Annotated in this window: 57 protein-coding genes, 1 tRNA gene, 1 riboswitch and 1 other annotated feature (2 of these 60 running past the window's edge); of the genes, 12 read left to right on the top strand and 46 right to left on the bottom strand. The window is 35.4% G+C overall.

Annotation, left to right across the window (positions count from 1 at the left end; translation table 11 throughout):
- The 20 genes from ESZ47_RS00560 to ESZ47_RS00465 form a co-directional block, all read right to left on the bottom strand.
- A protein-coding gene (locus ESZ47_RS00560) for a lipopolysaccharide biosynthesis protein (RefSeq protein WP_148603804.1) crosses the window boundary here: on the bottom strand, positions 1-796 show its 5' portion. 635 nt of this gene lie to the left of the window's left edge; 796 of the gene's 1,431 nt are visible here — the first part of the coding sequence; it begins with the start codon at positions 794-796; its stop codon lies off the left edge, out of view.
- A gap of 2 nt (positions 797-798) precedes the next feature.
- Complete coding sequence (locus ESZ47_RS00555; protein ID WP_161595271.1) at positions 799-1,695, bottom strand: glycosyltransferase; 897 nt, start codon at positions 1,693-1,695, stop codon at positions 799-801.
- Positions 1,696-1,750: 55 nt separating this feature from the next.
- A complete protein-coding gene (locus tag ESZ47_RS00550) occupies positions 1,751-2,833 on the bottom strand; it encodes an EpsG family protein (RefSeq protein WP_148603800.1) in 1,083 nt (360 codons plus the stop codon).
- On the bottom strand, positions 2,830-3,780 hold the full coding sequence (locus ESZ47_RS00545; protein ID WP_148603798.1) for a glycosyltransferase family 92 protein: 951 nt from the start codon (positions 3,778-3,780) through the stop codon (positions 2,830-2,832). Before ESZ47_RS00545 ends, ESZ47_RS00550 begins: the two co-directional genes overlap by 4 nt.
- Entirely contained in the window at positions 3,764-4,675 is a 912-nt protein-coding gene (locus tag ESZ47_RS00540; RefSeq protein ID WP_148603796.1) for a glycosyltransferase, read from the bottom strand. Before ESZ47_RS00540 ends, ESZ47_RS00545 begins: the two co-directional genes overlap by 17 nt.
- On the bottom strand, positions 4,672-5,649 hold the full coding sequence (locus ESZ47_RS00535; protein ID WP_148603794.1) for a glycosyltransferase: 978 nt from the start codon (positions 5,647-5,649) through the stop codon (positions 4,672-4,674). Before ESZ47_RS00535 ends, ESZ47_RS00540 begins: the two co-directional genes overlap by 4 nt.
- Positions 5,649-6,563 (bottom strand): glycosyltransferase family 2 protein, encoded by a 915-nt coding sequence (locus ESZ47_RS00530; protein WP_161595270.1) that lies wholly within the window; start codon positions 6,561-6,563, stop codon positions 5,649-5,651. The genes ESZ47_RS00535 and ESZ47_RS00530 overlap by 1 nt, the downstream gene beginning before the upstream one ends.
- Positions 6,557-7,336, bottom strand: coding sequence for a glycosyltransferase (locus ESZ47_RS00525; protein ID WP_148603790.1), 780 nt, complete (start codon positions 7,334-7,336; stop codon positions 6,557-6,559). Before ESZ47_RS00525 ends, ESZ47_RS00530 begins: the two co-directional genes overlap by 7 nt.
- A gap of 52 nt (positions 7,337-7,388) precedes the next feature.
- Positions 7,389-8,030, bottom strand: a complete 642-nt coding sequence (locus ESZ47_RS00520) for a sugar transferase (RefSeq protein WP_148603788.1) — start codon at positions 8,028-8,030, stop codon at positions 7,389-7,391.
- Between the two features lie 31 nt (positions 8,031-8,061).
- Complete coding sequence (locus tag ESZ47_RS00515; protein WP_148603786.1) at positions 8,062-8,832, bottom strand: CpsD/CapB family tyrosine-protein kinase; 771 nt, start codon at positions 8,830-8,832, stop codon at positions 8,062-8,064.
- A gap of 16 nt (positions 8,833-8,848) precedes the next feature.
- A complete protein-coding gene (locus ESZ47_RS00510) occupies positions 8,849-9,745 on the bottom strand; it encodes a YveK family protein (RefSeq protein ID WP_148603784.1) in 897 nt (298 codons plus the stop codon).
- 22 nt (positions 9,746-9,767) lie between these two features.
- A complete protein-coding gene (locus ESZ47_RS00505) occupies positions 9,768-10,538 on the bottom strand; it encodes a tyrosine-protein phosphatase (RefSeq protein ID WP_148603782.1) in 771 nt (256 codons plus the stop codon).
- A 105-nt stretch (positions 10,539-10,643) separates the two neighbouring features.
- Positions 10,644-11,432, bottom strand: a complete 789-nt coding sequence (gene map, locus ESZ47_RS00500) for a type I methionyl aminopeptidase (protein ID WP_148603781.1) — start codon at positions 11,430-11,432, stop codon at positions 10,644-10,646.
- A gap of 95 nt (positions 11,433-11,527) precedes the next feature.
- Positions 11,528-12,490: an LCP family protein gene (locus tag ESZ47_RS00495; RefSeq protein ID WP_148603779.1), complete on the bottom strand. Its 963-nt coding sequence runs from the start codon at positions 12,488-12,490 to the stop codon at positions 11,528-11,530.
- A gap of 130 nt (positions 12,491-12,620) precedes the next feature.
- Positions 12,621-13,250 (bottom strand): uracil phosphoribosyltransferase, encoded by a 630-nt coding sequence (gene upp / locus ESZ47_RS00490; RefSeq protein ID WP_148603777.1) that lies wholly within the window; start codon positions 13,248-13,250, stop codon positions 12,621-12,623.
- Between the two features lie 136 nt (positions 13,251-13,386).
- A complete protein-coding gene (gene brnQ, locus ESZ47_RS00485) occupies positions 13,387-14,739 on the bottom strand; it encodes a branched-chain amino acid transport system II carrier protein (protein WP_148603776.1) in 1,353 nt (450 codons plus the stop codon).
- Between the two features lie 370 nt (positions 14,740-15,109).
- Positions 15,110-15,529, bottom strand: a complete 420-nt coding sequence (rplT, locus tag ESZ47_RS00480; RefSeq protein ID WP_148603774.1) for a 50S ribosomal protein L20 — start codon at positions 15,527-15,529, stop codon at positions 15,110-15,112.
- Between the two features lie 44 nt (positions 15,530-15,573).
- The gene (gene rpmI / locus ESZ47_RS00475; protein WP_002815120.1) at positions 15,574-15,771 is read right to left on the bottom strand and encodes a 50S ribosomal protein L35; all 198 of its coding nucleotides are present in this window, start codon (positions 15,769-15,771) and stop codon (positions 15,574-15,576) included.
- Between the two features lie 65 nt (positions 15,772-15,836).
- Positions 15,837-16,376 (bottom strand): translation initiation factor IF-3, encoded by a 540-nt coding sequence (gene infC, locus ESZ47_RS00470; RefSeq protein WP_341872645.1) that lies wholly within the window; start codon positions 16,374-16,376, stop codon positions 15,837-15,839.
- A 13-nt stretch (positions 16,377-16,389) separates the two neighbouring features.
- Positions 16,390-16,514, bottom strand: a sequence feature (ribosomal protein L20 leader region).
- An 11-nt stretch (positions 16,515-16,525) separates the two neighbouring features.
- Entirely contained in the window at positions 16,526-17,176 is a 651-nt protein-coding gene (locus tag ESZ47_RS00465; protein ID WP_148603770.1) for a DUF1361 domain-containing protein, read from the bottom strand.
- A 289-nt stretch (positions 17,177-17,465) separates the two neighbouring features.
- Here ESZ47_RS00465 and pnuC point away from each other — a divergent pair, with 289 nt between their 5' ends.
- The 4 genes from pnuC to ESZ47_RS00445 all read left to right on the top strand — a co-directional run bounded on the left by pnuC (position 17,466) and on the right by ESZ47_RS00445 (position 19,912).
- Complete coding sequence (gene pnuC / locus ESZ47_RS00460) at positions 17,466-18,260, top strand: nicotinamide riboside transporter PnuC (protein ID WP_148603768.1); 795 nt, start codon at positions 17,466-17,468, stop codon at positions 18,258-18,260.
- Positions 18,261-18,356: 96 nt separating this feature from the next.
- Positions 18,357-18,530: a 50S ribosomal protein L32 gene (rpmF, locus tag ESZ47_RS00455; RefSeq protein ID WP_148603767.1), complete on the top strand. Its 174-nt coding sequence runs from the start codon at positions 18,357-18,359 to the stop codon at positions 18,528-18,530.
- A gap of 73 nt (positions 18,531-18,603) precedes the next feature.
- Positions 18,604-19,236 carry a copper homeostasis protein CutC gene (locus ESZ47_RS00450; RefSeq protein ID WP_148603765.1) on the top strand — a complete coding sequence of 211 codons (633 nt, stop codon included), beginning with the start codon at positions 18,604-18,606 and terminating at the stop codon, positions 19,234-19,236.
- A 40-nt stretch (positions 19,237-19,276) separates the two neighbouring features.
- Complete coding sequence (locus ESZ47_RS00445) at positions 19,277-19,912, top strand: NAD-dependent epimerase/dehydratase family protein (RefSeq protein WP_148603763.1); 636 nt, start codon at positions 19,277-19,279, stop codon at positions 19,910-19,912.
- Between the two features lie 56 nt (positions 19,913-19,968).
- Here the strand turns inward: ESZ47_RS00445 and ESZ47_RS00440 are convergent, their stop codons facing one another.
- Positions 19,969-20,283: a SemiSWEET family transporter gene (locus ESZ47_RS00440; RefSeq protein ID WP_148603761.1), complete on the bottom strand. Its 315-nt coding sequence runs from the start codon at positions 20,281-20,283 to the stop codon at positions 19,969-19,971.
- Between the two features lie 198 nt (positions 20,284-20,481).
- Here ESZ47_RS00440 and ESZ47_RS00435 point away from each other — a divergent pair, with 198 nt between their 5' ends.
- The 3 genes from ESZ47_RS00435 (at position 20,482) to ESZ47_RS00425 (ending at position 24,653) form a co-directional block, all read left to right on the top strand.
- The gene (locus tag ESZ47_RS00435) at positions 20,482-21,051 is read left to right on the top strand and encodes a redoxin domain-containing protein (RefSeq protein WP_148603759.1); all 570 of its coding nucleotides are present in this window, start codon (positions 20,482-20,484) and stop codon (positions 21,049-21,051) included.
- A gap of 10 nt (positions 21,052-21,061) precedes the next feature.
- A complete protein-coding gene (locus ESZ47_RS00430) occupies positions 21,062-22,756 on the top strand; it encodes an FAD-dependent oxidoreductase (RefSeq protein WP_148603757.1) in 1,695 nt (564 codons plus the stop codon).
- Between the two features lie 199 nt (positions 22,757-22,955).
- A complete protein-coding gene (locus ESZ47_RS00425) occupies positions 22,956-24,653 on the top strand; it encodes an NFACT RNA binding domain-containing protein (RefSeq protein ID WP_148603755.1) in 1,698 nt (565 codons plus the stop codon).
- A gap of 31 nt (positions 24,654-24,684) precedes the next feature.
- Here the strand turns inward: ESZ47_RS00425 and ESZ47_RS00420 are convergent, their stop codons facing one another.
- From ESZ47_RS00420 to ESZ47_RS00410, 3 genes are read right to left on the bottom strand one after another with little or no spacing between them, the layout of a single operon-like run.
- Positions 24,685-25,440, bottom strand: a complete 756-nt coding sequence (locus tag ESZ47_RS00420; protein ID WP_148603753.1) for a class I SAM-dependent methyltransferase — start codon at positions 25,438-25,440, stop codon at positions 24,685-24,687.
- A gap of 8 nt (positions 25,441-25,448) precedes the next feature.
- A complete protein-coding gene (locus ESZ47_RS00415) occupies positions 25,449-26,423 on the bottom strand; it encodes a thymidylate synthase (protein WP_148603750.1) in 975 nt (324 codons plus the stop codon).
- Positions 26,423-26,872: a nucleoside 2-deoxyribosyltransferase gene (locus ESZ47_RS00410; protein WP_148603748.1), complete on the bottom strand. Its 450-nt coding sequence runs from the start codon at positions 26,870-26,872 to the stop codon at positions 26,423-26,425. The genes ESZ47_RS00415 and ESZ47_RS00410 overlap by 1 nt, the downstream gene beginning before the upstream one ends.
- A gap of 110 nt (positions 26,873-26,982) precedes the next feature.
- Positions 26,983-27,099, bottom strand: a riboswitch (TPP riboswitch).
- A gap of 361 nt (positions 27,100-27,460) precedes the next feature.
- Between ESZ47_RS00410 and ESZ47_RS00405 the strand changes: the two genes are divergently transcribed.
- On the top strand, positions 27,461-29,827 hold the full coding sequence (locus ESZ47_RS00405; protein WP_148603746.1) for a phosphoketolase family protein: 2,367 nt from the start codon (positions 27,461-27,463) through the stop codon (positions 29,825-29,827).
- Between the two features lie 83 nt (positions 29,828-29,910).
- Here ESZ47_RS00405 and argF read toward each other — a convergent pair whose 3' ends face one another.
- The 8 genes from argF to serC all read right to left on the bottom strand — a co-directional run bounded on the left by argF (position 29,911) and on the right by serC (position 38,931).
- Positions 29,911-30,921, bottom strand: a complete 1,011-nt coding sequence (gene argF, locus ESZ47_RS00400) for an ornithine carbamoyltransferase (protein ID WP_148603744.1) — start codon at positions 30,919-30,921, stop codon at positions 29,911-29,913.
- Positions 30,918-32,303: an argininosuccinate lyase gene (gene argH, locus ESZ47_RS00395; RefSeq protein ID WP_148603743.1), complete on the bottom strand. Its 1,386-nt coding sequence runs from the start codon at positions 32,301-32,303 to the stop codon at positions 30,918-30,920. Before argH ends, argF begins: the two co-directional genes overlap by 4 nt.
- Before the next feature lie 51 nt (positions 32,304-32,354).
- Positions 32,355-33,581, bottom strand: a complete 1,227-nt coding sequence (locus ESZ47_RS00390; protein WP_148603741.1) for an argininosuccinate synthase — start codon at positions 33,579-33,581, stop codon at positions 32,355-32,357.
- A gap of 188 nt (positions 33,582-33,769) precedes the next feature.
- The gene (locus ESZ47_RS00385) at positions 33,770-35,053 is read right to left on the bottom strand and encodes an adenylosuccinate synthase (protein WP_148603739.1); all 1,284 of its coding nucleotides are present in this window, start codon (positions 35,051-35,053) and stop codon (positions 33,770-33,772) included.
- Positions 35,054-35,359: 306 nt separating this feature from the next.
- A complete protein-coding gene (locus tag ESZ47_RS00380) occupies positions 35,360-36,082 on the bottom strand; it encodes a YebC/PmpR family DNA-binding transcriptional regulator (RefSeq protein ID WP_148603738.1) in 723 nt (240 codons plus the stop codon).
- An 85-nt stretch (positions 36,083-36,167) separates the two neighbouring features.
- The gene (locus ESZ47_RS00375) at positions 36,168-36,656 is read right to left on the bottom strand and encodes a phosphatidylglycerophosphatase A family protein (protein WP_148603736.1); all 489 of its coding nucleotides are present in this window, start codon (positions 36,654-36,656) and stop codon (positions 36,168-36,170) included.
- Between the two features lie 11 nt (positions 36,657-36,667).
- Positions 36,668-37,846 (bottom strand): 3-phosphoglycerate dehydrogenase family protein, encoded by a 1,179-nt coding sequence (locus ESZ47_RS00370; protein ID WP_148603734.1) that lies wholly within the window; start codon positions 37,844-37,846, stop codon positions 36,668-36,670.
- The gene (gene serC, locus ESZ47_RS00365) at positions 37,843-38,931 is read right to left on the bottom strand and encodes a 3-phosphoserine/phosphohydroxythreonine transaminase (RefSeq protein WP_148603732.1); all 1,089 of its coding nucleotides are present in this window, start codon (positions 38,929-38,931) and stop codon (positions 37,843-37,845) included. The genes ESZ47_RS00370 and serC overlap by 4 nt, the downstream gene beginning before the upstream one ends.
- A gap of 238 nt (positions 38,932-39,169) precedes the next feature.
- Between serC and ESZ47_RS00360 the strand changes: the two genes are divergently transcribed.
- Positions 39,170-39,253 (top strand) — tRNA-Leu (locus ESZ47_RS00360).
- A 59-nt stretch (positions 39,254-39,312) separates the two neighbouring features.
- Here ESZ47_RS00360 and pta read toward each other — a convergent pair.
- Positions 39,313-40,296, bottom strand: a complete 984-nt coding sequence (pta, locus tag ESZ47_RS00355) for a phosphate acetyltransferase (protein WP_148603730.1) — start codon at positions 40,294-40,296, stop codon at positions 39,313-39,315.
- Positions 40,297-40,400: 104 nt separating this feature from the next.
- The gene (locus ESZ47_RS00350; RefSeq protein ID WP_148605686.1) at positions 40,401-41,063 is read right to left on the bottom strand and encodes a uracil-DNA glycosylase; all 663 of its coding nucleotides are present in this window, start codon (positions 41,061-41,063) and stop codon (positions 40,401-40,403) included.
- A 47-nt stretch (positions 41,064-41,110) separates the two neighbouring features.
- Here ESZ47_RS00350 and ESZ47_RS00345 point away from each other — a divergent pair, with 47 nt between their 5' ends.
- Positions 41,111-41,650, top strand: coding sequence for an LURP-one-related/scramblase family protein (locus ESZ47_RS00345; RefSeq protein ID WP_148603728.1), 540 nt, complete (start codon positions 41,111-41,113; stop codon positions 41,648-41,650).
- Between the two features lie 46 nt (positions 41,651-41,696).
- Here ESZ47_RS00345 and ESZ47_RS00340 read toward each other — a convergent pair whose 3' ends face one another.
- Positions 41,697-42,839, bottom strand: a complete 1,143-nt coding sequence (locus ESZ47_RS00340) for a PTS sugar transporter subunit IIC (RefSeq protein ID WP_148603727.1) — start codon at positions 42,837-42,839, stop codon at positions 41,697-41,699.
- A gap of 375 nt (positions 42,840-43,214) precedes the next feature.
- Between ESZ47_RS00340 and ESZ47_RS00335 the strand changes: the two genes are divergently transcribed.
- Positions 43,215-43,532: a hypothetical protein gene (locus ESZ47_RS00335; protein WP_148603725.1), complete on the top strand. Its 318-nt coding sequence runs from the start codon at positions 43,215-43,217 to the stop codon at positions 43,530-43,532.
- A complete protein-coding gene (locus tag ESZ47_RS00330) occupies positions 43,522-44,220 on the top strand; it encodes an SAM-dependent methyltransferase (RefSeq protein ID WP_208797464.1) in 699 nt (232 codons plus the stop codon). The genes ESZ47_RS00335 and ESZ47_RS00330 overlap by 11 nt, the downstream gene beginning before the upstream one ends.
- Before the next feature lie 33 nt (positions 44,221-44,253).
- Here the strand turns inward: ESZ47_RS00330 and ESZ47_RS00325 are convergent, their stop codons facing one another.
- From ESZ47_RS00325 to ESZ47_RS00275, 11 genes are all read right to left on the bottom strand, one after another.
- On the bottom strand, positions 44,254-45,090 hold the full coding sequence (locus tag ESZ47_RS00325; RefSeq protein WP_148603721.1) for a DUF368 domain-containing protein: 837 nt from the start codon (positions 45,088-45,090) through the stop codon (positions 44,254-44,256).
- 54 nt (positions 45,091-45,144) lie between these two features.
- Positions 45,145-45,675 carry an adenine phosphoribosyltransferase gene (locus ESZ47_RS00320; RefSeq protein ID WP_148603719.1) on the bottom strand — a complete coding sequence of 177 codons (531 nt, stop codon included), beginning with the start codon at positions 45,673-45,675 and terminating at the stop codon, positions 45,145-45,147.
- A 34-nt stretch (positions 45,676-45,709) separates the two neighbouring features.
- Positions 45,710-47,677 (bottom strand): single-stranded-DNA-specific exonuclease RecJ, encoded by a 1,968-nt coding sequence (recJ, locus tag ESZ47_RS00315; protein ID WP_148603717.1) that lies wholly within the window; start codon positions 47,675-47,677, stop codon positions 45,710-45,712.
- The gene (gene rnz, locus ESZ47_RS00310) at positions 47,664-48,620 is read right to left on the bottom strand and encodes a ribonuclease Z (RefSeq protein WP_148603715.1); all 957 of its coding nucleotides are present in this window, start codon (positions 48,618-48,620) and stop codon (positions 47,664-47,666) included. The genes recJ and rnz overlap by 14 nt, the downstream gene beginning before the upstream one ends.
- 132 nt (positions 48,621-48,752) lie before the next feature.
- Complete coding sequence (gene msrA / locus ESZ47_RS00305; RefSeq protein ID WP_148603713.1) at positions 48,753-49,268, bottom strand: peptide-methionine (S)-S-oxide reductase MsrA; 516 nt, start codon at positions 49,266-49,268, stop codon at positions 48,753-48,755.
- A gap of 58 nt (positions 49,269-49,326) precedes the next feature.
- Entirely contained in the window at positions 49,327-50,280 is a 954-nt protein-coding gene (locus ESZ47_RS00300; RefSeq protein ID WP_148603711.1) for a 2-dehydropantoate 2-reductase, read from the bottom strand.
- A 104-nt stretch (positions 50,281-50,384) separates the two neighbouring features.
- Positions 50,385-51,116: a tRNA (guanosine(37)-N1)-methyltransferase TrmD gene (gene trmD, locus ESZ47_RS00295; protein ID WP_148603709.1), complete on the bottom strand. Its 732-nt coding sequence runs from the start codon at positions 51,114-51,116 to the stop codon at positions 50,385-50,387.
- On the bottom strand, positions 51,116-51,637 hold the full coding sequence (rimM, locus tag ESZ47_RS00290) for a ribosome maturation factor RimM (RefSeq protein WP_148603708.1): 522 nt from the start codon (positions 51,635-51,637) through the stop codon (positions 51,116-51,118). The genes trmD and rimM overlap by 1 nt, the downstream gene beginning before the upstream one ends.
- 82 nt (positions 51,638-51,719) lie before the next feature.
- Positions 51,720-52,196 carry a methylated-DNA--[protein]-cysteine S-methyltransferase gene (locus tag ESZ47_RS00285; protein WP_148603706.1) on the bottom strand — a complete coding sequence of 159 codons (477 nt, stop codon included), beginning with the start codon at positions 52,194-52,196 and terminating at the stop codon, positions 51,720-51,722.
- Between the two features lie 43 nt (positions 52,197-52,239).
- On the bottom strand, positions 52,240-55,932 hold the full coding sequence (addA, locus tag ESZ47_RS00280; protein WP_148603704.1) for a helicase-exonuclease AddAB subunit AddA: 3,693 nt from the start codon (positions 55,930-55,932) through the stop codon (positions 52,240-52,242).
- On the bottom strand, positions 55,932-57,671 hold the 3' end of the coding sequence (locus ESZ47_RS00275; protein WP_148603702.1) for a PD-(D/E)XK nuclease family protein. Its footprint extends 1,740 nt past the window's final position; only the last 1,740 of its 3,480 coding nucleotides appear in the window; its start codon lies beyond the right edge, outside the window; the stop codon is at positions 55,932-55,934. Before ESZ47_RS00275 ends, addA begins: the two co-directional genes overlap by 1 nt.

Here is a 57,671-nt window from a genome sequence, read left to right as displayed (position 1 = left end):
GCAATAATATTGGCGTAATCAATCCATTGAACATTGATGTTGGGTAAAGTATTAAGCGATAAGCTTTATTATAATTTCCAAGTTGACTTGCAGACATGAATTTAGCAATTAAAATTGAATCAAGATTATGAGCAACATAATTCACGATATTAAAACCAAGTTGATTTGTCGCAAATGAATAAATTTTCTTTATTGGTTGTGAAGTTATCTTTGTAGTTGGCCATATTTTAGAAACCCACACTGTTAAAAATAAATTTACAAAAGAATTAACCACTGTATTTACAAGTAAAGCATAAACACCACCACCTAATACTGCAACAACTATACCAGAAGCCCCCCCAGACATGCCTGATAATACTGCAATATAGTTTACTTCTTTAAATTTTTTTTGACGTAATAATGCAGCCTTAGGAACTGCCACTAAAGCATAAAAACCTACTGCTAAAGATAAAAACCATGTTAACTTCGAGTAAACTGTGTAATGATAGAACATTGACAATGGTAGCCCAATTAATCCAAATATAATTGCTAAAAAGATAGCTATTATAAAAGAAAATGTAAATAATATTCTCAAATCATTTGAAGTAATTTTCTCATGTTGTATTACAGCCGCGCCAATACCTGCATCCGAAAAAAGTTGAAATAATGCTAAAACTACTGTTAGCACTGCTACTATTCCATAATCTGCAGGAGACAATATTCGTGATAAAAAAATATCTACTAAAATTGAAATTAAGACATTGCTATATCGGCCAATTGCTGTGTATAGAAATCCTGATAAGAATACTTTTCTCATAGTTAACTGTCTTTCTGAATTTTTTTATTATCTAAATACTGCTGAAAAAAGTCATCTTTTTTTATTGAATAGTTAATCCCATCTCTAATACCGTGTAATGCGACTCTTATTTTTCCCATTGGATTTTGAAACAACAATAGAATACGTAATGTTGTTAACAGAATTATTATGTGCCAAATGGGTTTAGTAGAATATCTTTTTATGAAAATAATACTGTTTCTATAAATATAATACTGTCTAAATTTCGAATGATCAGCTGGACTAAAGTCTTTTTTTATTAAAAGCACAGTTTGTAATAAAGGTCTATTTACAGGTGAGCCTAAATTGTGGTTGAAAATGATATGCTTAGCCTGAAGCACTTTGTATCTATTCTCTATCAATCTTTGATTAAAGTCATGATCAACAACGTCAATAAATAGTTGCTCATCAAACCCACCAACAGTTTGCCATGCTTCAACATTAGTTAGTCCACCAGAAGTAATTAACAAAGGATTATCCACAACACCAACACCAACATTAGAAATGTTTTCCCTACGAGATATATCTTGGTAACTGGCTCCTAGAATACCAGTATCATTATTATGAAATTCATCCAACCGTGACAACTTTTCTACATATTGTTTAGGGAGAATTGAATCTTGATCCAAAGTCAATACCCAATGAAACTTCTTTTTCCGGAAATAATCCATCCCTGCATTGAGTGCACAAGCAATTCCCAAGTTCTCTTCAAAATGAATAATGTCAATTTTATAATTATTCAAAATATCAGCAAACTCCGAAAAATTATTTGATCCATTATCTACTACTAGGACACTCTCTACCTGCTGTATAATCGAGTGTAAGTTTTTTTTAAGAATTCCAATATTGGGGTTAAATGTAATAATTACAGCACCTATCATTTTTTCTCCTGATTTTAAAATATTATTACTTAACACTCTAACCACCATATACTTTTCATACAAGATGTACATAGTGTAAAATATTTTGAAACACAAAACTATTTTGAATACCGCCTATAAATACAAATATGAATATAAAATATAAGCTTACAAAACAAATATTTTTCTTATTATTTATACTTACTTTTTCATTGATTATGGACATTAAAATGATCATGCCCATCATGCCCTCTCGAAGAACTCTGTCATATTGATTTGATAACACAAGTAATGGAATTCCAATCATGGTAACAGAAATAAAACTTAAAACAATGGTTACTGTCTTATCTTCAAGAAGAAATTCATTATTTTTTAGCAAATAAACTAAATATATTAATGGAACTACAAACACCATTAATAATAAAATTGTAAACAAGGAAAATCCTGTTGCATAAAGTGTAGCAATATTATCAGCAGATTCACTGTTAGATGATATACTATTCAACAAATTAGATAGTATAACTGATACTCCAGTTGTAGATGAGAAAATTAAAGCAGTACCAACAGCTGAGTTTAATAATAGTGCACTAACAAAAGTTTTTATCTCCCACTTTTTCACTAAAAAACAAACTAAAGGAACTAGAAAAAATAAGTATCCACTACTATGCAGTCCTGTGCCTAAAAAAATAAAAAATGTTGATACCGCATAATTTAGCATTCCTCGTCTACGCAGAAAAGAAATTCCTAAAATAACGAAAGAAATCATTCCAAAAGAACGTAATTGTATTGTCTCAATAAAGAATAAACCTAAAGAAAATATTAACCAATAATACTTAGCATTTTTCGTCAACCTATAAACACCGACAAACATAACAAGAAAAAATATGGAAATCAAAAGTAACCGTACTTGTGAATAATCAAAATTATAATGAATAGTTGCATCTGTAATTCTCTGATATAACCATTCAAAGCGAGAAGTGTATCCTAAAAGTTTATTTTGATATTCTCCCTGATATGCTAGATAATCTGCCGTGGTCGTAGGATCAGGAAGACCACTTAAGTAAACTAGAGAGGCTACCAAAAACAAGGAAATAATTGTCCATTTTCCACGAACTTTATTAAAAAATATATTTATCCCAACTACAATTAGGTAAATCATTTCATACTCCGCTTCTCTTTGAGTTTTTGTATTATTGCATCTATTGAATTATCGCTAACAGCATTCTGATCATGATCCAAAAAATCATTTTTTGTTCTTTCTACGCCATCATGATCAGCAAAACCTCTATTTCTCTTACTTTCAAACTCTTCCCAACTTTTGGAATAATAGTGATTAATTCTAAACTTTGACTTTGGCATAGGTAATGCGCTAGTAATATTAGTTTGGGGATATCTTCTTAATTTTTCACCTTTTTCATTCACTGTTTGCCCAAAAACATCAACCCAGTGCGGGATAGGAACATTAAGAAAATGGTCTGGTCTGACTATAGGTTTACTATCAGCAATCCAATTGTCTTGAGCATGCATTCTAAAACGATCAAGAACCAGACCCTCTTCATACTTTAATCTTCCCGAAGAGCCAAATACCATCCAACCTAAAATAACTTGTGACACATTGCTATCAAGAGACTTCAAAAAATCAATAATGCTTTGTTCTGTAATAGAAACTAAAAATTCATCTGCATCTAATATTGCTATCCACTTAGTATCATATTGATAGCTATTTAGAGCATGTTCATAAATCACAAGTTGTTGGCTCTTTCCTTCCCATTTAGTGTAAGTCACAAAACCTTCTTTGATATACGGCTCTAGAATTTCTAACAAATTATCGGTGGACCCATTATCATATATATAAAAATGATCAACACCTATCATCAAATGATAATCCAACCATTCATTTACGTATAAAGATTCATTTTTGATTGTTACTACAATACTTAGAAAATATTTTTGATTTTTAATGCCAACATGTTCTTTAGTTAATATCTTTAAAATTTTGGGGATATATTTTGGAAAATGAACAATATTTCTAATTTTCCACTTCAAATCATAGGACGTTTCAATTAAGAATCTCTTAGTTTTAGACATTTCAATCTTTTTTCTCATTCACATCAATCCTTATAGATTTTTTACTTTTAAGATATTTTTGAAAATAAACATCTCTAGCAGTATTATATCTTAGCCCATCATATATGCCCTTATATGCTGACACAATTTTTTTTATTGGTGAACTAAACAAAAATATCTGTCTGGTATTGGCAATTACACGTAATATTGGAATAAAAGATGGTTTAAAATAACGTTTAGCCATAATTATCCCATTTCTCGAAATATAATATTGCCGGAATGATGAGTGATCAGTGGGAGACAAGCCTTTTTTAATTCCTAATAATCTCTGCAATAACGGTCTATTATTTATAGGATCACCTAAAGAGTGTTGAAAAGTAATTTGATTTGCTTGCATAATACGATAGCCAACACCACTTAATCTTTGATTAAAATCATTATCTATGTTGTCAATAAAAAGCTGTTCATCAAATCCTCGAACTTTTCTCCAAGCCAGTATTCTCACTAATCCTCCTGAAGTAATAGTATATAAATTTTCTACTACATGTTGTTCATGGTGTGTATCTGCTTGTTTTTTATCAATAAATCTAGCAGCTAATATAGCAGTTCTTGCTTGATTAAACTCTTCTAATTCCGTCAATTTTTTAACAGTATTTTGTTCTACAACAGAATCTTGATCTAAGGTAAGCACCCAATCATATTTTTTTAAATCAAAAAATTCAATACCTTTATTTAAAGCCGCTGCTATACCCAAGTTCACACCAAGGCGTATGATTTCACATTTAAATTTCTCTGACAATAATCCTATGTCTTTAATGTTTTCGGACCCATTATCAACTATCAGTAATTTATCTACTTGATCAGTAACGGCATTTATGTTTTTTAACAACAAGGCAATGTTTGGATTATACGTAACAATTACTGCTCCAATCATTGTTTCTCCTTTGCCATAGTGTTTTTCCCTACAAACATCAATTCTCTAAATATTGCTACTCTGATTTTAAATAGAGTGATATCTTTTTTTATACTCTTCCAAATTTTATACCGTGTTACTATATTTGTAGCGTTTTTCATAGCATAAATATTTTCAAAATATTTATATTTAATCAACAAAATATTATATTTTTCTTGATTACTGATTAACCACTGATACACTTTCATATTATCATTTAACATCGCTTCCGCTATTGTAAACAGATTTTTAACACGATATTTCAGACTTTTACTCTTATTCGATGCTCCTACCAAGTTATTCCCATGTTGCCGATAGTATAACAATGGTTCATCGATTTGAACCAGATCTCCAACTACAGATATTAATAGCGCAATGAATGAGTCATGCATATTAATTTGTGACTGCCACTCAAGTGGTATAGAATCAGATATCTTTTTAGCAGCAAAATTGATAGCAAATGCAGCTCCTGTAACTCTATAGTTCCAAGCAAAAAATTTGTAATCAGCTTTACTTTTCCAATCATACTTATCGGACATTTTCACTTCTGTTGACCTACCCATTGCATCTGAAATCCATAAGTCTGAGAACAGACCAATAGGGATTTTCTCATCAATATTTTTGTTTTCATAATGCTGAAGAAAACGTTGCACCTTATTTTTAGGCCAAATATCATCTTGATCGCTAAAAAAATAAAGGTCTGCTTTTTCAGCTTTAGACAAAATTTCAAAAAAAGAACGCTTTACTCCCAAATTACTATCATCGTTGTTTAATACTTCAACTGTTGGATACCTTGAAATCATTTCTAAAGTTCCATCTGTTGATTTATCATCTCTAATCAATAATTTTAAGCAAAAATCTATATTTACTCCATCTTGATTTAAAATTGATTCTATCTGTGTTTGAAGATATTTTTTTCCATTATAAGTCGACATCAAAACAATAATTTTTTTCACTATCTTATCTCCCTTACAAATTCTTTGGGACTTAAAATCAACCCCCAAAAAACACCCCAAATCAAGTGACTTGTTTTAGAAATACTACTCTTTTCTAATAACGAATATACAAGTTGAGAGGCCAAAGTCACAAACACCTCCTTAGTTATTCCGTTAATTTTGCCAAAATGTATTTTCCATAACCATATGTTATTTCTCCCAATATAATAACGCCTCTTAGGAGAATGATTTGATAAAAATATTTTTTTTCCAAAAAAGTTTCTCTCAATTTTATTTCCTACTGGATGAACCAAGTGTACATTGTTTATTCTGAAAACATCGTATCCCCTCTCGATAAGTCTAAAGCTAAAGTCTGTATCGACAGCATCAATAAAAAATTTTTCTCTCATCCCTCCGACCTCCATCAATGCATCCATAAAAATGTAACTTCCTGATGCAATTGGTTTTGCAGCTTTTCTAATTAGTCCCACTGTATTTTTATTTTTGGGAAATTCAACAGTTATTTTAGAATCTTGTCGATTATAAATTCTAGGTTCCAAATATTTATTAGTATTCACGTCTAATACATTTGGGACAATCATCCCCACTGATGAATTTAATTTAGCGTTCAACATGGCAGGAATAAAATTATTAGATATCTTAGAATCCTGATCAAACAAAAAAATCCCCTTCGCATTTTTTTTCTTGGCAAATACTATTCCAACATTCTGAGCCGTTGCTATACCTAAATTATCTTCTAGTTGAATTAAAAAAACATGTTCATTTATCAGATCAGAAATAAAAGCTTTCTTTGTTCCATTGTTGACTAAAATAATATTACTATTTTGCAACATTAAATGATGAACTAAACTTTTTAGTTTTTCTAAATCAGGATTAAATAGGATAATAATAGACCACACATTATTGTTCACCATAGCGCCCATCCCCACTTATGCATATATTTATACAAACTCTGTAACATTATCCAAATGTACTTTATATTTTTTCCATTTGCTCGTTCCCAACTATGTGTAACACTAGCGATTGGGACAAACATAGCAGAAGAAATTTCATTTACCTTTCTGGTCAAATCAGAATCTTCATAGTACATAAAATAGCGTTCATCAAATCCTTTAATTTTTTTGAAAACATCTGTTCTCATAAGCATAAATGACCCTGAAGCATTTTCGATAGGTAAAATTTGATTGTATCCTGATGCCAAATTAATAAATTTTTCTTGACGTTTGCGTAAGACATTTGCACCCGCAAAACGTATTGCGGCATCTAATACAGTCGGTCGATTTCTAAATAAATGTTGAATACTGCCGTCTTCATTTAATATCAATGGCGATAATAACCCTACACTTGGATTTTTATTCATATAATCAATCATAATTTTTAAAGATTGACTATCTTTAATCCGTATATCAGGATTAACAATAAAATGATATGTTGATTCAAGTTTACTTAGCACAACATTATGTCCAAATCCAAAACCTCTATTTTGAGAAGGAATTATTTCTATTTGTGCGTATCCCATACTTCGTACAATTTCAAGAGTTTTATCAGCAGATTCATTATCTACTATGAATATTTTGTATGAAAAAAGGTTATCTACTGCTGAAATAATTGAAAGTAGCGTACTCTTGATTCTATCTTGATTGTTATGAGTCACAACAGTAAATGACAAAGAAGGTTTATGTTCCAATTGCTATGTTCTCCCACTTCTCAAATAAATAATTACAAAACGTTAAAAACTTTCACAGCTTTTTTTCGTTTCTAACAACATCGTCTTCTAATTCACTATTATTATCAATAACTGTCTCTTTAAACACACCATCACGCTTCAACACAGACACAAAGGTTTCAATTGTCAGTAACATATCTACTCTCAAGCTAACTAATGCCGCATACTTAGCATCATAAGCAGCCTTATCTTCATCAGAAAGATTGTTACGTCCATTCACTTGTGCCAATCCTGAAATACCAGGTAAAACTGTATCAGCGCCATTGCTTTTACGCAATGCTAATACTTTTTCATCAGTTTTAGCCAGCGGGCGTGGGCCAATGAAGCTCATATTCCCTTTAACAATATTCCATAGCTGAGGCAATTCATCAATCGAAGTTTTTCTGATAAACATACCAAAAGGTGTTACGTAACTAGTAATATCTTCAAACTCAGAATTAGCTTTAACAGGTGCTTTATCCGTCATCGAGCGAAATTTATACAAATTAAAAGGCTTAGAGCCTTTTCCGTATCGTTCCTGAATAAAAAGTGCTGGTCCTTTAGAAGTTAGCTTAACAATAATGCCAATAATAATTAGTGGCAGAAGCAAGATAATTAGTGCGGGAACCGCTAACAATAAATCAAGTATTCTCTTAATAACTCTTCTATAGAACAAATTTCTCTCTCCCATCTCTCATAGGTAATCGTTACTTATCCTTGGTGTCCCCATAACCATATCCGTAACCATAGCCATAACCGTAACCAGCACTCCCCTTCTTTTTACGGTTCTGATCATTATAGATAAATCCTAGCAAAGGTGCTTCCGCAATCTTTAGAATTTCATTGGTTCGTTGCAGAGCACCCTTGTTCGTCTTACCACCGTTAACAACAATGGCGACCCCGTCCATTTTAGACATTAGCACTTGCGCATCAGTAACCATTAAGAATGGTGGTACATCAAAAATGATGATGTCATAATGTGACTTAATTTGCGTGATAAGATTCGTCATACGTCCTGAACCAAGTAATTCAGCTGGGTTAGGTGGAATAGGTCCTGATGGCATAACATTCAGATTATCCATTGAGGTACGGTGAATAATGGCGCCAACTTCTTTATCTGAATCCCCAAGATAATTTGTTAAACCACTAGCATTTTTATTTAAGCCAAAAGTAACGGCTACAGTAGGCCGTCGTAGATCAGCATCTACAAGCAAGACTTTTTTACCTTGTTGTGCATAGGCAACGGCTAGGTTAGCCGTAATTGTTGATTTTCCTTCTGAAGGCAATGCCGAAGAAACAAGTAATGTCTTAATTTCACCTTTAGCTACAGAGGCGAACTCAATATTTGTTCGCAGGGTGCGGAACTGTTCCGATACTGGGTTCTTTGGTTCAGCTGCTGTAATCAATCGTGCGCCTTTGGTCATAGTCTCAGCTGAAAGACCATCTTTACCAACTGTGTGTCTACTAAATAAACTCATTATGATCTCCTAATCTTTAATCGTGATCCAAACGGCTCAAACGTGACCGTGGCGTCCTATTATTGTTATCTGATGTTGATACTTCAACCTTTGGAGACATACTGAAATGCTTGATTGGCTTAACGTGACCAATGACACCAAGATTCGTCATACCAAATGCTTCTGACACTTCGTCTGGTGACTTGATAGTTGTATCAGATAATTCTTTGACCAACATATACAAGAATGTCAATCCACCAAGGATAACTAACCCTGCTAAAGTAAATAATTTAACGTTTGGTGCAACTGGTTGTTTGCTAGCTTTAGCAGAATCAATAATTGACACGTTATTAATTTTCATGAAGCCACCAATTTTGTCTTTAAAGACATCAGCTACTTCATTAGCAACGTCAGCAGCTAACTTTGAATCTTTCGACTTAACATTAATTGAGAATACTTGTGAGTTTTGTTGGCTACTAATAGTAACCATATCCTTCAATTCATCAACAGACAATTTATACTTTTTCTGTGTAGATGGCTTGGTGATTCGCTTCTGAGCAGGTGTGACCAAACGTTGTGTGCCATCAGCTAAGGTCTTATAGACTGCATCCTTAGCCTCTTGCACAACAATTGGTTCAGGATTTTGCAATTGCTTAGAAACGGTTCCCAAAACATTACTAGAAATAATTAGATTTTTATATGTATTAATCAACTGCACATCAGCTTGTTGGTCAGATAAGTTCGCTGTTGCATTACTTGTATCATCTGCCGCTCGGTTGACTAACATACTCGTTGAAGCACTATATGTAGGCGCAATGACGAACTTTGCAATACTGAATCCAACAGCTGCACCAATAACTGCCATCACAACAATTGATAAAAAGTGTTTTCGAATGATTTGCCATAATTGACGTAGTTCAAGAACATTATTCATGATTTATTAATCTCTCTATTCTCTAAAATTTATTAAAAAACTTGCGTTTGACAATTGGCTCTGGCACTAAGGCTGTAACATTGTTACCATCCAATATAGCCTCAGCATTGTGCTCAAACAACTCTTGGTAATCTCGCCCAAGTTGTTTTTCCAACTTTACCATGGCTTCTGCCATTTCATAATCTCGGTTAGGCAAATCATGAGCATCAGACACAAATACATGTGCCAAATGGCGGTTCACGATTTCTTCAGCAAATTTTTCAACTTTTTTACCGAAAGTACCAACATAGGAACTAGCTGTCACTTGAGCGATCGCCCCCGACTCAATTAAATCAAACAAAATACTTGGTGTTGACATGATTTTTGTATTACGCTCAGGATGAGCAATCTGTACCGTAATACCACGCTGCATAATCTGAAAGATCATGTCCTTACTATATGTAGGTACATCGTCATCAGGAAATTCTAGCAAAAGATATCGATTACTTTCATCCGCAAACAAAATATCATCATTATCGAGTGCTTGTAATAAGCCACCATTAATGCGTACCTCTTGCGATGGAAAGACCTGTAAGGCAACATCATTGCTATCTAAGTGCTTTTGAAATTCTGATGTCAATGCAATGACATCGTCTTTATGATTCATATATTGCCCGTTCATATGATGTGGTGTCATTAATGCAGCTTTAATCCCACTATCCACAGCTTCTTTAGCCATTCGAATTGAAGCGCGTAATGATTTTGAACCGTCATCTATGTTGGGCAACAAATGACTATGTAAGTCTATTAGCATATACTTTCTCCCCAAACAAAAAAGGATTGCGTTAACGCAAAAAGAGCGTTATCCCCAATCCCCGTATTTAACTGTAGCATAAGTTTGATTACAAAAATATGACAATTATAGAAAACGTTTATCATATTCTGGATCTTGGCTAGTTAAAATCTTCGGTCCATCTTTTGTTATAGCTAATGTATGTTCATATTGTGCAGACCATGAACCATCGGCGGTACGTACTGTCCAACCATCAGCTTCTGTATGGTCAGTTTCGACTTTCCATCCGCCTAAGTTAATCATTGGTTCGATGGTAATCACCATCCCCTCACGTAAACGAACACCATGGCCTGCTTTACCATAGTGCGGTACGTTAGGTTCTTCATGCATCGTTGGTCCAACGCCATGACCAATGTACTCACGTACATCACCGTAATGGTGTTCAACTTCCGTATATTGTTCAATAGCATGACCAATATCACCCACGCGATTGCCCACCAGTGCTTGTTCAATCCCTAGATACATAGACTTTTTAGTCACGTCCATTAACTTTTGCACTTCTGGAGTAACTTCGCCGACGGCATAAGACCATGCTGAATCAGATACGGCTCCATTTAAACCAACGACAGTATCGACTTTAACAAGATCCCCATTCTTAAGTTTTAATCCTTTACGAGGCAATCCATGAGCAACTTCATCATTAACACTGATTGTTGTTGCATACTTAAATCCTTCGAAGCCGATTTGTAGTGGTACACCACCATGGCTTTCGATATATTCTCGTGATTTTGTTTCAATTTCCCATGTATCAATACCTGGTTTGATCAAATCACGCAACATATGATGCATTCCTGCGATGATAGCGCCAGATTGTCGCATTGCTTCAATTTCTCGAGGTGATTTTAATTGTATCATTAGTTACTTCTTTCTCATTTTTCAATATCTATTTTATTATACATATAATGATGTAAAATAAAAAGTCCTTGATTTTCAAGGACTTTTACAAGATATTATTCTGACATTTGCTCTGTAATTGCTTTATGAACACGATCAATTTCTGTTTGACTCATCACTTCAGTTGAACCTAGTCCAGAAATACTTTGCGTTGTACCACGCATCTGATCTTGATTGACCGTATTAAAAGCATCTTGATAACTTAAAGCCAAATTTTTCATTGATTTGGTAGACACATCTGTTTGTACATTATTTGAGATAGTTGTCAACAAAGTATCATTGAATAACGTGCTAACTTGAGCTGAATTTTTCAATAGTGCTCTAATAACTAACTGCTGGCGTCGCTGGCGACCATAATCACCATCTGGATCTTCATGACGCATACGTGAAAATGCTAATGCTTCTTCCCCGTCCATATGGTATGTTTTACCAGATACGAAAGAATATTGATTCTTTGAATCAGCTTGTGTGTCATCGCCTTCTGTCGTGAACGTTAATGGTGAAGTCACATCAACACCACCAACAGCGTCAACCATTTTAACTAAGCCACCCATATTAATCAGTACATAACCACCATTAATATCAATATCCAATAAATCCTCTACAGCTTTCGTAGCAGAATCAGCGGAACCATAGGCATAGGCTGCATTTATTTTCATTTGTTGATTATCCACCGTTACCAAAGTATCACGTGGAATAGATGTCATTGTTGTTGTTTTTGTTTTGGGATTGATTGTCATGACAATCATGGTGTCTGTACGTCCTTTATATGAACGTCCAATTTCTCCTGTATCAGTACCTAAAAGAAGATATGAAACTGGCTTTTTGCTGTTTGTTAGTTTATCAGCCGCCTTAGTCGTTGTCGATGTTTTTTGCATTTTAGTGATAGTATGGTTAACCTTGGTGTAGGCATAGACGCCTAATCCGGCACCAGTAATGAACAACAATCCAATAATTATCAAAATGGTATTGCGCACACGATGGTGTTTCTTTGGACGAACCTGTGATCGACGTTTCATATTTTAAAGCTCCTTTTAGTCTCTATACATAATCGTGATATATTGTATCACACTGACTTCTGGTTTGCTTTCTTTTTCATTAGTGAAAAAAATGATCTATTACTTAAAATAGATCATTTTTTGATTCACTTTACATGGTACCAAACAGACGGTCCCCTGCGTCACCAAGACCTGGAACGATGTACCCTTGTTCATTCAAGCCCTCATCAAGTGAAGCCGTATATAAATCAACATCGGGATGAGCATCTTGCACGGCTTTTACACCTTCTGGTGCAGATACCAAGGTAATTAACTTGATGTGTTTTGCACCACGCTTTTTCAAAGCTGAAATAGCATCTTTCGCTGAACCACCAGTGGCCAACATTGGATCTACTAATAGCACATCACGTTGATCGATATCTTCTGGCAACTTGATAAAGTATTCAACTGGTTCAAGTGTATCTTCATCACGATACATACCAATATGACCAATTTTAGCTGCTGGAATAAGTTGCACAATACCATCAACCATACCTAATCCAGCTCTTAAAATGGGTACAACAGCTAGTTTTTTACCAGCCAATTGTTTCTTGACAGTCTTTGTAACAGGTGTCTCAACTTCAACATCTTCCAGTTGCAGATCACGACTAGCCTCATAAGTCATCAACATCGCAATTTCATCAACTAGCGCACGAAAATCTTTCGTCCCAACGTTTTTATTACGAATCATTGTGAGCTTATGTTGGATCAAAGGATGATCCATGACAACAAATTTTCCCATGATATTTATATGAACGAACATACTTCACTAATTTTTAGCAAAGATACATTCATTTTTCCTTCCAATTCATTTTACTATATAAAAGTATACCAAAAAAAATGAATGGACGGATAATTTTCTCATCTTGAAATGGCTATTAATCAAAAACTGTTACTGATTTACGACTTGTCAATAGATATGCACCTGCACCCAATACACTACCTATTGCGGCTGGCACAACCCAACCAAAGCCTAATGTGGCAAAAGGAATCAACTGGTGATATGTGTTAACTAAGCTTTGAACGCTACTTAATGTTGCTAAAGGCGAACTAGCTAATGCATCAAGAAATGCCGGAACAGTAACAGACGCAACAACGAAACGATAAACTACTGCAGATTTCTTAAAGTACTTATTAAAGAGTGACAACAAAATCAAAACTAAAGCAAATGGGTACAACAACATCAATACCGGCACTGACCAAGCAACAATATTTGTCAATCCAGCATTAGCCGTCACAAAAGATCCAAAAGCAATAACACGCAACCACCAGAGATAACTCACCTTTGGAAAGACACGGTGTAAATCTTGCGCAAACGAAACAAACAAGCCCATAGCTGTTGTAAATACAGCTAATGTCACAATCACACCTGTTAACGCCGTACCAAAATTACCCATGTAATGTGCAACAATCTGCGCAAACGCTGCGCCACCGTTATCAGAAGCTTTAAACATTCCCAAGCTCGTTGTACCAACTAATACCAAAGCAGCATACAACACAGCTTCAGCAACAATGCTAAGCAAACCTGCCTTTGCCAATACTCTAGAGACTTGTTCCTTTTGAAAACCTAATCCTCTAACTGCATATACAACTGAAACAGCTAATGCTAATAATGCAATGCCATCCATAGTATTATAACCATCTAAAATACCTTGGAAAGCGGCATTACTTTGATAAGCTGAACTAACTGTCTGGTGTGTCCCACCCATGGGTAAAATCAAAGACAAGACGAGTACCAACAATAATAATCCCAAGAACAGTGGATTCAAATATTTTCCTACCCACTTTAGTAGTCCAGATTCTTTAACTGTCAAGAAATACGCCAAACCAAAGAATACTGCTGAAAATAGAAACATCACTAAACCTTGATATTTAACTGGAACAAATGGTGCGATACCCATTGAAAATGCAGTTGCTGCTGTACGAGGTGTACCAAAGAATGGTCCAATAGTTAAATGAATAGCCACTAGAAAAATCGTTCCAAACCAAGGAGCAACAGGCTTGGCTATATCATAAACACTTTGACTATTTGTCAAACTAACAGCTAACATTGCCAAAAATGGCACAATCGTTCCGGTAATCAAGAAACCAACTGTAGCTGGAAACCAATTACCACCGGATAATTGTCCAAGCTGAACTGGAAATATTAAATTTCCTGCTCCAAAAAACATGCCAAATATTAATGAAGCAACTAGTACTAATTGCTTCCACGTTAATTTTTTCTCAACCATTATTTTCTCCTAAAATATATTTATACGCTAATTATTTTAAACAAACTAAGTTTTTATTGACAACATGCCAAAGCTCCCCTATCTATCAATCAAAATAAAAAGACTAGCTACTAAATTATTTAGTAGCTAGTCTTTCAACATAATCAATCAGCTACCTATCATTGTTATAAAATGATAGGCACCTAAAATTTCAGCACTTATCATTAATTAATAATAATGCTGATAATAATTTGTTCAGTTGTTGCTAATTGATATGTCATTTTAATTTCTCACTTATTTAATAATACTATTAAAACAGGTTCTAGTTATTTTGTCAAATAATTATTTAACTAAAATAAAAAACGCCAATGGCGTTTTAAAAAAAATAATATTAACGGTCAACTGAAACAGTTGTTTCAACTGTTGCGGCGTTACGTGCAGGTACCAAAACGTTTTCAGATGACAATGCTGCCTTAGCTTGGTCAGCCAACTTTGAAAATGTATCAAAGTCAGAAACAGCAATTTCAGCCAACATCTTACGGTTCAATTCAACACCTGCCAATGTCAAACCATGCATCAACTTTGAATATGACAAACCGTTCATACGTGCTGCTGCGTTGATACGAGCAATCCACAACTTACGGAAGTTACGCTTTGTGTTCTTACGATCACGGTAAGCGTACAAGTAAGACTTGTAAACTTGTTGCTTAGCAACCTTATAATTAATACGACGTTGTCCACGGTAACCCTTGGCCAACTTAACAAACTTTTTACGACGTGCGCGTGACACTGTACCACCCTTAACTCGCATGGGTATTTCCTCCTAGAAATTAAATAATTAGACGTACCTTGAAATTAGAGCGTGCTCAACATCTTAGCGTATGTCTTTACAGTCGTTGAATCCATCATGCGTGTACCACGCAATTGACGACGTTGCTTCTTTGTCTTACCGTGGAAACGGTGTGAAGTATAAGCTGAAGCTGACTTCAAGCCACCATTGGCTGTCTTCTTAAAGCGCTTTGCTGATGCGCGGTGTGTCTTCATCTTTGGCATGTGACCAATTCTCCTACTTTACGATTTTTGTTTATGCTTGCTATAACAAGCAGTTAAACACTAAATTACTTGGCATCGCGTGGTGCCAAGACCAAAAACATTTGGCGGCCGTCCATTTTGGCACGTTGTTCAACCTTGGCGATGTCATTAAGTTCTTCAGCCATGCGGTCTAAGACCTCACGTCCAATGTCTTGGTGAGTAATCATACGACCACGAAAACGCAAGTTAAGCTTAACCTTGTTGCCTTGTGACAGGAACTTGATAGCTGCTTTTTTACGTGTTTCGAAATCTCCAGAATCAATCACTGGCGACATACGAACTTCTTTAACTTGAATGATTTTTTGGTTTTTACGTTGTTCTTTTTGCTTTTTTTGCGCTTCGAACTTCGCTTTACCCCAATCCATGATTTTAGCAACTGGAACTTCTGCATTAGCTTGTACCAATACCAAATCCATGTCTGAATCATTCGCTAACTGTTGTGCGTCACGTGTTGACATTTCTTCTTGCTTACCATTGTGAATAAGCAAAACACGTGGGGCGCGGATATTTTCGTTGACTAAATCAACTTGTCGTGGTTGACGTGCTATTGTCAGGCACCTCCAAATTTATTTTGTGAATCAAGAAGAAAAAATGGGCAAAGAACTTAATCTTCACCCACTTCTACACTTGCAGTACTTTCGTACAACTGTATCTGCCAAGAAACGTTGTCACTTGGCGAGAAGCGGGTGCTTCTACTTGTTCAACACATATAATTCTACTCGTTTTTCTCATTCTTGTCAACAATATTGTAAATTAATGAAATACCAAAGTGACTAATCACTAAGATAGCAAATTGTACCCCAGCAAATAATAAAACAAAGGCTAACATATGCATACTTGTCGATGACACAACTAGTCTTGCTACCGTATGCGTTTGTGTGAAAACATCCCAAGAATTCAAGCGTAAAAATCTACCCAAATAAATACCTACACTAGCAAGTAACGATAGTGCAAATAATAGTGTCAGTTGCCATATTTCATGTTTTTGACGGAAATAATACTTTAGCATCAACTCAATACTTAACATCCCCAGTACAACACCAATGAAGACCCCGGCCGCTAAAACAGCATAATTAAAGTACTGCATTCTTACTGTCAATCCAATACCGATATACTGCAGATGGATAAAATCTGTAATCATGTACATGGTATTGGGATAAAACAATAACCACAACAAACTGAAAATCACTTGTACAACTCGATGCTTACTGATATTGACCAGAATTGCAAAATCTAACGGTAGTAAAGCTAAAAAGATGTTCCAATTTAAAAAAGTAAAATGAGTTGGTGTCATTAACACAAAAACAAAAAATAATAGAACAATCAGGTGTATTGCAAGTACGCTGATTACATTTTGTCTTTTCATAGGCATTACCTCAACAAACTTTTATAGCTTCATGTAAAAAATATTTACAAAGCAATAATATTATAACATGGACGATAATTGTCTTTTACACAGATTTCTTAACACGATTTAAATTTTGTGTTGTACACTCAAATTGCAACAAAAAATAAAAGGGGAAAAAATGATCAAAAATACTCTTATCATAATTCATTCAGAATGATAGATATTGTAGGCATATCTATCAAATCAAATTCATACGAAAGGTGCAGTGCTGCCAAATCGGTACCTATCACTGCAAGTGTCATATTCAATGTATTCACAAAAAGTTACTTTTAAAGATTTATTTTCTATTAGGTGGTATGTCCATCAAATGTCTGGATGGACAAAAACATCCTACACATTACTCCTAATCGGCTACTTAGTTATTACCTACAGTTCTTTCTTGGCCGGTTCACCCATTAACCATTTAACATGGTGGACATTCGTAGCCGCTATTTTAGGATTTACGACAACATTAGCCATTACTAATGCGCGTCCCTTAAATGGTGTTTTTGGTCTATTATCTGCTATTATTTATATCGCCATGGCATTGCAAGCTAACAACCCTGCCGATGCTGTGTTACAAGCGGTGTATATTGTTTTATTAGACATCCCTGTTTTAGTTATGCCTGGTTGGGCAGTTGATGTTGAAAAACGTATTCGCTTTATCCACGAAACAGATCAACGTGGTGAAAAACATGGTAAAACATTCTGGTACCCTGTCCTCATCGGTGCCGCAGTTATTGCTTTTATTGCAGCCTACTTATTTGAAACACAAGTGTTGCACACTCCTCGTCCAATCGCTGATTCGGCTGTTTTAGCTACTGGCCTCGTTGGCGCCCTACTGACTACTTTTCGTTTTTCAGAAGCATTCGTTATGTGGCTTGTTCAAGGAATTGCTCAAGTTTTTCTATGGGGATTGACTGCTGTACACGGCGATGCCAACTGGGTGCTATTTTTGACCTATATGCTCTATGTTGGTAATGACTTAATTGGTGTGTTTCAATCATCATGGTTTCATCACAAGGTTTATACTCAACAAATCATTCAATCTAATGTCAAGTAAATTTGCTTGACAGTTATCATCAATGGCTATTGACAAATGCTTTAAATTTCGTTAAACTTGACTAGTTGATAAATTGAAGCGAAAGGAGGTGCTCTTATGGCTACCCCATCAAACAAAAACTCAAAGTCTCACAAGCGTAATCGTCGCGGTCACATTGGTTTAAACGTTCCAAATATCGTTTTGGATCAAACAACTGGTGAATATCGCGTTTCTCACCGTGTTTCACCTTCTGGTGTTTACAACGGCAAGCAAGTTGTTGATAAAAAGTAACACATTAACATTGATACTCGTTCATCATGAACGAGTTTTTTTGTTTTAATAAGGAATAATTTAAGAATTACTTATGATTAAAATCAAAGAAGCTGCAGTTGATTCAGTTCAGGCTGCTCGCACAATGATCTCTCGCGGTGCTAATCGACTTGAATTAAGTGATCGATTAGATTTAGGTGGCATTACACCTGATACAAAAACAATTATTGATACATTAGAAGTTTCCAATAAAATCCCAGTGGTCATAATGGTTAGACCTCGTGGTGGAAACTTTGAGTATAATGAAACCGAAATCCATCAAATGTTAGATACTATTCAAATAATCGCTGATGTTGGTGGTGAAATTGTTACTTTTGGTGCCATAGTTCAAGATGATTTAGATTTTAGCACCATGATGACTTTAATTGAATTTGCTCAGACATTGAATATACAAGTAGTCATGCATATGGCTTTTGACGATATTGCAATCGAAAAGCAACAGTATGCAATGAATTGGTTATATAATCAAGGTATATCTCGTATTTTAACACACGGTGGTGCTATGGATTTGGCTGTTACAGAAACCTTAGTTCACCTGCAAACACTAATTCGCAATGCTCCTGCTGGAATGACAATTTTACCTGGCGGTGGTATCACGAAGTTAAACGCAAATACGATTGCCAATAAATTAGGTGTCCGTGAATTGCATGGCACACAAATCGTTTAGTGGCGATAACTTGATGCTATGTTGATTAAGGAGAACAATAATGGGTGATAAAAAAGTAGTTGTCGTTGTTGGTGGTACTGGCTTTGTTGGTCAAGGTATTCTAGCAGCCTTATCGGCAGAAAATTTTGAATTACATAGCTTTTCACGCCATCAATTTAACTCTCAAGATCCAGAAAATCACATCGTTTATCATGCTGTCAATTTAAATCATCCTGGTGAATGGCAAGATATCCTCAAAAAGGCGGACTGGGTTATTGATGCTGTTGGTATACTGTTCCCTAATCCATTTAAAAATGTAAATTACAAAAATAGCAGCGTTGAGCCTGCTCAAAAGTTATTGAATGTACTGACTACAGCTGATAAAACTAAGTTTCTTTTTGTGTCGGCTAATGCCACCCCATTCTTTTTAAATGCTTATCTAAAAGCAAAATTAACTGTTGAAAACACTGCCAAAACATTATTAGGTGAACGCGCATATAATGTTTTCCCGGGTATTGTATATGATAAATCTAGAATGTATTCATATATTCCGGCTATTATTTTAAAGTTCGTTCAGAGTATTCCTGGATTGAGATTTTTAAAACGTTATCGCCCAGTGAGTCGAGAATATTTCTCAAAAGAAGTTACTCACATTATTCTTGGACATCTCAGCGAATTAAGTCAACGAAAATATTAATTATTTTAAAAGCGCCCACCCTTAACGGTGAGCGCTTTTCTTATCTTTTTATTTAATTAATGAATATAAACAGTTATTACTGTTACTATTCCAAAAATGACCCCAGGAATATTGGCTAAAATTACTGGCCAATCTTTGTATGTCTTGAGCCAACCATATGTTACCCATAAAGTAGCGTTAACAGTAGCACAAAGTGGTTGTAGCACTGAAACAGGATGTCCGGATAAATTAGATGTAATTTGAGGAATATACGAAATATACATCAAACAACAAAAAACTACCGCTACCTTACTTAATAGTTTCAAAAACTTGATTCTTTCTTGACTAACTTCTTTTCTTGACGCTTTCGGGACATAATTGTCGTAATTCATTGGATTCCTTTCATTTTTAAATACAATGCAATAATTATAACATTATGTGATTTTTATGTAAAATACGCCACAAATAAAAAATTTAAGCCTATAAGAATCATTTAACCTATTTAATTTAAAATGATTCTTGATTTTTAAGATTAAATAGTTGTATAATGAAATTAGTTTAGAATTATTCTAATAAGAAAAGGAGAAATTATGACAACTAATTTTATCGATTCAGAGATTATTGACTTTAAGGTTAATGCGTATCAAAATGGTGAATTTTCAGAAATCTCAAAGCAAGATACATTGGGCAAATGGGGGATTTATTTCTTCTATCCAGCCGATTTTTCATTTGTGTGCCCGACTGAGTTGGGTGACCTAGCTGATCACTACACAGATTTCCAAAAAGTTAATGCTGAAATCTATTCAGTGTCTGAGGACAGCGAATTTGTACACAAAGCTTGGGCAGAAGCTACTGATACAATTGCAAAAGTGAGATATCCTATGTTAGCCGATCCCGCTGGTAAATTAGCTCGTTTCTTTAATGTACTGGATGAAGAATCTGGATTAGCTTTTCGAGCCGTGTTTATAGTTGATCCTGAAGGAAAAATCCAATCATACACGATTAATAACATGGGTATTGGTCGAAATGCTGAAGAAATTTTGAGAACGTTAGAAGCCGCTCAATTTGTTGCCGAACACGGTGATCGTGTTTGCCCTGCTAATTGGCATCCAGGCGAAGATACGATTACTCCTAGCTTAGATTTAGTCGGTAAACTTTAAGGGTTATACCATGACTGAACCTCATATTTACGACACAATTATTATCGGTGGTGGACCTGCTGGTTTATCAGCAGGTATATACGCTGGACGTGCAACACTGGATACGCTGATTATTGAAAGTAATCAAATTGGTGGACAAGTTACCACAACATCAACAGTATCAAACTACCCTGCTGTTGAGACAATTGATGGTACAGCTTTAGTCAATAAAATGCAAAAGCAAGCTGAACAATTTGGTGTACAATTTGTTTTTGATGCTATCAGAGATTATGATTTTACTGATGAACCAATCAAAACAGTTACCGGTAAAAAAAATATCTATTATGCACGTAGTATAATTATCGCTACAGGTGCTCAACCACATAAAGTCGGTTTTAAAGGTGAAGATACCTTTCGTGGTCGCGGTGTAGCGTACTGTTCTACTTGTGATGGTGAGCTTTTTAGCGGTTTAGAAGTATTTGTCATAGGCGGTGGTTATGCCGCGGCTGAAGAAGCAGACTATCTTACAAGATTTGCTCGTCATGTGACTATCGTTATGAGATCTGATGACTTTACTTGTCCACCCTTAACAGCCGATCTAGCACAACTAAATCCTAAAATTACTATTTGGCATAACACTGAAATTATTTCGGTTGAAGGACAAAATTATTTAACAGATGCTACTTTTTTGAATAATAAAACTAAAGAAAAAATAGCTTATCATGTTGAAAATAATAACCGCACTTTCGGTATTTTTGTTTATGTTGGTACTGACCCACAAACAGAGTTATTTAAAGACAAAATCAATTTGGATAGTGATGGCTACATTGTCGTTAATCAATCAGCCCAAACCAACATTATGGGTGTATTTGCTGCTGGAGATGTCACTTCAAAACCATTACGACAAATTGTTACAGCAGCTTCTGATGGCGCAAATGCCGCTACTAGTGCTGAAGTGTTTGTTGCTAAACAAAAACGCGCCTTAAACATTCCAATTAATCGTTCAACAAAAAAAATCACCAGCAAAAATTCTATTGGTGAAACCAGTCGGTTAGATACAGAAACATCTCCCCTTATTGCAACTCACGTTGGACAATGGTTTTCAAAAGAAATTATTCAAAGTTTAAAACCAATTTTTAATAAATTAAATCAAGATATTGTTCTCTATCAACTAACTGATGACTCCGCTAAAAGTCATGAACTTTCGTCTTTTTTAGAAGAATTTAGTCAGTTAAATAAGCATATTCATTTCAAGGTAGTACCTACTGACCAAGAGTTAGAAGAAAAATATCAAGTACAGCGTATGCCTCATTTCAGATTATTAACTGCTAACTATCAGGATACTGGCATTGTATTTAGTGGTATTCCTACCGGCCATGAGTTGAATTCTCTTGTACTAGCAATTTATAACACTGTTGGTCCTGGACAATCAATTGATGAACAATTAGTGAAACGCATCAAAAAACTACCAAAAGCTGATTTAACTATTGGTGTTTCATTAAACTGTCATTTTTGCCCAGATGTTGTAGCTGCCTGCCAACACATTGCTGCAATAAACAACCAAATTTCTGCAGAAATGATTGATTTACAATTATTCCCAGATATTCGTGAGGCTCACCATATTATGAGCGTGCCAGCAATGTTCATCAACAACAGTCCCAATGTTATTTTTGGTAGCCAATCACTAGAAGAGATTGTCAAAGCTATGGAAGCTACCGTAAAATAATTTACACAAATCAAATAAAAGCAAATCACTTTAAACACTAGCGATTTGCTTTTATTTTACCTCCGATACTGAAGAACTAGCATATCGTTACATGATACAATGAAAGGGTTAGAAATCAACCAGTTGGATGCTTAAAAAATTGATATAAAAAACTTCAATATAAAAATCCACCGAAATAAATTAAAAGGAAGTACCTAAAATGCCGCTAGATGGATTATTTACACATGCAATCGTTCATGAATTGAATAGTTTAATTGTTGGTGGACGTATTACAAAAGTCCATCAACCCTATTCAAATGAAATTGTTTTGGTCGTACGTAATAATGGCCAAAATTATCCGTTACTATTAAGTGCACATCCTAGTTATTCTCGTGCACAAATTACACATATTCCATACGAAAATCCTCAAACTGCACCTAATTTTGTTATGTTCTTACGCCGCTACTTAGAGGGAGCAAAGTTACAAAAAATTGAGCAAATTGAAAACGATCGTATTATTAATTTTTATGTCAATGCACGTGATGAATTAGGTGATATCCAACCTATTCGTTTAACATTGGAAATGATGGGCCGCCATTCGAACTTATTTTTAGTTCGAGAAAAAGATTCACGAATTCTCGAACTGATTAAACATGTCCCTGCAGACCAAAACCGAGTACGTTCACTAGTACCAGGTGCAACATATGTGTTACCACCTGCACAAAATTTGAAAAATCCATTTACTGCAGGAATAGACTCTCTGGCACAAATGATTTTGGATATGTCCTATAAGGACTGGGCCAAACATATTCAGACAACTTATCAAGGATTTGGTCGGGAGTCTGCTGAATCTTTGGCTCGCACTATTAATCAAGATGGTGATCATTTAGCACATGCCCGAGAATGGTTAACTCGTTTTGATAACCTCGCTCCTACACTATTTACTTCAGATAAAGGTGCTTTAACTTATTCTGCATTTAACTGGCTACAAGATAGCGTTACACAAGAATCCTTCCCCACCTTAGGCGAGATGCTTGATGCTTATTATATTGGAAAAGCTGAACGTGAACGAGTTAATCAGCAAGCTGGTACCCTTGTTCGTGTTGTTAAAAATGAGCTAAAAAAGAATATTACAAAGCGAAAAAAACTACTGAAAACATTGGATGAGGCAGAGAATGCCAATGATCTGAAAATAAAAGGTGATTTACTAATCACTTATCCTCACTTAGTTCATAAAGGAATGACAACTGTTAAGATTGAAAATTATTATGATAATAATAATTTATTAGACATTGCACTAGATCCTAAATTAGATGGACTCAAAAATGCTGAAAAATATTTTAATAAATATCGTAAGCTGCGAACAGCTGTAGATTATGTCAATAAGCAACTAAGTTTAACTGACAATGAGATTGACTATTTCAACAATATCATGGCCCAGTTAGATGTTGCTTCACCAAAAGATGTCGAAGACATTCGCATAGAATTAACGGCTGAAGGTTATCTTCGCGCTAACAAGAAAAATAAACAAAAGCCAAAAGTATCAAAACCAGATAAGTTTGAAAGTTCAGACGGTACATTGATTGAAGTTGGTAAAAATAACTTACAAAATGAACGGCTTTCTCTCAAGCAAGCTGATCGTCGTGATATTTGGTTACATGTACAAAAAATTCCCGGTTCCCATGTTATCATTCATAGTGCAACACCAAGCGATGATACTTTACTTGAAGCAGCTAAGTTAGCTGCATATTATAGCAAAGCCCGTGACTCGGCTAATGTGCCTGTTGATTATCTACCTGCTGGAAAGTTGCGCAAACCGAATGGTTCAAAACCAGGATTTGTTATTTTTGAAGGCCAGCAAACATTATATGTTACGCCAGACGCTACTTTAGTATCACAACTGAAAGTTAAAAAATAAAAGTACGCACCTTGATCGTAGGTGCGTACTTTTATTTTTTTGCCTGATAAAGAATAAACGGAGCTTTTATTTTTTCATTTGACCAATCATAATACTTATATTGTTTTTCTATTTGTTTTATTTCTTCGGACGTAAAGTCATTTAGTTTAGGATATAATACTTCAACTTGCTTAAATCCTGATTGAGTTAAATTTCGTTCGTACATTTTAGTGGGCCAATGAAAATCGTTTAAAATAAGATGCTCGTTACTACCAATATTTAGTTTTTCAACACGATGCTCGCCATAATGATATTTTTTCCCAGATATACCGTTTTGAAATGTAGAAAATGATACTCCTGTGTTATTGGGGTTGGTATCTAAAATAATAAAACGTCCATTTGGTTTCAGCTTACAATATATCTGGTTCATGATATTACATATACGTTTTTCAGAAGAATTATTTATAAAAACATAACAGGCTATGGCACTATCAAGACTATTATCTTGTATAAAATCTAAGTTATCATTTTCAACCTTAGTATAGTTAACACACTCATGAGGCCGTTCTTTTCTAGCGATATCAATCATTTTAGCTGATTCATCAATTGCAAACACGCTAGCTGATAATTTTTCAGCTAATTGTAAAGACACTTTTCCAGGTCCACAGCCATAATCTAAAATTGTTTTAGATTGATAAGACCTCAACATAGAAATGACCAGATTATAACCTAAAACTTGTTCTAGGACATCATTATACCTATTAAATTTATCAGCGATTATTTCATCTTTAAAAATATTTTCTATCATAAAATTTCCTAACTTAGTTGAGTTGGCCACTTATTAACAAGCAAATACTGATATATGGGCCATAGATGTTTGAACAACTGTATATCAATATTTTTATGATAGTGGATCATTTGATAAATACTAAATAGCGCTAATATTTGTCGCCAATAATCTGATAATCCAGTATTTTTGATAAACTGCCAATCTACCGTCAACTCGTTTAATCTTAGCATTTTTTCATATTTCATCAATTCCGTTAGCATTGGCCAATTATTACCATTGGGCATTATAGGCTGTTCAAAATTGGTTTGATCTTGCTGCCGCATAACATGCTGAGCCCATTGATTATCTGGTTCATAAATATGCATTGTACCGACTTGATGATAGTAGTTACCAACTTCAATGCCCAATTCACGTGCCATAAATTCTTGCATAAAGGTAAATGAGAACGTATCACTTACAATGCCACGAAAGGCATCATTAGCACGCATATAGGCAACCATATGTAATTGTTTTTCTCGAATCATAAATTGTAATGCTAATGTACATGAGACATCCAAATTATTCTTAATCATCAATTCATCTGCATTAAATATTTGTATTACAGCTCGTTTTGAATCTGGATCTTGTCTCAAAACCTCTTTAACATTTTGCCATTGATTAGTTTTTTGATTGTTAAAGTTAAATATTTTTGTGCCGTATGCTGTTCCTGTTAATGTTTTATTGTCCATTGAATAATCAGGCATCCGCTTATTATAATAACTGATAAAATCCAAATCATTTTTCCCAGTTAAATACCAAAGTGCTTCAGCAATATTAAAAACAATATTTGTCTTTCTCAACGAATTCAATACGATTCTTTGAGTTGGATTATTTAATTTGAAGTTCATACCTAATTTTTCTCGACTACTGAATCCACGTGGTTGATTAAAAAATTCTGCATGATAATAAACTTCTTCTAAAATCGATACATAGGCTTCATTAAAATTATTATAAACTTTCATCAGATAATACGCTCTCTGTCAATATAATCTATTTTTGATAGGCATTCTATCATATTTTCATAATATATGTATTCAACATTAGCAATAGTCTGTAAACCCCTTATCAAATAAGCATAGTCTACATTTTTTCTCAAACATAAAATAATTCTTTTATTAAAAGCCGAAGCCCATCCTATTTCAATATGTGTTCCCGGTGATGCAGGATTACCTGGAAAAGCAATGAAAATATTACAATCTTCAATAGCACTATAGTCAGCAGCAGTACATTGGTTAGGGGTCATCATTTTTAATCCCCATTTTTCCCTTTTATGTGCATTATCAACTATGTAATTCTTATTTTCTAAAAATTGAATTATTTTTTTAATTTCTCGTAAACTACTTGATTGCAATACATTGTCTACAGTTAATAGTTGTTTAAAAGGTGCCGCCAAAAAAATTCGTTCACACAAAAAATGCCTCCTCAATTTGTTAAAAAGAAAAACAGTGTTTACAACAACATTGATGTATATTGCAAACACTGTTTAGATATAGTATGACGATTAATGTGGTCCCCAAAAAAACCATATATCTCATACTTTCCTACGCTGTTTGCTACAGATCAGGTTCAAAGGGTTCAAAGATAACATCTTGTCTCTCAGCTTTTGATATTGCTATAAAAGCACCCCTAGTATGTTATGACTAACAAAATTGATTCTAGCATACTTAAAGAATAGTGTGCAAATTTTTTTCAAACAAAAATTCCTTTTTTCTATCAAAATGCTATCATATCAGTATTTTAATTATATATTAAGATCCCAATAAATAAATTGGTACGGCCCAATATAAATATTGGTGTTGACTTTTTTATTGTTAACATTTACGATAAACATGTAAAAAGATAGCTTGATAATACAACCAGCTTTTTATTTTGTATGATTAGTTTTGGTCGTTTAGTATACTTTGCAAAGTTATTTTGTATCTTGAAAATGCTTTTTACATTATTCCTGTAGTGCGCACTCACGTATCTTGTTATACACTAATTGGAGGAATTTATATCAATGAACACTGATTCAACAACGTATCTAAAAAATTTAGATGCTTACTGGCGAGCTACTAATTATTTGTCGGTCGGTCAATTATATTTATTAGAAAATCCTTTACTCAAAGAGAAACTAACACCTTCTCAGGTTAAAATTCATCCCATCGGTCATTGGGGAACAATTCCCAGTCAGAATTTTATTTATGCGCATTTAAACCGTGCTATTAATAAATTTGACCTAAATATGTTTTATATTGAAGGCCCAGGTCATGGCGGACAAGTAATGATTTCCAATGCTTATCTTGATGGAAGCTATACTGAAGCATTCCCAGAAATTACACAGGATGAATCCGGAATGCAAAAAATGTTTAAACGCTTTTCATTCCCTGGTGGCGTAGCTTCTCACGCCGATCCTAAAGTTCCTGGTTCTATACACGAAGGTGGAGCACTGGGTTACTCTATTTTACACGGAGCTGGCGCTGTTTTAGATAACCCGGATTTAATTGCTGCAGTTGTTGTAGGAGATGGAGAAGCTGAAACTGCCCCATTAGCTACCTCTTGGCATGTTAATAAGTTCTTAAATCCTAAAAATGATGGCACTGTCTTACCAATTCTTAATTTAAATGGTTTCAAGATTGCTAATCCAACTGTCTTATCGCGTGAATCAGATGAAACACTCACCGAATACTTTCATAGCCTTGGTTGGCATCCATATTTTGTCAGTTCATTTGAAAAGCCAATCATGCAAGTCCACGAAGAAATGGCTCAAACTATGGATACAGTTTTTGAAGAAATAAAAGCCATTCATGAAAATGCCTCACAACAATCAAAAGATGATGTTACCCGTCCATTATGGCCAATGATTATATTGCGTTCACCAAAAGGTTGGACTGGTCCAAAAACTTGGGACGGTGAACCCATTGAAAACTCGTTTCGTGCACATCAAATTCCAATTCCAGCCGATCAAAATCATCCGGAATATATTCCACAACTTGTCGAGTGGTTAGAATCTTATCAACCAGAAGAATTGTTTGATAAAAAAGGACGCCTTGCCAAAAATATTCAATCAGTATTACCAAAAAAATCATTACGTATGGCTACTAACCATGTTACAAATGCAGGTATTATTGAACCTTTATCATTACCCAACATTAATAACTATTTAATTAATCATGAGCAACCCGGAAAAGATTTAGCACAAGATGCTGTTGTGTTAGGTCACTACTTACGTGATATCATCAATCATAATCCGACTAATTTTCGTGGTTTTGGACCAGACGAAACTGCCTCTAATCGTTTCCAAGATATTTTTGAGACAACTAATCGACAATGGCTACTACCAATAAAAGAACCAAATGATTTATTTATGGCACCTGAGGGTCGCATTATTGATTCAATGCTATCTGAACATTATGATGAAGGTATGCTAGAAGCTTATACCTTAACTGGTAGACACGGATTTTTTGCTAGTTATGAAGTATTTATCCGTGAAGTGGACGATATGATTGTCCAACATTTTAAATGGTTAAACCATTCACATGATGTTTCATGGCGTAAAAACGTACCTGCGTTAAATATTATTGCTGATTCTACTGTTTTCCAACAGGATCACAATGGTTACTCTCACCAAGATCCAGGTGTTACAACAATGTTATATGAGAAACAACCTGATTTCATTCGTGAATTTTTCCCAGCAGATGCTAATAGTTTAGTTGCAACATTTGAAAAGGCAGCCAAATCAACACAACGTATTAACTATATTGTGGCTAGTAAACATCCCCGCTTACAGTGGTTCTCTCCTACTGAAGCCAAACAACTAGTTCATCAAGGATTGCGTATTATTGATTGGGCAAGTACCGATAATGGCAGTAAACCAGATATCGTTATTGCTTCTGCTGGATCAGAACCAACAACTGAAAGTCTAGCAGCTATTCATATATTGCATAAATATATACCATTTCTCAAAATACGTTACATTAATGTGTTAGACTTATTCAAATTAAGAGCAGATGTTAATTATGGTCTAAGTAATACAGAGTTTGATTCCTACTTTACAACCGATGTCCCAGTATTATTCGTATTCCACGGTTATGAACCCATGATTGAATCAATTTTCTTTAAGCGAAATAATCATCATCTTAATGTTCACGGATATCGTGAGGTCGGTGATATTACAACACCATTTGACATGCGTGTATTGAATAAAATTGATCGTTTTAATTTAGTCAAGTCGGCTATCAACATGTTGTCTGAAGAAATCCAAACAAACTATGCTTTTGTTATGCAGGAAATGACAGATAAATTAGCAGAACACAATGCTTTTACAAAATCTCAAGGAACTGATCTACCCGAAATTGAGAATTGGCGTTGGACAGCTCTAAAGTAACTATAATATTTTTTAATGAAAATAATAACACTAAACTCGAACAAAAAGGATTCTAATTGCACTAGAATCCTTTTTCATTTATTTTAATTTAGTATAAACATGTTACCCAAAGTAGCTGCCATAACAGCCTTAATCGTATGTAGCCTATTTTCAGCTTGTTCAAATTGATGCGCGTAAGGTGCGTGGAACACTTCATCAGTAATTTCCATTTCCTTAATACCGAACTTATCATAGATATCCTGTGCCATTTTAGTATTTAAATCATGAAAAGCTGGTAAATCATGCAACACAATAACCTGCTCATTATGTGTTTTTTCAACCAGTGATTTATTAATTTGATATGGTGTCAATAACTTGATTCTTTCAGCAAAAGTATTTTCTTCACCCATCGAAGCCCAAACGTCAGTATACAAAATATCAACACCATTGACACCTGCATCTATATTATCAGTAATTAACAATTTAGCACCTGATTCAGCTGCTTTTTGATTAGCCAACGTTATAATTTTTGCACTGGGCTGTAAACTTTTGGGTGAAACAATGTGCACATTAACCCCAAGTATTGCTCCTGTAACCAATAAAGAATTCGCGACATTATTACGTCCATCACCCATATAGGCTAGTGTAGCTCCGGTTATGTGACCTAATTGTTCTTTTATAGTCAAAAAGTCAGCTAACATTTGTGTTGGATGCCAATCATCAGTCAAGCCATTCCAAACTGGCACACCACTATATTCAGCCAAACCTTCTACCACCTCTTGTGAGAAGCCGCGATACTCAATCGCATCGTACATACTACCAAATACCTTGGCTGTATCTTCTAGAGATTCTTTTTTACCGAACTGAATATCATTTTTCCCTAAAAATTCTGGATGAGCCCCTAAATCATTGGCAGCAACTGTAAATGCTGAACGTGTTCGAGTAGATGTTTTTTCAAACAATAACGCAATATTCTTACCTTCTAAATATTTATGGGGAATATTATTTTTCTTCAAATATTTAAAATGAGCTGCCAAATCAATTAATGTTTCTAATTCTTTCTTATTAAAATCTATCTCTTTCAAAAAAGATTTACCTTGAAAATGTGATTTCATCCCCTTGCCTCCAATATTTTTTGATTACGTAGAATTTCTTTTTTAACGTTTTCAACAGCGGTACCGCCAATGGACGTACGACGGTTAACGGCGGTTTCAGAAGCTAACTTATCATAAATATCTTCCTCAATTTGTGGTGCCGCTGCTTGTAAATCAGATAAATTCATTTTTTGTAATGGTGTTTTTGATTGAATACCAATTAAAACAAGTTGTCCAACAATCGCATGTGCTTCACGAAATGGCACACCTTTTGTTGCTAAATAATCAGCCAATTCAGTCGCATTTGAAAAGTCATCTTGTGTGGTTGCTAACATTCGTTCTTTATGGACAGTCAAACCATTTAACATTCCTGTGAATACTTTAACAGATGCCAAAACAGTGTCCATAATATCAAAAACTTGTTCCTTATCTTCTTGCATATCTTTGTTATATGCCAGTGGCAATGATTTCATTGTTGTCAATAAGGACATCAATGAACCGTAAGTTCTGCCAGTTTTACCACGAACCAATTCTGCAAAATCAGCATTCTTTTTTTGGGGCATAATGGATGACCCCGTTGAAAAATCGTCAGATAATTCAATATAATTAAACTCATACGTTGACCACAAAATTAGCTCTTCTGCCATTCTTGATAAATGCATCATAAGTATTGAAGCATTTGATAAAAATTCTAATGCAAAATCACGATCTGAAACTGCATCTAATGAATTATGGTAGATAGCATCAAATCCTAACTCATCTGCGACAAATTCACGGTCAATTGGAAACGTTGTACCAGCTAATGCAGCAGCACCCAACGGTGAAATACTAGCATGCTTTTGGTTAAATTCAAAACGTTCATAATCACGTTGAAACATCTCAAAGTATGCCAAAAGATAATGACCATAAGTAATTGGTTGCGCATGTTGTAAGTGTGTGTATCCCGACATTACCGTATCAGCATGTTCATCAGCAAGGACCAAAAGTTCAGCTTGCAACTCTGTTAGCACCTCTAAAACATGCGGCAAGCGATGCTTAACCCATAAATGAAAATCTGTAGCAACTTGATCATTACGTGATCGTGCTGTATGTAATTTACCAGCTACAGGTCCAATTTTTTCAGTCAATAATGACTCCATATTCATGTGAATATCTTCATTCTTAACATCAAATACAATTTTCCCTGCTTCTAATTCTTCGTATAACGCAGTCAATCCATTAACAATTTCTTTTGACTCTTCATTACTAATAATCCCTTGCTTCCCTAGCATTTTAGCATGGGCAATTGAGCCTTCGAGATCTTCAGATGCCATCTTTTGATCAAAGTGAATTGATGCACCGAACTCATCCACCCATTCTGCAGCTTTAGCAGTAAAACGTCCACCCCATAATTTATCACTCATATGTTTCATTGCTCCCTTACACTTATGTACGCGAGCTAAACTCGCATGATCTTACTTTACGGTATTCTTTTTTGGTTGTGAATGAACATGATTAACTTGTTCATACACAGTATTACTTAACGTCCACAACTTAATGAAACCAACAGCTGAAGCTTGATCAAATGATGATGATGACGTATATGTTGCTAAATCCTCATCATACAATGAGTTGTGCTCAGATTGACGTGCAACAGCTGTAGCATTGCCCTTAAATAACTTCATTTTCACTACACCGTTAACATTCTTTTGTGTGTCATCAATAAATGCCATTAAGCTGTCAAATAATGGTGATACCCACTTTGCTTCATAAACTAAATTGGCTAATTGTTGCTCAACAATGGGTTTGAAATGAGCCACATCACGTTCTAGTGTTAAATCTTCCAAATCTTTATGTGCTGTCATTAATACGGCTGCAGCTGGCGCTTCATAAATTTCACGAGACTTGATGCCGACTAAACGATTTTCAATATGGTCAATACGCCCTATTCCATGAATACCGGCAATTTTGTTCACTTTGATAATCAGTTTTTCTAATGATAACTGTTCATTATTAAGTGCGACTGGCACACCTTCTTCAAAAGTGATATCAATAAATTCTGGTGTATCTGGCGCATCTTCAATTGCCGCTGTTAGAGCAAATGCATCTTCAGGTGCTTGATTCCATGGGTTTTCTAGGATACCGGCTTCATTAGCACGACCCCATAAATTTTCATCAATAGAATATGGCGAATCCAAGTTAATAGGTACAGGAACATCATGAGCTTGTGCATATTCAATTTCTTCTTCACGTGACCACTGAAAATCACGAATCGGTGCTTCAATTTTCATATCTGGATCAAGCGAATGAATAGCAGCTTCGAATCGTACTTGATCATTTCCATGTCCTGTTGAACCGTGAGCAATGGCCACTGCATCATTTTCATGTGCAATATCAACTAACTTTTTAATAATCAGTGGACGTGATAATGCAGATACCATTGGGTATTCGCCTTCATACATCATGTTTGCTTTAATCACTGGCGCAACATATTTATCTGCAAATTCCGCCTTTGCATCAATCACGATGGACTGTTTAGCACCGACTTTCAATGCTTTTGCTTGAATTTCATTTAAATCTTTACCATGTTGTCCAACATCTAGTACAACAGCAATAATATCGTAGCCTTTATCTTTTAACCAAGGAATGGCCACTGAAGTATCTAAACCACCTGAATACGCTAATACTAATGTGTCTGTCATAATTGTGCCCTCGTTATTTTCTTTAGCTTTTCAATGACTTTATATTACCGCCAATTGATTAAATATGCAATAATAATCCTTTTTTATACATTATAAAACTGTATATGTTGTTTTTTATGTATATTAATAAAAAAATAAGCAATTAAAACAAAATAATTTGTTTTAATTGCTTATTTCTATTATATAATTTATGCCCAAACTGGACGTAATAAATGCGTTTGCTCTGGCTTTGGACCAACAGCAAAGCTTAACAACTCAACCTCCAATAATTCAGAGATACGTTTCAAATAATTTTGTGCATTTACTGGCAAATCTTCAAACTTAGTTACACCAGTAATATCTTCTTCCCAACCTGGCAAAGTTTCAAAATTGACATCCAATCCTTTGAACCAAGTATCTGATGCTGGGAAATGATGAATTTCTTCACCTTTATAATTATATGATGTTGCAATTTTAATTTCTTTTAGACCAGATAAAACATCTAATGAATTAATGGCCAGCTTTGTAAGACCAGATACTTGTACTGCATGACGCAGTGCAACTACATCTAGCCACCCAATACGACGAGGACGCTTTGTCACTACACCATACTCATGTCCAATTTCTCTAATATGATCTGCAGTTGCATCAAACAATTCAGTTGGGAAAGGTCCCTCACCAACACGTGATGTATAAGCTTTAATAACTCCTACAACATCTTGAATTTGCTTTGGTCCAACACCAGCACCGTTCATAACACCACCGGCTGTAGGATTTGAACTTGTAACGTATGGATAAGTACCATGGTCCACATCCAACATTACACCTTGCGCGCCCTCGAAAACAACGCGTTTATTTTCTTTCATTTGTTGGCCAAGCAAATATGATGTATCTGTTACATATGGCGCTAATTTACGACCGTATTCGACATATTTGTTATAAATTTCATCGTAATCGAGTGCTTCCTCGCCATATAATTTTGTTAATTGAGCGTTTTTAAATGGCAAGTATTCTTTCAATAATTTACCGAAAATTTCGGGATCAATTAAGTCAGCAATACGGATACCAACACGTGATATTTTATCTGTATAAGCTGGTCCAATTCCTTTTTTGGTTGTACCAATACGGTTATTTGACGCTGATTCAGATGCTTTATCTAACGCAATATGATAAGGCATAATAACATGCGCACGATTGGATATAATCAAATTTTCAACTGTAATACCTTGAGATTCAACTTCTTTAATCTCAGCTAACAATGCTTCTGGGTTAATCACAACACCATTACCCAAAACTGCAAGTTGTCCCTTTGTCACAATTCCTGATGGCAATGCTGATAATTCAAACTTTGTATCACCATGCCAAATTGTGTGCCCTGCGTTATTACCACCTTGATAACGCACTACTGCATCCGCATGTTCCGCGAAAAAGTCAACAATTTTACCTTTTCCTTCATCACCCCATTGCGAACCAACAACAATTACACCAGACATATATTTTTTCTCCTGTAACATCAATAGCTGCTTTCAGACGGGATAGGCTTGTCGGAGAAAACTAGTTACGTATAAAAAATAATAACTAATCTGTTTGCACCTATCTGTGAGTGTCCCTCTATTGATGTTGATTTTTTAGTAGAAAACGAACATTAAATACATTAAACGTTTTTTACTTATCCATTTTACCATATTTTCAAAATACATTTTGAGAATATTACTAATATTTTCTAACATTCATGGTATTTGATTTAGTTTATTAGTCTTTTAGCAAAATAAAAAAGGACTATTTTTGTCCTTTTAAAACTAGTCTGCTGTTGTATAAACCGCTAAAACATCTTCATTTTCTTCTAACTCATCGACCAATCTATCAAGCTTTTCACGATCTTCATCAGAAATATCCATTGAATTTTGAGCAATCATTGTAACTTCAGATTCTTCAAACGCATAACCAGCATCTGTCAAAGCAGATTCTACAGTTTGAAAATCGGCTGGTTCTGTATAAATTTCAAAAGCTTCGTCAGAAGTTTGTACATCTTCTGCACCAGCTTCTAAAGCAGCTTCCAATATTGTGTCTTCATCTAACTCTGGATATGCTGTACGGTCGATAGCTAAATATCCCTTTCGATCGAATTGAAAGGCAACAGAACCTGAAGTACCTAACGCACCTCCAAAATGTTTGAATGAATTACGAATTGACGATACAGTTCGGTTAATATTATCTGTTGATGTCTCTACTAAAACAGCTACACCAGCCGTACCATAACCCTCATAAGTTACTTCTTCAAACTTTTGACCCCCGGCACCAGATGCCTTGTCTAATGCACGCTGAATATTATCTTTAGGCATGTTTGCTGCTTTAGCCTTTTCAACAACTAACCGCAATGATGCATTCATATCTGGATCAGCACCACCAGCTTTTGCAGCAACATATAAGTCGTGCGCTATCTTTTGAAAAATTTTACCACGCTTAGCATCTTGGGCGTTTTTACGACCTTGAATGTTATGCCATTTACTGTGTCCTGACATTGTGTCATCTCCTTGAAATTAATGAATAACGCTTCTATTTTAACAAAAACTGACCACATTTTCCAGTAAAACAAGGTGATGTATATTAATATTGGTTGCCACCTAGCAGTTCCAAATACGACATTGCGGCACTAGCAATTAAAGCTGCTAAAATATCATCTAAATATACATTGATGCTATCTGTCTTATCGTTAATTTTGCCAATTAATCCTGGTTTTAAATCGTCTAACAAGCCATAATGCACTGTAGCTGCTGCTGAAAATTGTTGTGTGATAGCAATAGCTAAGATTTCATCTACATTATGGCCGTTTGCATCACGTCGCAAGCGTGCTTTAAGTGGTTGATCCTCTGGCATCACTTCTGCTTGCTCATCTAAGTAAACAGCCGTTAAAATAATATCAGCCACTTCATCCTTATACAATACATGCTCAATTGATTTTGTCAGAATATCTTCGTTAATGGCATCATGGTATTTATTTGTTAAAAACGTGCGTGTACCATCGGCGATGTCTTTAAAAGATACACCACGGCGGGCTAATGTTTTGATTGCAGATTCTTGTAATTCTTTGGTCATTGTTTTTTCCTTTAAATATTTGCGTTCACATAACGACGTGTCAAAATAACATGTGGTATTTCATCTAGGGCTGTTTTCACTAATTCTTGTTGGTCTTTTGTAAAATCATTAATTGCGACCATTGTATATGCGTATGGTCCTACAGCTCGATTACTTAATTGCTCAATGTTAATACTGTGATCACCGAAGAATTTTGAAATTTGTCCAATCATGTTAGGTACATTTTCATGAATAATGCCAACACGATATTTGGTTGTAAAAGGTTCATTTATATCGGGATAGTTAACTGAGTTAACGATATTTCCCGTTGTTAGATACTCATCCAATTGACGTACAGCCATTAGTGCACTCGTATCTTCAGCTTCAATGGTTGATCCACCAATATGAGGAGTAATAATGACCTTGGGATTATCAAATAGAACATCATCGGCAAAATCGGTAATATAGACACGTAACTTATCATTATCCAAAGCATCTTTTGCTGCACTATCGTCAACAATCCCACCACGAGAAAGATTAAGTAATGCAGCCGTTGGCTTCATCAAAGCTAATTTATCAGCATCAATAAAGTATTTATTTTTTTCTTCCAAAGGAATGTGAACGGTCACATAATCAGCTTGTGTCAAAACTTCTTCAACATTTCGAGCATGTAAAACATGTCGATCTACACGCCAAGCAGTATTAGCATTCAGTCCTGGGTCGTAGCCAATAACATCCATATCAAGCGCTAAAGCTGTGTTAGCTACCTTCGAACCAACATTACCAAGACCAATAACACCCAATGTTTTGCCTGCTAATTCTGTACCACGATACCCACCTTTGTTAGATTCTGTTCGCAAAGAAACATCACCACCGCGTGTATCATTAGCGAAATCAATTGCACCAATGACTGGACGAGCAGCAAGTACTAATGAAGCAATAGTTAATTCCTTTACCGCATTCGCATTACCACCTGGTGTATTAAAAACAACTATACCTCTCTTTGATAATTCTTCTACTGGAATATTGTTAAATCCAGCGCCAGCACGTACAATAGCACGCACATCTTCATCGATTGGTTCGTTATGTAAATTCTGTGAACGTAATAAAATAGCCTTAGGTGCTTCATCGCTATTAATTTCATAGTGATGTGCCTTCAAATAGTCAATGCCTTTTGAACTAATAGCGTTATATGTTTTAATATTTGTCATTTGTACTCTTTTTCTGCTTTCTTCAAAAATGTAATCAGTGCGTCAACAGCTTCTTGAGGTTGTGCATTATACAATGAAGCACGGAACCCACCAACAGAACGATGACCATTAAGATTGAATAAACCTGCTTTCGCGGCTTCTTTCGCAATAACCTGATCACGTTCTAAATTATTTGTTGTAAACACAACATTTGTCAATGAACGTGCCGAATTATCAACAAGTGCTTGGTAAAAACTAGAATTATCTATATAATCATACAGTTTAGAAGATTTTTTAATATTTTGGGCATACATACTATCCACCCCACCCTGCTCTTGTACCCACTCAAGTACTAAGTCTAATGCATAGATTGAAAATACGGGTGGTGTGTTATACATAGAATGTTTATCCAAATAACTTTGATAACGCAACATGGAACCAACATGTTGAATATTTTGTTCAGCTAACCAATCTTTTTTTACAATTGCAACCGTAACACCAGCAGGACCCAAGTTTTTTTGAGCACCAGCAAAAATCGCATCAAATTGATTGACATCATATGGTTCTGCTAAGATATTAGAACTCATATCAGCTGTCATTCTTCCTGTTGTTTTTGGCAAATTATCCTGATGGTACGTTGCCCCTTCAATGGTATTATTGGTCGTTAGATGCAAATAATCGTAATCATCAGCGTGAAAATCAGGTGACAACATTGGCAAATGGTGATATTTATCATCTTTTGAACTATCTAAAATAATCGCTGTTTTGCCTATCGCTGTTGCTGCTGTTGCTGCCTTAGCGGCAAAATTACCTGAGTCTAATACAGCAATTTTATTTTTACGATTAGCAAAATTCAATGGTAACATCTCAAATTGTGTGGAACCGCCTCCTTGAATAAAAGCAACACCATAATCGTCAGAGATGTTCATCAAATCACGTAAGCGTTCTTCAGCACTAGCTATAATCTCTTCGAACTGACTAGAACGATGAGAAATCTCAATGATAGACATGTGCGTAAATTCATTCTTAGTGAATTCATCTTTTATTTTAGTCAAAACCGGCGTTGGTAGAACGCCTGGACCAGCCGAAAAATTGTAGTTTGTCATTAAAATACCTTTCAATATACAAAAAGACAACACAAGTATCTAAACCCATGTTGTCCGTCATTTCTACGCTATCGCACGCAAAGAATCCCGATCACATGAGTGGTCGAGTGGAGGATGATGTTTGATTAAAGATTGATCGATTCATGATACATCCCTATTTCTTTGAGTAATTTAATATTACTATACTAAGAAAATTTGTCAACCTTTATTTTTTCAGGTATAATGAAAAAGTTGAATTGCGGATATGGCGGAACTGGCAGACGCGTACCGTTCAGGTCGGTATGGTGGCAACACCGTGCAGGTTCGATTCCTGTTATCCGCATAGTAAAAAAGAGCCTAACCTTAATGGTGTTAGGCTCTTTTTTACTATACTTTAGCGATTTACTGTAGTGCTTGTGCAGCAGTAATAATTGCTACTTTATAGACATCTTCTTCATTAGCTCCCCGAGATAAATCAGAAACTGGTTTTGCTAATCCTTGTAAAATAGGACCTATGGCTTCAAAACCACCCAAACGTTGCGCAATCTTATAACCAATATTACCTGCTTCTAGGCTTGGGAAAATAAAGGTATTGGCTTGCCCAGCAACCTTTGAATCAGGTGCCTTTGACACGGCAACAGATTCAACGATTGCAGCATCAAACTGAAGTTCACCATCAATAGAATCTGCTAATTCTGGTGCCAAGTCTTTGGCTAATTTGGTAGCCTTTGCAACTTTGTCAACTAATGGTGACTTCGCTGATCCCTTAGTTGAAAATGAAAGCATAGCAACCTTAGGATCAATGTCAAATACCTTTGCTGTATTTGCTGATTGTACAGCAATTTCAGCCATCGTTTCAGCATCAATATCAATATTAATGGCAGCATCAGAGAAGACGTAACGTTGATCACCTTTTTGCATGATGAAAGCACCTGAAATGCGAGATGAACCGGGTGCCGTTTTAATGATTTGCAAGGCTGGTCGAACTGTATCTCCTGTTGGGTGAACCGCTCCCGAAACCATACCATCAGCCTTACCAGTATAGACCAGCATTGTACCAAAATAATTCACATTTTGTAACCATTTTGTGGCTGTATCAGCGTCTGTCTTACCTTTACGACGTTCAACTAAACTAGCATTTAACTTGGCTAGCTCTTTTTCATCATAAGTGGCTGGGTCAATAATTTCTAGCGAAGATAAATCAAAATTATTAGCCTGTGCTACTTCAGAAATTTTTTGAGCATTTCCCAACAAAATTGGTTTAACCAATTTATCCGTGGCTAACCTAACCGCGGCTCCTTGAATACGCACGTCCTCACCTTCAGGAAAGACAATTGTTTTATTTTTACCGATAATTTTATTTTTTAACTGCTCAAAAAGTTCCATAATTCCTCCAAATTCGCTTCTACGAATTATTTCTTTACATTTTAATTGTAACAAACAAATATGTAAAAGTCTGCGAAATTGAGTATTTTTGTGAATTTATTCACTCAGTTTAACCAATTAATAGGTTGTCTTTCATTTTCAATCAAAAATTGATTAGCTTTCGAAAACGGTTGGCTTCCAAAAAAACCACGATATGCGGATAAAGGACTGGGGTGGGCACTCATCAATACTAGATGTTTTGATTCATCAATAAGCTTTCGCTTTGACTGCGCAAATTTCCCCCACAAAATGAAGACCTTAGGTGCCTCATCCTCTGAAGCAATTTGTATTAACGCATCGGTTAGTGGTTCCCAAATTATACCTTGATGTGCATTAGCTTTTCCCTCTGGAACTGTCAGTACTGCATTGAGTAACAATACACCCTGCATCGACCAGCTGGTTAAATCATGAGATTTACGAGAACCAATATCTGTGGATAGTTCCTTCAATATATTTTGTAATGAAGGTGGTGCTGGAATACTGTCTGGTACTGAAAAGCTTAATCCTTGCGCTTGATCGATCTCATGGTAGGGATCTTGACCCATAATAATGACTTTAGTACTTGGCAACGGGGTCTTTTCAAGAGCATTGAATATTTTTTCTTGCGGTGGAAAAACACGCTGCTGATCGTGGTATGTTTCCTGTATAAATGCAGCTACTCGATTTAAATATTCTGATGTTAATTTACTTTTGACAGCTGGTGCCCATGTTGTATGTGATAATGACATTTTTTCTTCTTTCATGATAAACTAATAATTGAATATGAGGTTTGCAAATGACAAAATATTACTTACGCCAACGACATAGCATTAACGATGGGGTCAACATTGTTTTTGATCAAGAACTCAAGGCAACTTACTTGGTTTCCGGTAGATCTGGAAAAAAATCTGACGAAATTCAAGTTCAAGATATGTCTGGAGTTGTTTTAGTGAGAATCCGGCAAACATCTTATGGTATTGCACCAAGATTTACCTTAAACTATCGTGGTCACATCGTCGGTAGTATTAGCTTTACTCTTGGTCATCTAAGTGATTTTGTATACGTTAGACATCTTGGTTGGCTAATATCTGGAAATTTCATTGCAAACCGTTACGTCATATACCACAATACCAAAAAATTGCTCAGTGTCAAACCTGAAAATCGTCCTGATGGTATTTATAACCAGCTTAAAGTAACCTTTGACTCACAAGCACCCGTTCATATTGCTATTGCCGCTTTACTAGATATTTGGGGTGTTAAATCTAATCCACTTACTCATTTAAACTGGCTAAAAGGAAAAAGTAACCTCTCCTATCGTTCTACCTACACAAAATAAAAAACTCGTGTTGTCACTACTAACATACATGAGTTTTTTATTTACATTAAATCATTTCTAAATGTAGTTGTTGAGGCTTGGCCCATCCCATTTTGCGCATGAACCGGTAACCAATAAATGATACAATTACTGGCACACCAACACCAATAATCATGTAAGCAGCAAAACCAACTGGGTTTGAACCAGCTAATGCTAATGGCACGATAAATGAGTTAAATCCAATACCGGCCATCGCAAACGGTGCTGTTACATTAAATATAATTGTAGCAATGGGTGCAGCAATTGCAGCACCAACCATTGGTGGAATAATCAAAGCTGGATTTTCTGTCAAATTTGGAAACTGAATCTTTGGTGTAACAATTCCTTGTGCAATTGTTGCTCCTATTTTATTTTCATGGAATGACATTGCTGGGAAGCCAACGAAAACAGCAGTCGTTCCAATCAAGATAGCACCTGCAGCTTCAGGTGATGTAATACCAGTTGCACCAATCGCAACAGCCAAAGCAGCTGCAGACGCTGGTGTCATTGTCAACGCACCGAAAACCATAGCAACAATTGCTGTACCAATAATTGGGTTGACTGCAACACTAGAAGCAATAAACTTTCCAACAGCAACTAAAGCTGGTGTTGTTACAGCAGCCAAATAGTATCCAGAAACTGTACCGACAATCGTTGTTGCAGCTGGCACAATCACCATATCCAAAGGCGTTTTCCCACTCAACCACTTACCAAATAACACTGCAATCAAGCCAGCAATAACGGCTGAAATTGGCTGTCCTGTAGTCATCACAGCAGACCCAGCAGCTTGTGCACTTTCATATCCTGTAGCTGTTACGCCCTGTACTGCATTATCTGTAAAAAAAACTGCATTAGCCCCCACTGCTGAAGCGGCCATAGCACTAAACATAACCATTGTATTGGTTTTCATTTGTGAAGCAATTGCAGCACCAAAAGCTGCTGGCAACATAATTTTCGTAATTGCGCCCATTTGTACCATCGGTGCCCAATGAATAAAGCCAGCAATTGTTTGTAGCAACAGACCCATACCCAATGTTACTAAAATAGCATTTGAGACTGCTGCACTGACTTTATAAACTGTATCACGAATTGATTCTTTTTCTTGTACAGCTTTTGCTTTGATTGCCTCGGTATCGATTTGACGTTGTGGTGTAATTGCATTTTGTGCCATAATATTTCTCCTGTTTTATAACCATATTCCAATATGAGCTACCAACAACCGCTGAGAAATATAAAACGCCCCAACGATTGCTCGTTAGGACGCTTCCTACCTAACCAGCTACTCTTGACTCTTTTGAAAAGTCTAGTAGCTGATTATTGCTCAAATAACAACCAACTAGACTCAGATGAGAAGAAGGTTGAGGAGGAGTGCATTATTTTGTTGTGCTTGTGCATTATTAGCCATTATTTGTCTCCATTTTTGAGCGATTGACTCGCTTTTTCTATGAATATAAGTATACCCCATTAAATTTCACATGTCAATATTTTCTTTTAAATCTAATAAAACTTCTAAAAACTATAGTATAATAGACTTAGAGGAAAAACTATGAAAAAAATATTTCAATTTATTGGTGTCTTAGTGTCTACTATCATCGCGCTATTGATTTTAATCCCAATTCTTTTAACTATTGTCGGCGTTGCAGTACCCGTAGTATTAAGTATCTTAGGTGTTGCACTCTTTTTTGTTTTAATAGCCCTTGCTTTTGGTGGTATAATCGCTTTGGTAGTTCTATGGCGTTTCCGAAAAAATATGAAAGATAACGATTTTGAATTTGTCAGAAATGGTAAACATTTCAATATTCATATCAATAAAGATGAAAATCCTCAAAATCGTCGTGATGTAACAAATAATCATGAAGACTGAACTTGAGAAATATATTAAAATTTTCGCTAATGAACCAAATATTTTGTCCAAAATACAAGCAGCTCACTCTGCTTTGCAGGCGTTAGATAGACATGATATACCTGGATTCCCACTACCAAAATTAAGTTTTACAAATAACGAAATTCTTTCTGATTTGAGATTAATGGCACTAGACGATTTATTTTCTGAATTTCGACAAACGATTATTGAATATTTTGGCGTTTGGCATTTACCGAATAAACTTTGGTTAAATGACTTGCATCAATTCATAGCTGGTCGTGCTGTTATAGAAATTATGGCCGGAAATGGTGTCATCACGAGTCAACTCAGGAATTTTCATGATCATATTATTGCAACAGATACTTTTAACTGGCAAGATCAGGATACAAACCATATTAATCCGTGGACAGCAGTAGATGAATTGGATGCTCTAACTGCGATACAAACATTAAATTATGATGTAATTATATTAAGTTGGGCACCAGATACAGATATCGTTGATTGGCAGATTTTACTCACTTTACGCAAAAATCATTTTAAAGGAGATTTTGTGGTTATTGGTGAGAAAGATGGCGCTACAAATTCATCTGTATTTTGGAAAAATGCAAACTTGTCACTTATTCCAAAATTAAACCGTTATCATCAACCTTTTGATTTTATTAATGATCAAGTTTGGTTAGTACAATAAAAAATCACGCGATAGTTGTAATCGCGTGATTTTTTATTTATATTTTTTTTCTAAACCACTCATCCAAAAACCAAGAAAAAGTCCAAGAAAAAATAATATAAAACTAATAATTGCACTGATTATAGTAAAATCACTATAATCAGCAACTGGTGGAATAACGATTAATAATGTTGATACAACAACGACACCTAGAATAAAATGATACACCTTAGCATAATAATGATGCAGTAAGTAATTCATTAACTTTGAAAATAGTATTAATGTCAGCATTCCTCCAAGCGCAATGGGCATAAACACACTCACATCTGCTCGTCTGAATCCTGCTAACATTGGATCAAACAGACCTAAATACAATAGTAAGTTAGACGGGCTCAGTCCTGGTACGATAACGCCCAAGGCAATTAATGAACCAGCCAACATGAAAGAAAAGAAATTGACTGGCATACTTCCTAGAATATCAGATATATAATACAATAACACGCCACCAAAAACAACTGTTGTAGCAAATAACCACCAGTCTTTACTATTACGTCCTTGTTTCCCACTTTCTTTAATCAAAGTTGGTAATGTACCTATAATAGCACCAGCAAATCCCCATAGAACTATTGCTTTATATTCTAACAATAAGAATTCAAGCGGTCGACTTAGTAAAATGATACCTGCAATACCACCAAGACCTACTGGCAAAAAAAACCAAAAATCCTTTTTAAAATTCTGCCTTAGATGCGCCATAAAGTTAAGCATTCGCTCATATAACCCCAAAATGGCTGCTAATACACCACCGGATACACCTGGAAGAATAAATCCTAAAGCGATAAAAATTCCTTTGCAAAAACGTGTAAACCATTCTTTAATGTTACTCTTGTTCATAGGTAGCACCTCACATGTTATCTACTACTTTTCTAAGTTACTCTATCTGGTATCTTAGTATTCCATCAAGGCCAAAAATGGCACTTCACCAGCCTTCATAATTTTTTCACGCCCTTGTAAACTTTCTAATTCAATAATGAAAGCTACACCAGCAACAACACCACCAAGTTTTTCGATAATTTCTCGTGTCGCATTAATTGTACCACCCGTTGCTAATAGATCATCAACAATTAACACGCGTTGTCCTGGTCTAATAGCATCTTTATGGATTTCTAACTCATTAATACCACCATATTCAAGCGTATATGAAGCAGACACTGCTTCACGAGGCAGCTTACCACCTTTGCGCGCAGGAACAAAACCAATATTCATTGCGTATGCTAATGGTGACCCAACAATAAATCCACGCGACTCAGGTCCAGCAATTAAATCAACATTTAAGTCTTTTGCAAAATCAGCTATGGCATCTACTGCTTGCTTGTAAGCTGCGCCATCCCCCATTAGCGGTGATATATCTCGAAAACTCACACCAGGTTCTGGATAGTCTTCAACTGTTGCAACAAAATCATGTAAATCTACTGTCATTCTAAATCTCAGAGCTAAAGCTCATACTTTCTTTTTAACGATTTGCCAAATATTTTTGGTAAGTTACTGAGGTGGTTAAAGATCTTTGTGTTGCACCCGAAATAATTGTAACAAATCCATTAGATACATGCACAAATCCTAGTTCAATAAATACTTGAATCATAATATTTAAATCATTTTTATTGATGTTTAATTGTGCAGCAATACTATCTAAATTCTTGGCAAAATTCACATCTTGATGTGAATATATAAATTTATATACCTGCGCAAAAAATTGCTTATGTGCCGTATTTTCAATCGGAGCAGCGGGTTGATCAATCGCTTTTAATAATAATTGTACAGTTCTACGCCCTCTAAAATAATTTAAACCTATTGTGGCAGCAAAAGATAACCCTGTAGGATTCATCACAATTGGCACCCAATCTGGATGGTTAAACCCAACAGCTTCAATATTATTTTCTAATACTAATTTAAGGTGTTGTTTCAAGGTGCCCATGGTTGATACTTTATCTATTTTTGGTCGATTTAATCCGAAAATAGGTTGTGGATTTCCTGTTCCAAAAGGTTCCAACAATTTTAATTCTTCATATGTCTCCACACTAATTTCTTTAACAGATAGCATCATATTAATATCAACAGCTGGAGACTTGATTTGTAATTTTGATGACTTTAATCGAACCTGATTTTGTAAATTTATCAACTGTTCTGACGAAATAGCCAAACCAAGCGCACTTGCATGTCCACCAAACGTGTCATATAAATTACGAAATGCATTCATAAATTGATAGAGATCAAAGTCACCAAAAGTACGCCCTGATCCTTTATAAAGCCCATCCGTTAAACTTAAAACGATTGTTGGTTTTTGAATAAGTTCTACTAATCGACTGGCAACAATGCCTAAAATGCCTTGATGCCAATCTTTTCCTGCAATAATCAAAATGGAATCATTTTTATACTCATCTGACAGCGCTATTTGCTTAGCCGCACCAAAAACTTCTTCAACGATTTCTTGACGTTGCGCATTAATGGCTTCAATTTCTGAAGCCATTACGGATACCATCTCAGAATCTTGGTTCAATAATAAATTTAGTGCTAACGTTGCATCTCCCAAACGGCCAACAGCATTTAAACGTGGTGCTATTTTAAATGAAATAGACTCTGCATTTACAGGTTCATTGTCTTTTTTTCCAGCATTTTTTAAAACAGCTTCGAGACCCAGACGTGGTGATTCATTAATTTGCTTCAATCCCAACGAAACCAGCACTCGGTTTTCGTCAGTTAGAGAAACCATATCAGAAATTTCACCCAATGCAACTAAATCTAACAATTCCGTTGGTAATTCTGATGCATCTTCAACAGGTTGACCTTCATTCAGCAAGGCTTGCGCTAATTTAAAGGCCACTCCAGCACCAGATAAGTCCGGAAACGGATACTTACCCTCTGGATGCCTTGGATGAACAATTGCATACGCAGCAGGTAATACTGTAGGTAACTCATGATGGTCAGTTATAATAACATCCACACCTTGAGACATCGCATATTCGACGGCTTCTTGACCACTAACCCCATTATCTACCGTAACAATAACTTGTGTGCCGTCGGCTATCAGCTTTTTATACGCCTCAATATTTGGACCGTATCCATCTGAAAAACGATTGGGAATATAAGCTTTAACTTCAGCACCTAATACTTCAAGTGCTTCAATCATAATGGCTGTGCTCGTCACACCATCCATATCATAGTCGCCGTATATTACAATTTTTTCTCCGCCAAAGGCAGCTTCTTGTATCCGTTCAACAGCTTTATCCATATCGTGAAGTAGCATTGGGTCATGAAGTTGCTCAACACTAGGTTTTAAAAACTGGAAAGCTGACTCAGGGTCTGTATATCCTTTTTGTCCAACAATAGTTGAAGTAAATTGACTGATATTTAGTTGTGAGCTTAACTGTCGAATAACCTTTTCAGTTGGTTGCGACAATACGTTCCAATTATTTTGATTCATTACTATCTTTCTTAAAAGGAATATCAATAACATCGAAATCCCGTGCAACATAGGTATTAGAAAAGTTTCGACGAACGTCGGATATTAAATCTTTAACCATTGGCCCTATGTATCGAGCTGATAAATGCGTTAGTACTAGTTTATCAACATGTGCACGGCGAGCCACGCTAGCAGCATTAACGCTTGTAGAATGTGCATGTGCTTTGGCCATTTTTGATTCTTCTTCACCCGATCCGTAGGTACTTTCATGAACCAATACATCAGCATTTTTGGCTAACAGAGCAACATTATCATTAGGCCGTGTATCTAAAACAAATGTCACAATACGCCCTCGTTGTGCTTGTCCAATAAAATCTTGACCATGAATGGTACGACCATCAGGCAATGTAACTGTTTTTCCTGATTTAAGTTGACCATATATTGGTCCAGAAGGAATGTTTTCCTGCCTTAATTTGTCAACTAATAATTCTCCAGGGTGATCTTTTTCTATTACCCGAAATCCCCAAGTTTCAATGCGATGTCGCATAGGCGCTGCTATAACTTGAAAGGTACGATCATCGAAAATAACCCCTTCTTTCAAATCAACATATTCAATCGGATAAGATAAGCGAGTTTCAGAAATACGAAGTGCTGTTTGCACAAAATCTTTCACACCTTTGGGACCATATATTGTCAGCGGCTCATTTTTATCAGCTCCTTGAAAAGAACGTGAGCTCAAAAAACCTGGTAAGCCAAAAATATGATCACCATGTAAGTGTGTAATAAATATTTTTTCAACCTTACGTGGTCGTAAAGTTGTTTTTAAAATTTGATGTTGCGTAGCTTCACCAACATCAAAAAGCCATACCGCATTACGTTCATCTAACAAACGAAGCGCAATACTTGTTACGTTTCTAAATTTAGAAGGTTGGCCTGAGCCAGTTCCGAGAAATTCAAGTTGCATTAATTTTACCTACTGAGCGCTTTCTTAATAACGTTCATAACTAGTCAATTATAACAAAAAATGAGCGTTTCCGCTCAAGTTCATATGATTTAAATTAAATTTTATTTTTTTAGAAAATACTATTCATGCAATTTAACGCCAATTATCAGCCTTAAATTGTGAACGTTGCGCCATTTCTAAGGCTTCTCGGGCAGGATCTTTTTTGTAAAAATCTTGATGATACTCTTCGGCTTCATAGAAAGGTTTAGCGTCTTCTATTTTTGTTACGATTGGTTCGTCAAATCGCTTCGAAGCAATTAAAGCAGCTTTAGACTTTTCTGCAATTTTTCGTTGCTCAGGACTATTGACAAAAATTACTGGACGATAGTTGTCTCCCCGATCTTGGAACTGTCCCATTGCATCGGTTGGATCAGTTTGTTCCCAGTAAATCTCCACCAGCTCATTATAGCTCATTTTTTCTGAATCAAACCATATTTTAACAGCTTCGGTGTGGCCTGTTGTATGTGACAAAACTTGTTCATAAGTTGGATTTTTCGTATGGCCACCGGTATAACCTGAACGAACTTTTTCAATACCATCTAATGAGTCAAATGGTTGCACCATGCACCAAAAACAGCCACCAGCAAATATTGCAGTTTCTATTGCCATATTATATCCATCTCCTTACAAATTAAAAGTAACTAGCTCAATTATAATTTAATTGTGCCTAAATTTCAAAAGTTTCTTGTTTTTTAGCTAATTTAGTACGTTCAATATCTTCCTTAGCATGAATCAATCTTGTCACTAATGAATTAAACGGCAGTTCAATACCATGTTCAGAACCTAGTTTAGAAAAATAGCCATTTAAGAAGTCAATTTCTGTGCGCTTTCCTGCTTTAATATCTTGATACATCGATGGATAATGATTTCCGGCATTTTCTGGACGTACTAATGAAACGATATCTTTCATAATTTCGTTAATATTGACATTAATACCTTCTAAATCACCAATTTTTTTTATTTCCTCTAAAATATTCAGTGATAAATCCATTCCATTACCGGCTGTGCCAAATTCTGCAATATTTGCATCCAGCAAAACGGTTAGAGGATTCAGTACCGAATTAATGCCAGCTTTGTGCCAAATAGCTTCAATAACGTTTTGAGATAAAGTTACATTTAGTTCAGCTTGATTTAAAGCATCTACCACTGCTGTAGCATCGACATTACCTATTGATTGTAACTTTATTGATCCACTACCAGTAGTGCGAATTTCACCAGGTTTTACTAATTCTGAGGTCCATAATGTCACACCAGCCAAAATTTGATTTCGGTTAACATGCCTCTCCATTACTTCAATATTGCCAAGACCATTCGACAGTACTAATAACTTTGTATTTTTTGTAATAATATGCTTGATGTCAATCAACATTGTATCTAATTGTGGTGTTTTCGTTAATAAAATGATTAAATCAAATTGACCATCAATTTCTTTTGCTGTCATCACTGGTATAAAAAACTTTTTTGATGTGCCATCATCTTGACGAACAGTCAATCCATCATTAGTAATGGCAGCAATGTGAGCAGCCCAACCATCAATACCCGTTACTTCATGTCCGGCCTGCTGTAACATCACACCAACTCGAGCACCAAGTGCACCAAATCCTGCTATCGCTATTTTCATAAATTTAAAAATGTAATAGTCTAAATACTTTATTTAAGTATTTTTACACTATATACACATTCCTCCATCTCGTCTGCTAATTTTGGGTTCATTACTACAAATTTTTATCGTTCTTCACTTTTGATATCATCTAATAAATCACGTTCTTGTGACGTTAACTGACGCTTTTCCAGTAAATCAGGACGACGTAAATAGGTACGACGTAATGATTCTTTTAATCGCCATTCCGCAATTTTAGCATGGTTACCATTTGTCAAAACTTCAGGAACTTTCCGTCCACGAAAATCTGCTGGACGTGTATATTGTGGAAATTCTAAAAGACCATCTTCAAAAGAATCCCCTTCTGCACTAGCCGCATTACCTAAAATCTCAGGTAAAAAACGCACAGTTGCGTCGATAATGACCATTGCCCCAAGTTCACCACCAGTTAAAACATAATCTCCAAGTGAAATTTCATCATCTACTAATTCTCGAATTCGTTCATCGTAACCTTCATAATGTCCAGCAATAAATGTCAAATGCTCATATGTTGCTAATTCTTGGGCCACTTCATGATTGAATTTTCTTCCTGCCGGATCAAGTAAGACTACATGTCCCTTATTTCCAGATTTTTTTTCAACAGAAGCCATAGCATCAAATATTGGTTGGGGTGTTAATAACATACCTGCTCCACCGCCAAAAGGGTAATCATCTACATTATTGTGTTTATTTTCGGTAAAATCACGAAAATCAGTAACCTCAAAATCCAAAGAACCTTTATCAATAGCTTTTCCAATAATTGATTGTCGCATTGGAGCAAACATATCTGGAAATAAGCTTAAAACATCAATTCTCATTAATCTAATAATCCTTCCAAAGCATCAATTTTAATCAATTTAGCTTCTACATCAACCGATTTAACCACATCATCAATCATTGGAATCAAGGCATCTGATTGTCCTTCACGTTTGATAATCCAAACGTCATTAGCACCTGTTTCCATGATTTCTTTAACAATACCAATGTTATTTCCATCTAAATCAACTACCGTACTATCAATGATTTCATCATAATAATATTGATCGTCTGCTAATTCCGGACGTGATGTACCCTCAATGTAAACATCATCACCTTTATATTTTTCAATTTCATTAATATTTGTAACACCAACAAATAAAACCAACCACATATTTTTATGTAGTCGAGATGATTGTACCTTAACTGGCACACGACCTTGTTTTGTGTCAATAAATAAAGCAGTTCCTTTTTTGAATCGATCTTGAGCAAAGTCAGTAATTGCCATGATTTTTACTTCACCACGAATGCCGTGTGTGTTAACGATTGTTCCAACTTTAAAATAATTTTCTGTATTAGTCATAATTCTATTGTATCAGGTTTTTAAAATTCACATGCAAAAAAGTGAGAAACAATGATCTTTATAAGACCACTGTTTCTCACTTTTATATTAGATTTTCTAACGTCAATAATTGTTGTTTCAACGCTGTGCCGTATCTAAATTTACCAACGCCACCACTTTTAGGCACAATATGATGACATGCATTAATAATTGGTATTGGATTCTTACCAACAGCCGTTGCCACAGCACGAATAGCAGTTGGTCGATTAATTTTTTGAGCTAATTGTTCATAAGTTAGCAGTCCTCGACAACAATTTAGGGCTTGCCAAACCGCCTCTTGAAAAGGCGTTGATTTCAGATAACCAATCTTCAAAACGGTAAAGTCTATTTTAACGCCAGTTGCGTACTGTTTAAATAATGCTATTTCAGGTAAATTTTCTTGTTGCAGCATATAGCCGGGGAAATCTTCTTCAAATTCAGCTATACCATTTACCGCTAAACTAAGACACACTATCGTATCTTCTTGCTTAAATAATGTTAATTTGCCATTCAAAAATGGTATGGTTTCGTATTTTATCATCATTGTTCCCCTAGTCAATTTAGTGTTTTACACGTTTAATATGCTACTTAATATTAATAACACGTCCTGAACTCAGTGAAATAAGTTGTGGCTCATTAATTATATAATCAGAAAATTCTTGTTGCAGTGCTCGCTTATATAACAATAATTGTCCTTTATAACGCGCCCGCAACTTATCTAAATCCTCTTCAATACGATTGTGCCGTACAAAGTCTGTTTTATAATCAAATAAGGTAATTGTTTTTGAAAATTCATCAACAAAGTAACCATCAATAATACCATGAATCAAAACTGGTGCCTTATCATCTAATGATTGATATATTTCATTTGCAGGCATAATCATTGCAAAAGTTGCTTCTCTATTCAAAGTCTCGTGATGAGCAATAATTTGTTGCGCAAAATCTGATTGTAAAAAGGTAATAATGCCATCAATATCAATCATTGCTGCCACATTATCAAGTATTCGATGCTTTTCAACTAACTGATCACGTAGCGTTTCAATTTTTTGTAAAGTGTTTATTTTTGTAAAATCGATTAATTGGAGTATTAAATGCGTAGCTGTACCAACCGCAGATTTCGATGGCTTTTGTGAGCCATCGCTCATAAACGTTGGTGATAGTAATTCATCAGACATTAAAACATTAGCCGGCCTTAATTGTCCGTCTTCTGAAATAACTGCATTTTCCATTTGGCTTTGATCTGGATCTTCAAATAAGCGTTTGATTTCACTCACTGATTGATAAGCAGCAGTTTGTGTTGCTGCAATATTTGGATATTGATAATTAAGAATTCTTTTCGCATGATTAAAATCTTGTTGGGAATAATTTTCAGTCGTATTTTTATCTTCGTTAATCGCCGTAACCGTAGGCGCGTGAATAGCTGACTGCTCCTTAATATGAACATTGATTTTTCCCGTCAACGAAGTCTCTGGGCCAAGCAATCGTGGTAGCTGACCATCTCCCAACCACTCTTCAAGTACACTATTTTTAGAGCGAGCCAAACTCATGAGTAACCATTTTAAATAAGAATCAGCTTGCAATCTTAAAAATTCTGGTAAAAACTGACCATTTACATTTTTAGCCTGCTGCCACAACATTTTTAACGCCTGATTATCTTTTTCAGTGGTTACCTTAACTGAACCAATGATAAATAATTGCTGCTCAGCTCGGGTTAACGCTACATAGAGTAACCGCATTTCTTCTGACCAACTTTGTCGCTTCAATGCCTGTTTCACAACCATTTTTTGTAAGGTAGGTATTGTCACTAAGGCATCAGGCTGGACATATTCCAAGCCTACACCCTCATTTTTTTGAATAAGTAGACCACCATTCAAATCTTGTTTATTAAATGCTTTATCGAATTCTGGTAATAAGACAATGGGAAATTCTAAGCCTTTTGAAGCATGTATGGTCATGATTCTTACTGCTTGAGTATCGGTTTCTTGTGCTGCTTCACCTAAATCGCTATCTCCAACTTGCAATTGCTCAATATACCGGACAAAGCGGAATAAACCACTGTGCGTATTATTTTGGTAACTCCGTGCATATTCGTATAGTGCATGTAAGTTAGCTTGACGTTGTCTACCACCAGGCATACCGGCTACATAATCAAGCCAAGCAGTATCATCATAAATTGACCAAATTAAGGATACTAAATCATTCTGAGTTGCCAGTGTATGCCACTTATCAATTAGATCGAGAAAATGTTGTGCTTTCTTACTATCTTTCGCATAAGATTTTAATGCTGTCCAGTAATCATGCACATTATCAGCGATGCGAATTTCAGCTAATTCATTTTCATCAAAATTAAATATGGGCGACCGTAAAACTGCTGCTAATGGAATATCTTGATGTGGATTATCAATTACACGTAAGATATCTAACATCAAATAAACTTCCATAGTTTGAAAATAATTTCCTACTCCATCAATTTGTACAGGAATTCCGGCAGCTCTTAAAGTCGAAACCAAATCAATATATCCAGATTTAGCACGAGTCAATATAGCAATATCACTATATTGCACTGGCCTCATACGAGCCGGATCAGCTTTACGATCATAAATCGTTGTTTCACGTAAATGACGTATTTTTTCTGCTAATAAGGCATATTGTGCCTGGCGTTTTTCAAACGTTTCAGCGTCGTTTTCATTGCTATCTTCACCGTCATCAACAATAATATCTAAATCAAATACAGCTGGCACTTCATCTGGATAAGATGCTTTAGGCACTAATTTTGCTTCCCCAGTGTAGGCAATATCACCCAAAGATTCGTCCATAATCTGTGTAAAAATCAAGTTAGTCACATTAGTTACATTATTTTGAGATCTAAAGTTATCGGCTAAATCAATACGAATATCATCATTTTTTGCTTGTGAAAATCTCTTATATTTATTGGTGAATAAAGATGGCTCTGCTTGACGGAACCCGTAGATACTTTGTTTAACATCGCCAACCATATACATATTGTGCCCATTGGAAACACTTGTTAGCAACGTTTCTTGCAACTGGTTAATATCTTGATATTCATCAACAAGAATTTCGTCAAACTGCCCCTGAATCGTTTTCTTTGTGTTTTCATCGGCTAATATTTCCAATGCTAACGTTCCTAAATCAGGAAAATCAAGTAAATTATCCTCACGTTTGGCCTGCTTAAAAGCCTTTCTAAAAGTCTCAGTGACGACAATCAGTGTATTAATTAGTTGATAAGATGCTTTTTGAACTTGTTGCCATGATTTTTCATCTAGTGAAAAGAATGATGTCTTTAAATCATTAATTTGAGATTTAGCACCAATAATTTGCCCTTTGATTTGCCTAGCACTTTCAAGTAAAGCAGATATTTCAGGATTCTCTTTTATTTTACTTGTTTGCGTATTAATTTTTCCCGCTGGCATATCTAATATTGCTGACCGTAACTCGTCCCAACTGGATGTCATTGTTTTTTTATTGATAGCAAGTAAATAATCTATTATTTCTGAAAATCCATCTTGTGTCTTTTTTAGTTCATCAACGCCAGCTATATCCATCAGAACTACTTGTGCCTTGTCAATTAAATCATTTATAGTTTCTAAAATAATTGGTCGAATACTATGCTTATACAGTGTTGTTTTTACTAATGGCTGGTCAGTAACTTCGTACGGTACAAGCAAGTTTTTCAACCATTCTTCCCCATCTGCACGTGCTTCAGCAAAATCAGATAATTTTAAAATAATTTTTTGTAAGGGTTCATCTTGATTAGGGTTTCCAAAATTATTAACTAACGATAAAAATGACTGGTGTTGTTCATGATTCTCTTCATAGAAATCAGCCAAAACTTTTGTCAAGACATCTTGCTGTAATAAACTTCGCTCTGCTGTATCTGACAATAAACGAAACTGAGGATCTAACCCTATAATATGATAATACATTTCAATAATTCTCAACGCATAGGCATCAATGGTTGAAATGTTGGCTGCTGGAAGAATAAGTAACTGTTCTTGTAAAAATCTTTTTTGTTGTTCGTCGGCTACTTGAAGACGTTTTTCAATAGCAACTTCTAACCGTTCACGCATCTCTTTAGCTGCTGCGTTTGTAAATGTAACAATTAAAAATCTTTCAACACTGGTACCATTTAAAATTTTTTGAATAAGACGTTCGATTAAAACTGTTGTTTTACCGGATCCAGCTGAAGCAGCAACTAAAATATTATGGTCTTTTTCTTTAATAGCACGCTGTTGATTATCCGTAAACTTCGTTGCCATTAATCTTTTCCCCCTTTCAATAATTGGATGATTGCATTTTTATCAGCTGGTGATTGCATTTTATAAATATCACCAAGGGCACGATCAAAGCGAATGATATCAAGATATGGCGAATAAGTTAAGCCACCTTCCACCGGCATAATAGGAAAATATCCAGCTAAGATGAGATCTCCAGCAGTAACAATATTTTCACGATTATGTTGTAATAATAACTCGAACTCATCTGGTTCAACTGCATCAACACCGCTTTTACCAATTTTTCCTGTTTGTAAAATAGCTAATGGGTAATGACGTGATTTTTCTTTTGGTTCTAGTGTTGCTAAGGCTTCCACATAAGCAGATTCAGAAATAAAAAGACCACGATATTTAAATGTTTCAGGCAATAAACTACCGCTAAAGAGTTGTTCTAAATTAATTTTATCATTTAACTTTGTTTTTTCTGGCGCAATCTTAGCAAAAAAAGCACCTCCTACTGCCTGAATGCCTAATTTTTCAGCATTTTGTTGGGCAGCATCCCAGTAAGTCAATAATTGCATTTGCAAGCCATCATAAGCTTGCCCCCAATTAAAAGTTTTACCATTAGACTTATAATCAATAATCGTGCCGAATTCACCGGTTAAATCCTGCTTATCAAAACGATCAATTTTTCCACGAACTCGCAGTCGTGGAAAAATTAAGGGGGGCAATGATTGCTTTGAAAAGCCAAACAATTGCTCTACTGCTTGCGGTTTGCTTGCATTCTCTCGTGCAGCCGCTTGCAAATTCAGTACCAGCTGTTCCGAAACTTTTCCTAAGTATGATGTTGTTGCACGCATTTTACCACTTTCATTTAGCATCTCAAAGGCTGGTAGATTTAATTGACTTTGAATATGTCTTCGGACTAATGAACGCAATTCATCCCCTGTAACATCTCGTAAACTTTGATTTTTAATAATCAAATCATGAAGAACATTTTCAAGAATAGCGTGATAAAACGTCCCTGTTTGTGCAACATTTAATTCATTTGTGACGCGTTCCCTTAACTTCAATCCATATTGTAAGAAATAACCAAAGGGATTGTTATAATAACTTTCTAATTGTGAAATTGAAACATTCAACTGTTGACCAAATAACCGCATCACTAATTCTGGTTTTAATTTTTCAGTCTTGTTTTTGTAGTATGGTGCTGATAGAACAATTTCAAGCCGTTTCTGCGTCGTGTTAGAAATAATATTTTGTATGGCCTTAAAAGCTGAAGTTTTAGCATACTGAGGCATTATTTTTACTAAATCAGATAATGTAGATCGTGCCGTACCTATGTAGTTTTTTAATAGCAAAGTAGCATTATCTGGTGTGCTATTCACTATATTGACCTCACTAGAAAATGTATCGACTAGTCGTTTAAAAAATGGTGACATTTCAGCAATTTGTCCGCTGGGCTCTAAAATTGGATATGATAAAGTTATATCACCGGTAGAGCTCATTAAACTACCGTAAAAAAGAAGATTTTCTTCAGCCATTTGCTGTTGTGCAGTATTTTGTAGATAGCGTGGATTTGACCCCTGTTGTAAAGCTGGTTGTACGATAGTACGTTCTGCGTCATTAATCAATGCCGTAGTCTTAGATTGCGCAGGTAAATTTTGACGTGTACCGCCAATAAAATACAACTGCTTATATTGTGTACTCTGAACTATACCAGCTTCAGAAATCATGAGTTGATCAAGATTGTTCGGAATGCCGGAAAACTTTGCACCTGATAA

Origin of the sequence: Leuconostoc litchii, assembly GCF_008107645.1 — a bacterium.
GTDB classification, from domain to species: Bacteria; Bacillota; Bacilli; order Lactobacillales; family Lactobacillaceae; genus Leuconostoc; species Leuconostoc litchii.
The sequence above is the reverse complement of the archived record's forward strand: the minus strand, read 5'-3'. Positions and strand labels throughout refer to the sequence as shown.

Coding starts and splice junctions, on each gene's coding strand:
- ESZ47_RS00495 (WP_148603779.1), bottom strand. CDS start 12,490: ATGAAACGTCGATCACAGGTTCGTCCAAAGAAACACCATCGTGTGCGC.
- argF (WP_148603744.1), bottom strand. CDS start 30,921: ATGAAATCACATTTTCAAGGTAAATCTTTTTTGAAAGAGATAGATTTT.
- ESZ47_RS00515 (WP_148603786.1), bottom strand. CDS start 8,832: ATGAGTTTATTTAGTAGACACACAGTTGGTAAAGATGGTCTTTCAGCT.
- ESZ47_RS00435 (WP_148603759.1), top strand. CDS start 20,482: ATGACAACTAATTTTATCGATTCAGAGATTATTGACTTTAAGGTTAAT.
- ESZ47_RS00390 (WP_148603741.1), bottom strand. CDS start 33,581: ATGACAGACACATTAGTATTAGCGTATTCAGGTGGTTTAGATACTTCA.
- ESZ47_RS00325 (WP_148603721.1), bottom strand. CDS start 45,090: ATGAACAAGAGTAACATTAAAGAATGGTTTACACGTTTTTGCAAAGGA.
- serC (WP_148603732.1), bottom strand. CDS start 38,931: ATGACAAACTACAATTTTTCGGCTGGTCCAGGCGTTCTACCAACGCCG.
- ESZ47_RS00350 (WP_148605686.1), bottom strand. CDS start 41,063: ATGTCATTATCACATACAACATGGGCACCAGCTGTCAAAAGTAAATTA.
- ESZ47_RS00440 (WP_148603761.1), bottom strand. CDS start 20,283: ATGAATTACGACAATTATGTCCCGAAAGCGTCAAGAAAAGAAGTTAGT.
- rimM (WP_148603708.1), bottom strand. CDS start 51,637: ATGACTAATACAGAAAATTATTTTAAAGTTGGAACAATCGTTAACACA.
- ESZ47_RS00445 (WP_148603763.1), top strand. CDS start 19,277: ATGGGTGATAAAAAAGTAGTTGTCGTTGTTGGTGGTACTGGCTTTGTT.
- ESZ47_RS00450 (WP_148603765.1), top strand. CDS start 18,604: ATGATTAAAATCAAAGAAGCTGCAGTTGATTCAGTTCAGGCTGCTCGC.
- ESZ47_RS00510 (WP_148603784.1), bottom strand. CDS start 9,745: ATGAATAATGTTCTTGAACTACGTCAATTATGGCAAATCATTCGAAAA.
- ESZ47_RS00425 (WP_148603755.1), top strand. CDS start 22,956: ATGCCGCTAGATGGATTATTTACACATGCAATCGTTCATGAATTGAAT.
- ESZ47_RS00540 (WP_148603796.1), bottom strand. CDS start 4,675: ATGATTGGAGCAGTAATTGTTACGTATAATCCAAACATTGCCTTGTTG.
- pnuC (WP_148603768.1), top strand. CDS start 17,466: ATGTATTCACAAAAAGTTACTTTTAAAGATTTATTTTCTATTAGGTGG.
- recJ (WP_148603717.1), bottom strand. CDS start 47,677: ATGAATCAAAATAATTGGAACGTATTGTCGCAACCAACTGAAAAGGTT.
- ESZ47_RS00330 (WP_208797464.1), top strand. CDS start 43,522: ATGAAGACTGAACTTGAGAAATATATTAAAATTTTCGCTAATGAACCA.
- trmD (WP_148603709.1), bottom strand. CDS start 51,116: ATGAGAATTGATGTTTTAAGCTTATTTCCAGATATGTTTGCTCCAATG.
- ESZ47_RS00375 (WP_148603736.1), bottom strand. CDS start 36,656: ATGACCAAAGAATTACAAGAATCTGCAATCAAAACATTAGCCCGCCGT.
- ESZ47_RS00505 (WP_148603782.1), bottom strand. CDS start 10,538: ATGCTAATAGACTTACATAGTCATTTGTTGCCCAACATAGATGACGGT.
- ESZ47_RS00285 (WP_148603706.1), bottom strand. CDS start 52,196: ATGATAAAATACGAAACCATACCATTTTTGAATGGCAAATTAACATTA.
- ESZ47_RS00370 (WP_148603734.1), bottom strand. CDS start 37,846: ATGACAAATATTAAAACATATAACGCTATTAGTTCAAAAGGCATTGAC.
- rplT (WP_148603774.1), bottom strand. CDS start 15,529: ATGCGAGTTAAGGGTGGTACAGTGTCACGCGCACGTCGTAAAAAGTTT.
- ESZ47_RS00550 (WP_148603800.1), bottom strand. CDS start 2,833: ATGATTTACCTAATTGTAGTTGGGATAAATATATTTTTTAATAAAGTT.
- ESZ47_RS00320 (WP_148603719.1), bottom strand. CDS start 45,675: ATGACAGTAGATTTACATGATTTTGTTGCAACAGTTGAAGACTATCCA.
- rpmI (WP_002815120.1), bottom strand. CDS start 15,771: ATGCCAAAGATGAAGACACACCGCGCATCAGCAAAGCGCTTTAAGAAG.
- ESZ47_RS00530 (WP_161595270.1), bottom strand. CDS start 6,563: ATGGTGAACAATAATGTGTGGTCTATTATTATCCTATTTAATCCTGAT.
- ESZ47_RS00465 (WP_148603770.1), bottom strand. CDS start 17,176: ATGAAAAGACAAAATGTAATCAGCGTACTTGCAATACACCTGATTGTT.
- ESZ47_RS00545 (WP_148603798.1), bottom strand. CDS start 3,780: ATGAGAAAAAAGATTGAAATGTCTAAAACTAAGAGATTCTTAATTGAA.
- ESZ47_RS00385 (WP_148603739.1), bottom strand. CDS start 35,053: ATGTCTGGTGTAATTGTTGTTGGTTCGCAATGGGGTGATGAAGGAAAA.
- argH (WP_148603743.1), bottom strand. CDS start 32,303: ATGAGTGATAAATTATGGGGTGGACGTTTTACTGCTAAAGCTGCAGAA.
- ESZ47_RS00430 (WP_148603757.1), top strand. CDS start 21,062: ATGACTGAACCTCATATTTACGACACAATTATTATCGGTGGTGGACCT.
- ESZ47_RS00340 (WP_148603727.1), bottom strand. CDS start 42,839: ATGGCACAAAATGCAATTACACCACAACGTCAAATCGATACCGAGGCA.
- ESZ47_RS00345 (WP_148603728.1), top strand. CDS start 41,111: ATGACAAAATATTACTTACGCCAACGACATAGCATTAACGATGGGGTC.
- upp (WP_148603777.1), bottom strand. CDS start 13,250: ATGGGAAAATTTGTTGTCATGGATCATCCTTTGATCCAACATAAGCTC.
- ESZ47_RS00555 (WP_161595271.1), bottom strand. CDS start 1,695: ATGATAGGTGCTGTAATTATTACATTTAACCCCAATATTGGAATTCTT.
- pta (WP_148603730.1), bottom strand. CDS start 40,296: ATGGAACTTTTTGAGCAGTTAAAAAATAAAATTATCGGTAAAAATAAA.
- msrA (WP_148603713.1), bottom strand. CDS start 49,268: ATGGCAATAGAAACTGCAATATTTGCTGGTGGCTGTTTTTGGTGCATG.
- map (WP_148603781.1), bottom strand. CDS start 11,432: ATGATACAATTAAAATCACCTCGAGAAATTGAAGCAATGCGACAATCT.
- ESZ47_RS00420 (WP_148603753.1), bottom strand. CDS start 25,440: ATGATAGAAAATATTTTTAAAGATGAAATAATCGCTGATAAATTTAAT.
- addA (WP_148603704.1), bottom strand. CDS start 55,932: ATGGCAACGAAGTTTACGGATAATCAACAGCGTGCTATTAAAGAAAAA.
- rpmF (WP_148603767.1), top strand. CDS start 18,357: ATGGCTACCCCATCAAACAAAAACTCAAAGTCTCACAAGCGTAATCGT.
- ESZ47_RS00415 (WP_148603750.1), bottom strand. CDS start 26,423: ATGAAAGTTTATAATAATTTTAATGAAGCCTATGTATCGATTTTAGAA.
- rnz (WP_148603715.1), bottom strand. CDS start 48,620: ATGCAACTTGAATTTCTCGGAACTGGCTCAGGCCAACCTTCTAAATTT.
- ESZ47_RS00405 (WP_148603746.1), top strand. CDS start 27,461: ATGAACACTGATTCAACAACGTATCTAAAAAATTTAGATGCTTACTGG.
- brnQ (WP_148603776.1), bottom strand. CDS start 14,739: ATGGTTGAGAAAAAATTAACGTGGAAGCAATTAGTACTAGTTGCTTCA.
- ESZ47_RS00300 (WP_148603711.1), bottom strand. CDS start 50,280: ATGAAAATAGCGATAGCAGGATTTGGTGCACTTGGTGCTCGAGTTGGT.
- ESZ47_RS00380 (WP_148603738.1), bottom strand. CDS start 36,082: ATGTCAGGACACAGTAAATGGCATAACATTCAAGGTCGTAAAAACGCC.
- ESZ47_RS00335 (WP_148603725.1), top strand. CDS start 43,215: ATGAAAAAAATATTTCAATTTATTGGTGTCTTAGTGTCTACTATCATC.